54 protein-coding genes (2 of these 54 only partly in view) are annotated in these 56747 nt (G+C 67.7%); 31 read left to right on the top strand and 23 right to left on the bottom strand.

Going from position 1 to position 56747, the window contains the following annotated elements:
- The 12 genes from NBG84_RS06110 to NBG84_RS06055 form a co-directional block, all read left to right on the top strand.
- On the top strand, positions 1-925 hold the 3' portion of the coding sequence (locus NBG84_RS06110) for a serine hydroxymethyltransferase (protein WP_250918239.1). The gene continues 338 nt to the left of window position 1, outside the view; the window shows 925 of its 1263 coding nt (coding positions 339-1263); its start codon lies beyond the left edge, outside the window; it ends in the stop codon at positions 923-925.
- 107 nt (positions 926-1032) lie between these two features.
- Positions 1033-2394, top strand: coding sequence for an MraY family glycosyltransferase (locus NBG84_RS06105; RefSeq protein ID WP_250918238.1), 1362 nt, complete (start codon positions 1033-1035; stop codon positions 2392-2394).
- Positions 2395-2658: 264 nt separating this feature from the next.
- Positions 2659-3096: a Cg1360 family ATP-synthase-associated protein gene (locus tag NBG84_RS06100; RefSeq protein WP_250918237.1), complete on the top strand. Its 438-nt coding sequence runs from the start codon at positions 2659-2661 to the stop codon at positions 3094-3096.
- A 225-nt stretch (positions 3097-3321) separates the two neighbouring features.
- Complete coding sequence (gene atpB, locus NBG84_RS06095; RefSeq protein ID WP_250918236.1) at positions 3322-4134, top strand: F0F1 ATP synthase subunit A; 813 nt, start codon at positions 3322-3324, stop codon at positions 4132-4134.
- 81 nt (positions 4135-4215) lie between these two features.
- A complete protein-coding gene (atpE, locus tag NBG84_RS06090; protein ID WP_137993321.1) occupies positions 4216-4446 on the top strand; it encodes an ATP synthase F0 subunit C in 231 nt (76 codons plus the stop codon).
- A 41-nt stretch (positions 4447-4487) separates the two neighbouring features.
- On the top strand, positions 4488-5042 hold the full coding sequence (locus tag NBG84_RS06085; protein WP_250918235.1) for a F0F1 ATP synthase subunit B: 555 nt from the start codon (positions 4488-4490) through the stop codon (positions 5040-5042).
- Positions 5043-5047: 5 nt separating this feature from the next.
- The gene (locus NBG84_RS06080) at positions 5048-5863 is read left to right on the top strand and encodes a F0F1 ATP synthase subunit delta (RefSeq protein ID WP_250918432.1); all 816 of its coding nucleotides are present in this window, start codon (positions 5048-5050) and stop codon (positions 5861-5863) included.
- A gap of 131 nt (positions 5864-5994) precedes the next feature.
- A complete protein-coding gene (atpA, locus tag NBG84_RS06075) occupies positions 5995-7587 on the top strand; it encodes a F0F1 ATP synthase subunit alpha (RefSeq protein ID WP_250918234.1) in 1593 nt (530 codons plus the stop codon).
- A gap of 20 nt (positions 7588-7607) precedes the next feature.
- The gene (locus NBG84_RS06070; RefSeq protein WP_250918233.1) at positions 7608-8525 is read left to right on the top strand and encodes a F0F1 ATP synthase subunit gamma; all 918 of its coding nucleotides are present in this window, start codon (positions 7608-7610) and stop codon (positions 8523-8525) included.
- Complete coding sequence (gene atpD, locus NBG84_RS06065) at positions 8525-9967, top strand: F0F1 ATP synthase subunit beta (protein ID WP_250918232.1); 1443 nt, start codon at positions 8525-8527, stop codon at positions 9965-9967. Before NBG84_RS06070 ends, atpD begins: the two co-directional genes overlap by 1 nt.
- A 112-nt stretch (positions 9968-10079) precedes the next feature.
- Positions 10080-10463, top strand: a complete 384-nt coding sequence (locus tag NBG84_RS06060) for a F0F1 ATP synthase subunit epsilon (protein WP_250918231.1) — start codon at positions 10080-10082, stop codon at positions 10461-10463.
- A gap of 137 nt (positions 10464-10600) precedes the next feature.
- Complete coding sequence (locus NBG84_RS06055; RefSeq protein WP_250918431.1) at positions 10601-11050, top strand: DUF2550 domain-containing protein; 450 nt, start codon at positions 10601-10603, stop codon at positions 11048-11050.
- A gap of 569 nt (positions 11051-11619) precedes the next feature.
- Here the strand turns inward: NBG84_RS06055 and NBG84_RS06050 are convergent.
- The 3 genes from NBG84_RS06050 to NBG84_RS06040 all read right to left on the bottom strand — a co-directional run bounded on the left by NBG84_RS06050 (position 11620) and on the right by NBG84_RS06040 (position 15538).
- Positions 11620-13446: a glycosyl hydrolase family 18 protein gene (locus NBG84_RS06050; RefSeq protein WP_250918230.1), complete on the bottom strand. Its 1827-nt coding sequence runs from the start codon at positions 13444-13446 to the stop codon at positions 11620-11622.
- Between the two features lie 200 nt (positions 13447-13646).
- Positions 13647-14336, bottom strand: a complete 690-nt coding sequence (locus tag NBG84_RS06045) for a response regulator (protein ID WP_250918229.1) — start codon at positions 14334-14336, stop codon at positions 13647-13649.
- Positions 14333-15538 (bottom strand): sensor histidine kinase, encoded by a 1206-nt coding sequence (locus NBG84_RS06040; protein WP_250918228.1) that lies wholly within the window; start codon positions 15536-15538, stop codon positions 14333-14335. The genes NBG84_RS06045 and NBG84_RS06040 overlap by 4 nt, the downstream gene beginning before the upstream one ends.
- Positions 15539-15689: 151 nt before the next feature.
- Here NBG84_RS06040 and NBG84_RS06035 point away from each other — a divergent pair, with 151 nt between their 5' ends.
- Entirely contained in the window at positions 15690-16268 is a 579-nt protein-coding gene (locus NBG84_RS06035; RefSeq protein WP_250918227.1) for a hypothetical protein, read from the top strand.
- 90 nt (positions 16269-16358) lie between these two features.
- Here the strand turns inward: NBG84_RS06035 and NBG84_RS06030 are convergent, their stop codons facing one another.
- The 3 genes from NBG84_RS06030 to NBG84_RS06020 are packed head-to-tail and all read right to left on the bottom strand — an operon-like array spanning position 16359 to position 18521.
- On the bottom strand, positions 16359-16931 hold the full coding sequence (locus tag NBG84_RS06030) for a cob(I)yrinic acid a,c-diamide adenosyltransferase (RefSeq protein ID WP_250918226.1): 573 nt from the start codon (positions 16929-16931) through the stop codon (positions 16359-16361).
- Between the two features lie 48 nt (positions 16932-16979).
- The gene (locus NBG84_RS06025) at positions 16980-17729 is read right to left on the bottom strand and encodes an ABC transporter permease (protein WP_250918225.1); all 750 of its coding nucleotides are present in this window, start codon (positions 17727-17729) and stop codon (positions 16980-16982) included.
- A gap of 9 nt (positions 17730-17738) precedes the next feature.
- Positions 17739-18521 (bottom strand): ABC transporter ATP-binding protein, encoded by a 783-nt coding sequence (locus NBG84_RS06020; protein WP_250918224.1) that lies wholly within the window; start codon positions 18519-18521, stop codon positions 17739-17741.
- Positions 18522-18600: 79 nt separating this feature from the next.
- On the opposite strand from NBG84_RS06020, the gene NBG84_RS06015 reads away from it, so the two are divergent.
- The 4 genes from NBG84_RS06015 to NBG84_RS06000 all read left to right on the top strand — a co-directional run bounded on the left by NBG84_RS06015 (position 18601) and on the right by NBG84_RS06000 (position 23747).
- Positions 18601-19242 carry a TetR/AcrR family transcriptional regulator gene (locus NBG84_RS06015; RefSeq protein WP_250918223.1) on the top strand — a complete coding sequence of 214 codons (642 nt, stop codon included), beginning with the start codon at positions 18601-18603 and terminating at the stop codon, positions 19240-19242.
- A 127-nt stretch (positions 19243-19369) separates the two neighbouring features.
- Entirely contained in the window at positions 19370-20218 is an 849-nt protein-coding gene (locus NBG84_RS06010) for a 3-hydroxyacyl-CoA dehydrogenase family protein (RefSeq protein WP_250918222.1), read from the top strand.
- Between the two features lie 215 nt (positions 20219-20433).
- Positions 20434-20757, top strand: a complete 324-nt coding sequence (locus NBG84_RS06005; protein ID WP_250918221.1) for an STAS domain-containing protein — start codon at positions 20434-20436, stop codon at positions 20755-20757.
- 464 nt (positions 20758-21221) lie between these two features.
- On the top strand, positions 21222-23747 hold the full coding sequence (locus tag NBG84_RS06000; protein WP_250918220.1) for an ATP-binding protein: 2526 nt from the start codon (positions 21222-21224) through the stop codon (positions 23745-23747).
- An 88-nt stretch (positions 23748-23835) separates the two neighbouring features.
- Here the strand turns inward: NBG84_RS06000 and nucS are convergent, their stop codons facing one another.
- Positions 23836-24498 (bottom strand): endonuclease NucS, encoded by a 663-nt coding sequence (gene nucS / locus NBG84_RS05995; RefSeq protein WP_250918219.1) that lies wholly within the window; start codon positions 24496-24498, stop codon positions 23836-23838.
- A gap of 297 nt (positions 24499-24795) precedes the next feature.
- Here nucS and NBG84_RS05990 point away from each other — a divergent pair, with 297 nt between their 5' ends.
- A complete protein-coding gene (locus NBG84_RS05990) occupies positions 24796-25188 on the top strand; it encodes an SCO5389 family protein (protein WP_250918218.1) in 393 nt (130 codons plus the stop codon).
- Between the two features lie 120 nt (positions 25189-25308).
- Here the strand turns inward: NBG84_RS05990 and NBG84_RS05985 are convergent, their stop codons facing one another.
- Positions 25309-26340 carry an LLM class flavin-dependent oxidoreductase gene (locus NBG84_RS05985; protein ID WP_250918217.1) on the bottom strand — a complete coding sequence of 344 codons (1032 nt, stop codon included), beginning with the start codon at positions 26338-26340 and terminating at the stop codon, positions 25309-25311.
- Positions 26341-26558: 218 nt separating this feature from the next.
- On the opposite strand from NBG84_RS05985, the gene NBG84_RS05980 reads away from it, so the two are divergent.
- Positions 26559-26888, top strand: coding sequence for an ATP/GTP-binding protein (locus NBG84_RS05980; RefSeq protein WP_250918430.1), 330 nt, complete (start codon positions 26559-26561; stop codon positions 26886-26888).
- 42 nt (positions 26889-26930) lie between these two features.
- Here NBG84_RS05980 and NBG84_RS05975 read toward each other — a convergent pair whose 3' ends face one another.
- From NBG84_RS05975 to mce, 7 genes are all read right to left on the bottom strand, one after another.
- Positions 26931-27758 carry an ABC transporter permease subunit gene (locus NBG84_RS05975; protein ID WP_250918216.1) on the bottom strand — a complete coding sequence of 276 codons (828 nt, stop codon included), beginning with the start codon at positions 27756-27758 and terminating at the stop codon, positions 26931-26933.
- A complete protein-coding gene (locus NBG84_RS05970) occupies positions 27755-28903 on the bottom strand; it encodes an ABC transporter ATP-binding protein (protein WP_250918215.1) in 1149 nt (382 codons plus the stop codon). The genes NBG84_RS05975 and NBG84_RS05970 overlap by 4 nt, the downstream gene beginning before the upstream one ends.
- 289 nt (positions 28904-29192) lie before the next feature.
- Positions 29193-29972 (bottom strand): ABC transporter permease, encoded by a 780-nt coding sequence (locus tag NBG84_RS05965; RefSeq protein ID WP_250918214.1) that lies wholly within the window; start codon positions 29970-29972, stop codon positions 29193-29195.
- A 3-nt stretch (positions 29973-29975) separates the two neighbouring features.
- The gene (locus NBG84_RS05960) at positions 29976-30959 is read right to left on the bottom strand and encodes an ABC transporter ATP-binding protein (RefSeq protein ID WP_250918213.1); all 984 of its coding nucleotides are present in this window, start codon (positions 30957-30959) and stop codon (positions 29976-29978) included.
- Positions 30960-31045: 86 nt separating this feature from the next.
- Positions 31046-31984 carry a coiled-coil domain-containing protein gene (locus NBG84_RS05955; protein WP_250918212.1) on the bottom strand — a complete coding sequence of 313 codons (939 nt, stop codon included), beginning with the start codon at positions 31982-31984 and terminating at the stop codon, positions 31046-31048.
- Positions 31985-32098: 114 nt separating this feature from the next.
- A complete protein-coding gene (scy, locus tag NBG84_RS05950; protein WP_250918211.1) occupies positions 32099-36103 on the bottom strand; it encodes a polarized growth protein Scy in 4005 nt (1334 codons plus the stop codon).
- A gap of 170 nt (positions 36104-36273) precedes the next feature.
- Complete coding sequence (gene mce, locus NBG84_RS05945; protein WP_250918210.1) at positions 36274-36702, bottom strand: methylmalonyl-CoA epimerase; 429 nt, start codon at positions 36700-36702, stop codon at positions 36274-36276.
- Between the two features lie 147 nt (positions 36703-36849).
- Here mce and NBG84_RS05940 point away from each other — a divergent pair, with 147 nt between their 5' ends.
- Entirely contained in the window at positions 36850-38052 is a 1203-nt protein-coding gene (locus NBG84_RS05940) for an acetyl-CoA C-acetyltransferase (protein ID WP_250918209.1), read from the top strand.
- 73 nt (positions 38053-38125) lie between these two features.
- On the top strand, positions 38126-39082 hold the full coding sequence (gene meaB, locus NBG84_RS05935) for a methylmalonyl Co-A mutase-associated GTPase MeaB (RefSeq protein ID WP_250918208.1): 957 nt from the start codon (positions 38126-38128) through the stop codon (positions 39080-39082).
- Positions 39083-39333: 251 nt separating this feature from the next.
- On the opposite strand, the gene NBG84_RS05930 is transcribed toward meaB, so the two are convergent.
- The gene (locus NBG84_RS05930; protein ID WP_250918207.1) at positions 39334-39918 is read right to left on the bottom strand and encodes a PepSY domain-containing protein; all 585 of its coding nucleotides are present in this window, start codon (positions 39916-39918) and stop codon (positions 39334-39336) included.
- Positions 39919-40033: 115 nt separating this feature from the next.
- Here NBG84_RS05930 and NBG84_RS05925 point away from each other — a divergent pair, with 115 nt between their 5' ends.
- Both NBG84_RS05925 and NBG84_RS05920 read left to right on the top strand, forming a co-directional pair.
- Complete coding sequence (locus NBG84_RS05925; protein ID WP_250918206.1) at positions 40034-40699, top strand: response regulator transcription factor; 666 nt, start codon at positions 40034-40036, stop codon at positions 40697-40699.
- A complete protein-coding gene (locus NBG84_RS05920) occupies positions 40696-42204 on the top strand; it encodes a sensor histidine kinase (RefSeq protein ID WP_250918205.1) in 1509 nt (502 codons plus the stop codon). Before NBG84_RS05925 ends, NBG84_RS05920 begins: the two co-directional genes overlap by 4 nt.
- Before the next feature lie 754 nt (positions 42205-42958).
- Here NBG84_RS05920 and NBG84_RS05915 read toward each other — a convergent pair.
- The 4 genes from NBG84_RS05915 to NBG84_RS05900 all read right to left on the bottom strand — a co-directional run bounded on the left by NBG84_RS05915 (position 42959) and on the right by NBG84_RS05900 (position 45650).
- On the bottom strand, positions 42959-43435 hold the full coding sequence (locus NBG84_RS05915; protein ID WP_250918204.1) for a MarR family winged helix-turn-helix transcriptional regulator: 477 nt from the start codon (positions 43433-43435) through the stop codon (positions 42959-42961).
- A gap of 135 nt (positions 43436-43570) precedes the next feature.
- On the bottom strand, positions 43571-44356 hold the full coding sequence (locus NBG84_RS05910; protein ID WP_250918429.1) for an AIM24 family protein: 786 nt from the start codon (positions 44354-44356) through the stop codon (positions 43571-43573).
- Positions 44357-44358: 2 nt separating this feature from the next.
- Positions 44359-45009 carry an AIM24 family protein gene (locus NBG84_RS05905; RefSeq protein ID WP_250918203.1) on the bottom strand — a complete coding sequence of 217 codons (651 nt, stop codon included), beginning with the start codon at positions 45007-45009 and terminating at the stop codon, positions 44359-44361.
- 2 nt (positions 45010-45011) lie between these two features.
- On the bottom strand, positions 45012-45650 hold the full coding sequence (locus tag NBG84_RS05900; protein WP_250918202.1) for an AIM24 family protein: 639 nt from the start codon (positions 45648-45650) through the stop codon (positions 45012-45014).
- Between the two features lie 161 nt (positions 45651-45811).
- Here NBG84_RS05900 and NBG84_RS05895 point away from each other — a divergent pair, with 161 nt between their 5' ends.
- The 4 genes from NBG84_RS05895 to icmA all read left to right on the top strand — a co-directional run bounded on the left by NBG84_RS05895 (position 45812) and on the right by icmA (position 49110).
- Positions 45812-46156 (top strand): DUF3817 domain-containing protein, encoded by a 345-nt coding sequence (locus NBG84_RS05895; RefSeq protein WP_250918201.1) that lies wholly within the window; start codon positions 45812-45814, stop codon positions 46154-46156.
- Positions 46157-46363: 207 nt separating this feature from the next.
- Entirely contained in the window at positions 46364-46873 is a 510-nt protein-coding gene (locus NBG84_RS05890) for a MarR family winged helix-turn-helix transcriptional regulator (RefSeq protein ID WP_250918200.1), read from the top strand.
- 134 nt (positions 46874-47007) lie between these two features.
- The gene (locus tag NBG84_RS05885) at positions 47008-47334 is read left to right on the top strand and encodes a DUF3817 domain-containing protein (RefSeq protein WP_250918199.1); all 327 of its coding nucleotides are present in this window, start codon (positions 47008-47010) and stop codon (positions 47332-47334) included.
- A gap of 75 nt (positions 47335-47409) precedes the next feature.
- On the top strand, positions 47410-49110 hold the full coding sequence (icmA, locus tag NBG84_RS05880; RefSeq protein ID WP_250918198.1) for a coenzyme B12-dependent isobutyryl-CoA mutase large subunit: 1701 nt from the start codon (positions 47410-47412) through the stop codon (positions 49108-49110).
- 352 nt (positions 49111-49462) lie between these two features.
- Here icmA and NBG84_RS05875 read toward each other — a convergent pair whose 3' ends face one another.
- Complete coding sequence (locus NBG84_RS05875; protein ID WP_250918197.1) at positions 49463-50101, bottom strand: TetR/AcrR family transcriptional regulator; 639 nt, start codon at positions 50099-50101, stop codon at positions 49463-49465.
- Positions 50102-50368: 267 nt separating this feature from the next.
- Between NBG84_RS05875 and NBG84_RS05870 the strand changes: the two genes are divergently transcribed.
- From NBG84_RS05870 to NBG84_RS05855, 4 genes are all read left to right on the top strand, one after another.
- Positions 50369-51340 carry a tetratricopeptide repeat protein gene (locus NBG84_RS05870; protein ID WP_250918196.1) on the top strand — a complete coding sequence of 324 codons (972 nt, stop codon included), beginning with the start codon at positions 50369-50371 and terminating at the stop codon, positions 51338-51340.
- A gap of 649 nt (positions 51341-51989) precedes the next feature.
- On the top strand, positions 51990-52634 hold the full coding sequence (locus NBG84_RS05865) for a DUF6230 family protein (RefSeq protein WP_250918195.1): 645 nt from the start codon (positions 51990-51992) through the stop codon (positions 52632-52634).
- 118 nt (positions 52635-52752) lie between these two features.
- On the top strand, positions 52753-53319 hold the full coding sequence (locus NBG84_RS05860; RefSeq protein WP_250918194.1) for a DUF6114 domain-containing protein: 567 nt from the start codon (positions 52753-52755) through the stop codon (positions 53317-53319).
- Positions 53320-53452: 133 nt separating this feature from the next.
- Positions 53453-54793, top strand: a complete 1341-nt coding sequence (locus tag NBG84_RS05855; RefSeq protein ID WP_250918193.1) for a hypothetical protein — start codon at positions 53453-53455, stop codon at positions 54791-54793.
- A 175-nt stretch (positions 54794-54968) separates the two neighbouring features.
- Here the strand turns inward: NBG84_RS05855 and pyk are convergent, their stop codons facing one another.
- Both pyk and NBG84_RS05845 read right to left on the bottom strand, forming a co-directional pair.
- Positions 54969-56393, bottom strand: a complete 1425-nt coding sequence (pyk, locus tag NBG84_RS05850) for a pyruvate kinase (protein ID WP_250918192.1) — start codon at positions 56391-56393, stop codon at positions 54969-54971.
- A gap of 73 nt (positions 56394-56466) precedes the next feature.
- Positions 56467-56747: the end of an acetate kinase gene (locus NBG84_RS05845; RefSeq protein ID WP_250918191.1), read on the bottom strand. The gene runs 937 nt beyond the window's last position; only the last 281 of its 1218 coding nucleotides appear in the window; the start codon falls outside the window, past its right edge; its stop codon occupies positions 56467-56469.

Raw genomic sequence — 56747 nt, 5'->3', positions numbered from 1 at the left:
GCTGGCGACCTATGCGGCTCTGCTCAGGCCCGGTGACACGGTCCTCGCCATGGGGCTGCCCTACGGTGGTCATCTCACCCATGGCTCGCCGGCGAACTTCTCCGGCCGTTGGTTTGACTTCGTCGGCTATGGCACCGACGCCGAGACCGGGCTGATCGACTACGACCAGGTCCGTGCGCTGGCCCGGGAGCGCCGCCCCAAGGCCATTGTGTGCGGGTCGATCTCCTATCCCCGGCACCCGGACTACGCGCTCTTCCGGGAGATCGCCGACGAGGTCGACGCGTATCTGATCGCCGATGCCGCTCACCCCATGGGGTTGATCGCCGGCGGTGCGGCCCCCAGCCCACTTCCGTACGCCGATGTCGTCTGCGCGACGACCCACAAGGTCCTGCGCGGGCCCCGGGGCGGGATGATCCTCTGTGGTGCGGAGCTTGCCGAACGGGTGGACCGTGCGGTGTTTCCCTTCACGCAGGGCGGTGCGCAGATGCACACGATCGCGGCCAAGGCGGTGGCGTTCGGTGAGGCGGCGACCCCGGCTTTCACCACCTACGCCCATCAGGTGGTTCACAACGCCCGGGTGCTGGCGGCGGGTCTGGAGGGGGAGGGGTTTCGCGTGCTCACGGGCGGTACGGATACGCATCTGATCAGCGCGGACCCCTCGCCGCTCGGGCTGGACGGCAAGACCGCCAGGGACCGGCTGGCGCAGGCCGGGTTGGTGTTGGATACCTGCGCTCTGCCCTACGGGGAGGCCCGAGGTCTTCGTCTGGGTACCGCTGCGGTGACCACTCAGGGGATGGGCGAGACGGAGATGGCCCGGATTGCGGGTGTTTTCGCCCTGGTGATCCACGATGATGGTGAGCTGTCGCGGAGAGTGCGTACAGAAGTACGCGAGCTTGCGGGTAGATTTCCGCCTTATCGGGGGTAGCCGGACTCAGGTGCAACCATTATCGGCACCCCTGGTGTCCTCAACCATGTGGCTACCGCAGCTAGGGTGTGGGGCTGAGATGGCCAGCGATTCCTGTGGGGCAGCCCGTGCGTGATTATCTGCTGACGCTCTGTGTCACAGCCGCGGTGACCTATCTGCTAACCGGTCCGGTGCGGAAGTTCGCCATCGCGACCGGAGCGATGCCGGAGATCCGCGCGCGTGATGTACACCGAGAACCGACACCGCGGCTCGGTGGCATCGCCATGTTCTTCGGGCTGTGCGCGGGGCTGCTGGTCGCCGACCACCTGCAGAATCTGAACAGCGCCTTCGAGCTGTCGAACGAGCCCAGAGCGTTGCTCTCCGGTGCCGCCCTGATCTGGATCATCGGGGTTCTCGATGACAAGTTCGAGATCGACGCCCTGATCAAGTTGGGCGGTCAGATGATCGCCGCCGGTGTGATGGTGGTGCAGGGTCTGACGATCCTGTGGATTCCCGTCCCCGGTGTCGGCACGGTCTCGTTGACGTCCTGGCAGGGCACCCTGCTCACGGTGGCGCTCGTGGTGATCACCATCAACGCGGTGAACTTCGTCGACGGCCTCGATGGTCTGGCGGCGGGGATGGTCTGCATCGCCGCGGCCGCCTTCTTTCTCTACGCGTACCGCATCTGGTTCAGCTTCGGCATCGAGGCAGCGGCTCCGGCCACCCTGTTCACCGCGATCCTGATGGGTATGTGCCTCGGCTTCCTGCCGCACAACATGCACCCGGCGCGCATCTTCATGGGCGACTCGGGGTCGATGTTGATCGGTCTTGTGCTCGCTGCCGCGGCCATCTCGGTGACCGGGCAGGTGGACCCGGACGCCCTGAAGATCTTCGAGGGCGGTACGCGCCAGGCCACCCACGCGGCCCTCCCGGTCTTCATCCCGCTGCTGCTGCCGTTGACGATCATCGCCATCCCGGTCGCCGACCTGGTGCTGGCGATCGTGCGACGCACCTGGAACGGACAGTCGCCCTTCGCGGCCGACCGCGGGCATCTGCACCACAGGCTGCTCCAGGTCGGGCACTCCCACAGCAGGGCAGTTTTGATCATGTACTTCTGGTCGGCATTGATTGCCTTTGGTGTTGTCGGGTACTCGGTCCACTCCGCATCGATGTGGATCGTGATGGTGATTGTTGCGCTATCCGCGGTAGGCCTGGGGCTGCTGTTGTTGCCGAGGTTTACTCCGCGTGCTCCCCGATGGGCGGAGGCATTTGTTCCACCGCGATATCGGCGACGCAAGAACGTTGCAGAGTCGATGCCTTTGCCGTCTTCCGCTGGTTCGGAATCTGTTGCTCTTGACGTGGGTGGGACTCCTGTGGCATCTGAGGCCGCCGACCAGCGTGTTTCGCTGCCGGTGGGCGTCAACGGAGCGACCGCCATGGGCGCTCGGTCGCGCGCTTCCGCGCACAGGAAGGCCGTTAGTCGTCACTGACGAATAACTCATTGCCGCCCAATATCAGACGAAACAATGGGCGTTCTGTGCACACACGCGCACGTTCGCTCTCATGTGTGATAGTTGGCACACGGGCGGGTAAAGACCTCTTCAAATAGTTTGTGATACGGTTCACGAGAACCGGCGACAGAGCCAAGGGACCGTAGTGCGACGGTCTGTTGGCCCCGAGGAACTGACTCGGACCCGGATTACGCTCGTCCATGACGACACCACTGCCCCCATCAAGCAAGCGGAGCTGCCGCCATGCCGTCCAATGACGCACGCACCCTCATTCACACTGTCGTACCCACGGCTGCCGCCGGCGTTGTTGCCGTCGCGGTGAGCTGGGGCGTCGTCGGTGGGAAGGGGGCGATCGGTGCGGCAATCGGCGCCCTGGTGGTCATCCTCTTTATGGGTATGGGGCTCGTGGTGCTCCAGCGGACAGCCAGGTCGCTGCCGCATTTGTTCCAGGCCATGGGATTGATGCTCTATACCGCACAGCTATTGCTGCTCTTTATCTTCATGGCGGCGTTCAAGGACACCACGGCCTTCCATTCCAGGGCCATGGCCTTCACCTTGCTCGCGACGACCCTCGTCTGGGTCGCCGCGCAGGCGCGTGCTTACATGAAGGCCAAGATCCTTTACGTGGAACCCGAGGGCGCCAAGGGCCAGAAGGCCGAGAACGCCGGGTCGCCGACGTGAAAGGTAGGGGCGGTATAAAGACCCGTTCCACTTCCTGCTATCGTCCGGTGCCAACTGCGGCTCTGCGGGCGCGGGCATCTGAGCTGACGCCTGCTCATACGCGAGGCTCCATGCCCGCCAGCCGCCCTCACATCCGTAACACCAGTCCAGTGCCGAACCGCGGCTGCGCGCCGCGCCGACACAACGAGGTTGCCGTACCTATGCGCCACGCTGAAGGAGCCCGCGGTGAGTGCTGACCCCCAGATGCTCGCCTTCGACCCTGATTGCCAGCTCTTTTCTGGGTGCGGGTTCCCAGCTCCGGGCCTGCACACCTTCCTCTACGAGCCGATCTTTACGGTGAGTGGCTTCGATTTCACCAAGCCGATGCTGTTGGCCTTCATCAGCTCGTTCCTGGTGATCGCTTTCTTCTGGGCCGCGTTCAACAAGCCGAAGCTCGTCCCCGGCAAGGTCCAGATGATCGGTGAGGCGGGGTACGACTTCGTCCGCCGCGGCATCGTGTACGAGATCATCGGCAAGAAGGACGGCGAGAAGTACGTCCCGCTGATGGTGTCGCTGTTCTTCTTCATCTGGCTGATGAACCTCTGGTCGATCATTCCGCTCGCCCAGTTCCCGGTGACATCGCTCATCGCCTTCCCGGCCGGCCTCGCCCTGATCGTGTACGTCCTGTGGGTCGGACTGACCTTTAAGACGCACGGATTCGTCGGCGGCTGGAAGAACATCACCGGCTACGACAAGTCGCTCGGCCCGATCCTGCCGCTCGTCGTGGTCCTGGAGTTCTTCTCCAACCTGCTCATCCGCCCGTTCACGCACGCGGTCCGACTGTTCGCGAACATGTTCGCCGGCCACCTGCTGATCGTGATGTTCAGCCTCGCCACCTACTACCTGATGAGCGGCATCGGCTTCGCTTACGCCGGTACGTCCTTCGTGCTGGTGATGGTGATGATCGTCTTCGAGCTCTTCATCCAGGCAGTTCAGGCATACGTCTTCGTCCTGCTGGCCTCCAGCTACATCCAGGGCGCGCTCGCCAAGCACCACTGAGCCAAACCTCGCCCGCCACTCCATCCCAGACGTCCGGTGGCCAACCCCCACCGGGTCCTTGAAAGAGAAGGAAGAACCGGCATGTCCGCTCTCCAGACCCTTGCCGCCGTCGAAGGAAACGTCGCCTCGATCGGCTACGGTCTCGCCGCCATCGGCCCCGGCGTCGGCGTCGGCATCATCTTCGGTAACGGTACCCAGGCCCTCGCCCGTCAGCCCGAAGCTGCCGGCCTGATCCGTACCAACCAGATCATGGGTTTCGCCTTCTGTGAGGCGCTCGCCCTCATTGGCATCGTCATGGGCTTCGTCTACTAAGACGCGGACCTGACAGCCAACATTTCACGGAAGGCACTGATGTGACTCAGTTCAATCTTGCGGCAGCGGGGGCGGAGCAGCCGCCGCTCATCCCGCACGCCGACGAGCTCATCATCGGCCTGATCGCGTTCGCCATCGTCTTCTTCTTCCTCGCCAAGAAGCTCCTCCCGAACATCAACAAGGTTCTGGAGCAGCGTCGGGAAGCCATCGAAGGCGGCATCGAGAAGGCTGACGCGGCGAAGACCGAGGCCGAGAGCGTACTTGAGCAGTACAAGGCCCAGCTCGCCGAGGCCCGCCACGAAGCCGCTCGGCTGCGCCAGGAGGCCACCGAGCAGGGCGCCGCGATCATCCAGGAGATGAGGGCGGAAGGCCAGCGGCAGCGTGAGGACATCATCGCCGCGGGTCACGCCCAGATCGAGGCCGACCGCAAGGCCGCGGCCGGCGCGCTCCGTCAGGACGTCGGCAAGCTCGCGACCGATCTGGCCGGCAAGCTGGTCGGCGAGTCCCTTGAGGACCACGCCCGGCAGAGCCGCACGATCGACCGCTTCCTCGACGAGCTGGAAGACGGCGCTGTGAAGGCAGAGGCCACCCGGTGAAGCCGCTGAACGGAGCGAGCCGCGAGGCTCTGGCCACTGCACGCGAGTCCCTCGACGCGTTGACGGACTCCACGTCCGTCGACGGGGCGAGCCTCGCTGCGGGGCTGGCCTCCGTCACCGCGCTGCTGCACCGCGAGGTGTCGTTGCGTCGGGTCCTGACCGACCCGGCGCAGGCCGGCGAGGCCAAGGCCCAGCTGGTGTCGCGCCTGCTCAGCGGGCAGGTCAGCGGTGAGACCGTTGATCTGGTCTCGGGCATGGTCCGCTCCCGGTGGTCGCGGTCGCGCGATCTGGTGGACGCGCTGGAGGAGCTGACGGCAACCGCCGATCTCAGCTCGGCCCAGCATGCCGGAGCGCTCGACGATGTCGAGGACGAGTTGTTCCGCTTCGGCCGGATCGTTGACTCCGCCCCGGAGCTGCGTGCCGCGCTGACCGACAAGGCCGCCACCACCTCCGCCAAGACGGAGCTGCTGCGCAGCCTGCTGGGCGGTAAGGCCAACCCGGTCACCGAGCGGCTGGTCGTCCGTCTTGTCACCGCGCCCCGGGGACGTAGCCTGGAACAGGGACTCGACTCCCTGTCCAAGCTCGCCGCGGCGCGCCGGGACAGGATGGTGGCGGTCGTCACCTCGGCGGTACCGCTCACCGATGGGCAGAAGCAGCGCCTCGGCGGTGTGCTGGCCAGGCTGTACGGGCGCGAAATGCATCTGAACCTGGACGTGGACCCCGAGGTCCTCGGTGGGATCTCGGTGCGCGTCGGCGACGAGGTCATCGACGGGACGGTTGCGAGCCGGCTCGACGAGGCGACCCGTCGGATGGCCGGCTGACAGCCGTCACCAACTGAACATGGCAGTAAGCGGCCCGGTTGGGCCGTGCAGAGATTGCAGAAGATTCCTGGGGGTCGGCCCCCAGACCCCTTAAGAAACTTCGGGCCCAACAAGGAGAGCAGGGAACCCAGATGGCGGAGCTCACGATCCGGCCGGAGGAGATCCGGGACGCGCTGGAGAACTTTGTCCAGTCGTACAAGCCGGACGCGGCCTCGCGCGAGGAGGTCGGTACGGTCAGCGTGGCCGGCGACGGTATCGCCAAGGTCGAGGGACTTCCCTCGGCCATGGCGAACGAGCTGCTGAAGTTCGAGGACGGCACCCTCGGTCTCGCCCTCAACCTTGAGGAGCGCGAGATCGGTGCGATCGTCCTCGGCGAGTTCAGCGGCATCGAGGAGGGTCAGTCGGTCACCCGTACCGGCGAGGTCCTCTCCGTAGCCGTTGGCGAGGGCTACCTCGGTCGGGTCGTTGACCCGCTCGGTACCCCGATCGACGGCCTCGGCGAGATCGACACCGAGGGCCGCCGCGCCCTCGAACTTCAGGCGCCCGGCGTCATGGTCCGTAAGTCGGTGCACGAGCCGATGCAGACCGGCTACAAGGCCGTCGACGCCATGGTGCCGATCGGCCGTGGTCAGCGTCAGCTGATCATCGGCGACCGGCAGACCGGCAAGACCGCTCTGGCCGTCGACACGATCATCAACCAGCGTGACAACTGGCGCTCCGGCGACGTGAACAAGCAGGTGCGCTGCATCTACGTCGCCATCGGCCAGAAGGGCTCCACCATCGCGTCCGTGCGCGGCGCGCTGGAGGAGGCCGGTGCCCTGGAGTACACGACCATCGTCGCCGCCCCGGCGTCCGACCCGGCCGGCTTCAAGTACCTGGCGCCGTACACCGGCTCGGCCATCGGCCAGCACTGGATGTACCAGGGCAAGCACGTCCTGATCATCTTCGATGACCTGTCCAAGCAGGCCGACGCCTACCGCGCCGTGTCGCTGCTGCTGCGCCGCCCGCCGGGCCGTGAGGCCTACCCGGGTGACGTCTTCTACCTGCACTCGCGTCTGCTGGAGCGCTGCGCCAAGCTCTCCGACGCCATGGGTGCCGGTTCGATGACCGGTCTGCCGATCGTCGAGACCAAGGCCAACGACGTCTCGGCCTTCATCCCGACCAACGTCATCTCCATCACCGACGGACAGTGCTTCCTGGAGTCCGACCTGTTCAACGCCGGCCAGCGTCCGGCTCTGAACGTCGGTATCTCGGTCTCCCGAGTCGGTGGCTCCGCTCAGCACAAGGCCATGCGCCAGGTCTCCGGACGACTGCGTGTGGACCTGGCCCAGTTCCGTGAGCTGGAGGCGTTCGCCGCCTTCGGTTCCGACCTGGACGCGGCCTCGAAGGCGCAGATGGAGCGCGGCAAGCGGATGGTGGAGCTGCTCAAGCAGGGCCAGTACCAGCCGATGCCGGTCGAGGAGCAGGTCGTCTCCGTCTGGGCCGGTACCACCGGCAAGATGGACGACGTTCCGGTCGAGGACATCCGTCGCTTCGAGAGTGAGCTGCTGGAGCACCTGCGCCGCGAGCACAAGGGGCTGCTGACCAGCATCGCCGAGGGCGCCAAGATGTCGGATGACACCATCCAGGCCATCGGTGACGCGATCGCCGCCTTCAAGCGCCAGTTCGAGACCTCGGACGGCAAGCTTCTGGGCGAAGACGCTCCGGTCAGCACCAGCAAGTGACGACGGAAGGGACCTGACTCATGGGAGCCCAGCTCCGGGTCTACAAGCGTCGCATCAAATCCGTCACCGCGACCAAGAAGATCACCAAGGCGATGGAGATGATCGCCGCCTCGCGTATCGTCAAGGCACAGCGCCAGGTGTCGGCCTCCACTCCGTACGCGACCGAGCTCACCCGCGCGGTGACGGCGGTGGCGACCGGATCGAATACGAAGCACCCCCTCACCACCGAGGCCGAGAACCCGGTGCGGGCCGCTGTACTGCTCATCACGAGCGACCGCGGTCTGGCCGGTGGCTACTCCGCCAACGCCATCAAGGCGGCGGAGCAGCTCACCGACCGGCTCCGGGCCGAGGGCAAGGAGGTCGACAGCTACATCGTCGGCCGCAAGGGTGTCTCGTACTACGGCTTCCGTGAGCGCAAGGTCGCGGAGTCGTGGTCCGGGTTCACCGACAACCCGACCTACGCGGACGCCAAGAAGGTCGCCGACCCGCTGATCGCCGCGGTCCAGAAGGACACGGCCGAGGGTGGTGTGGATGAGCTCCACATCGTCTTCACCGAGTTCATCTCGATGCTGACGCAGACACCGGTGCAGAACCGGCTGCTGCCGCTCAGCCTTGAGAAGGCCGTCGAAGAGAGCGGGACCAAGGGCGAGATCCTGCCCCTGTTCGACTTCGAGCCGTCGGCGGAGGACGTCCTCGACGCCCTGCTGCCGCGCTATGTCGAAAGCCGGATCTACAACGCGCTGCTCCAGGCGGCTGCCTCCAAGCACGCCGCCACCCGTCGCGCGATGAAGTCGGCCACCGACAACGCCGGAGAGCTGATCAAGAGCCTCTCCCGGCTTGCCAACGCGGCCCGCCAGGCCGAAATCACCCAGGAAATCAGCGAGATCGTCGGTGGAGCCAGTGCCCTGGCCGACGCGACCGCGGGGAGTGACAAGTAATGACGACGACAGTTGAGACGGCCGTTGCCACGGGCCGCGTCGCCCGGGTCATCGGCCCGGTCGTCGACGTGGAATTCCCCGTCGACGCGATGCCGGAGATCTACAACGCGCTGACCGTCGAGGTGGCCGACCCGGCCGAGGACGGAAAGCTCAAGACCCTGACCCTTGAGGTCGCCCAGCACCTCGGTGAGGGCGTGGTCCGTGCGATCTCGATGCAGCCCACCGACGGTCTGGTCCGCCAGGCCCCGGTGACCAACACGGGTGCGGGCATCACCGTGCCCGTCGGTGACTTCACCAAGGGCAAGGTGTTCAACACCCTCGGTGAGGTGCTGAACGTCCCCGAGGCCAACAACGAGGTCACCGAGCGCTGGCCGATCCACCGCAAGGCCCCCAGCTTTGACCAGCTGGAGTCCAAGACGGAGATGTTCGAGACCGGCATCAAGGTCATCGACCTGCTCACCCCGTACGTCAAGGGTGGAAAGATCGGTCTGTTCGGTGGTGCCGGTGTCGGCAAGACCGTGCTGATCCAGGAAATGATCTACCGCGTCGCCAACAACCACGACGGTGTGTCGGTGTTCGCGGGCGTCGGTGAGCGTACCCGTGAGGGCAACGACCTCATCGACGAGATGAGCGAGTCGGGCGTTATCGACAAGACCGCCCTGGTCTTCGGTCAGATGGACGAGCCCCCGGGCACCCGTCTGCGCGTCGCCCTCGCGGGTCTGACCATGGCGGAGTACTTCCGCGATGTGCAGAAGCAGGACGTGCTCTTCTTCATCGACAACATCTTCCGGTACACCCAGGCCGGTTCCGAGGTGTCCACCCTGCTCGGCCGTATGCCGTCCGCGGTGGGTTACCAGCCGAACCTGGCGGACGAGATGGGCCTCCTCCAGGAGCGCATCACCTCGACCCGTGGTCACTCGATCACCTCGATGCAGGCGATCTACGTCCCCGCGGACGACCTGACCGACCCGGCCCCGGCCACCACCTTCGCCCACCTCGACGCGACGACGGTTCTCTCCCGTCCGATCTCGGAGAAGGGCATCTACCCGGCCGTGGACCCGCTGGACTCCACGTCCCGCATCCTGGACCCGCGCTACATCACGCAGGAGCACTACGACGCCGCCACGCGCGTCAAGGGAATCCTGCAGAAGTACAAGGACCTCCAGGACATCATCTCGATCCTCGGTATCGACGAGCTGAGCGAAGAGGACAAGATCGCCGTCCTCCGTGCCCGTCGCGTGGAGCGCTTCCTGTCGCAGAACACCCACGTCGCCAAGCAGTTCACCGGCGTGGACGGTTCGGACGTGCCGCTCGATGAGTCGATCACCGCGTTCAACGCGATCTGTGACGGTGAGTACGACCACTTCCCCGAGCAGGCGTTCTTCATGTGCGGTGGCATTGAGGACCTCAAGGCCAACGCCAAGGAGCTGGGCGTCTCCTGAGTCCCTTGACTCTTGAAGGGGGGCGGGTCCGTCCCGTCCCCCTTCGCAAGCCCTATTAGACTTTGACCCAACACCCGGCATCATCGCCGGGTGGTGACCCGAGGAGCCACCCTTGGCTGCTGAGCTGCATGTCGAGCTGGTCGCCGCCGACCGAAAGGTCTGGTCCGGCGAGGCCACCCTGGTCGTCGCGCGCACCACGTCCGGCGACATCGGCGTCATGCCCGGTCACCAGCCGCTGCTCGGTGTGCTGGAATCGGGCCCGGTGACGATCCGTACCACCTCCGAGGACGGGGGCGGGACGGTTGTCGCCGCTGTGCACGGCGGTTTCATCTCCTTCGCCGACAACAAGCTGTCGCTGCTGGCGGAGATCGCCGAGCTGGCCGACGAGATCGATGCCCAGCGCGCTGAGCGTGCGCTGGAGCGCGCGCAGTCGGAGGAGGACGCCGCCGCCGAGCGGCGTGCCGACATCCGACTGCGTGCGGTGGCGGTGCGCTAGCACTCCGCCAACAGTCGAACCCTCAGCCGCGGCCCGGTCTGGACTCGTCCAGACCGTGTCGCGGCTGAGGCGATGCAGGTGCGATGAGAAGTTCGTTTGACTACAAGGACGAGCACGATGCGAGGAGGTCGGTGGAGATGTTCCTCGCAGTGCTGGTGAGCGTCCTGGCCGTCGTCACACTGGTGGGGATCGGCCTTTTTGTCTTTGGTCTGCGCCGACGGCTTATCCAGCGTTCCGGCGGCACCTTTGACTGCAGCCTCCGCTGGAACCTGCCCGAGGAGCCCGATGTCTCGGGCAAGGGCTGGGTGTACGGAGTGGCCCGCTACAGCGGTGACCGGATCATGTGGTTCCGGGTGTTCTCCTATGCGCCCAGGCCCCGTCGTGTCCTTGAGCGCTCGGCGATCGAGGTGATCGCCCGACGTACGCCCGAGGGCGAGGAGGAGCTGGCGCTGCTCTCCGACGCCGTTGTGCTCGGTTGCCTCCATCGAGGAACCCGCCTGGAGCTGGCCATGAGCGAGGATGCGCTGACCGGATTCCTCGCCTGGTTGGAAGCGGCCCCGCCCGGCCAGCGGGTCAATGTGGCGTAGCACAGGCATGGGGCCCGGGGGCGAGGGGCTCTGAAGGTTGCGTGGTGGGGCGTTGTCCGCGAGGGCAACGCCCTTTGTGCTGCCCGGAGCGAGCTGGTGCTGCCCTTCCCTTGAGAGGGAACGGCCAGCGCGTCCGGCGTCGGCCGGGGCTTCACGGCCTCGGTGTCCTGCCCTGCCCTCGCCAAGACGCCGCCGCGTTGACGGCGCCCGTGCCGTGGCTGTGCCGACGCTACGTCAACGGCGGTCGGTACGGGTGGTCATGGTCGGCGGACTGCCCGGGGTCCTTGGCCGCGGTCGTGAGACCTGCGTCGCGCCCAGAACACGCGGGAAGGGGTCCACTGCCCGCGGGTCGGCGCCCCTGGGGCGGTGGCGTGGCCCCTGCCCGGACGTACGCTTCCGGCCGGAAGCGGCTTTCGACCGGCCCGCGCCGAAGCCTTGACCGGTGCGGGGGCGGTAGCTCGTAGGGGCGGAGACCGGGTACGCCGAAGGGGCCGGGAGATGGTTCTCCCGGCCCCTTCTCTGTGCAGTGTTGCGTTGTGCTGTGCAGTGCTGAGCGGTGGTGCTAGTGGCTACTGGAGGCCGGTGTGAACCGCGTTGGCGAGTTCACCGTTGGTGGTGTCACCACTGAACTCCCAGTAGAAGGCGCCACCCAGGTTCTGCTGCTTGGCCCAGGCCATCTTCGAACCGATGGTCGCCGGGGTGTCGTAGCTCCACCAGTTGGTGCCGCAGTGGGCGTAGGCGGTGCCGCCGACGGTCCCGGTGGACGGGCAGGTGTTCTTGAGGACCTTGTAGTCCTCGTTGCCGGGCTCGTAGGTACCAGGCGCAGCGCCGGTGGCGGTGCCACCCGGTGCGGCCTGGGTCACTCCGGTCCAGCCGCGGCCGTAGAAGCCGACACCGAGCAGGAGCTTGCTCGCCGGCACGCCCTTCGCCTTGAACTTGGCGATGGCCTCAGCCGAGGTGAACTTCGGCTTCGGGATGCCGGGGTACGCGTTCAGCGCTGAGTGCGGAGCCGTCGGGCCCTTTGCGTCCCAGGAGCCGAAGAAGTCGTACGTCATCACGTTGTACCAGTCGAGGTACTGCGCGGCGCCGCCGTAGTCGGCCGCGTCGATCTTGCCGCCGTCAGAGGCGTCAGCGGTGGTGGCCGCGGTGATCAGGTAGTTCGGGCCGAACTTGGCCCGCATGGCCTTCATCATGTTGGTGATGGACGCGGGGCCACTGGTGTCACAGGTCAGACCACAGGCGTTGGGGTACTCCCAGTCCAGGTCGATGCCATCGAAGACATTCGCCCAGCGCGGGTCCTCAACCAGGTCGTAGCAGGACTGCGCGAACGCGGTGGGGTTGGCAACGGCCTGGCCGAAGCCGCCGGACCAGGTCCAACCGCCGAAGGAGAAGAGGACCTTGATGTGGGGGTACTTCTTCTTCAGCTTCAGGAGCTGGTTGAAGCTACCGCGCAGCGGCTGGTCCCAGGTGTCAGCGACACCGTCGACGGACTTGTCGGCGCTGTACGCCATGTCGTAGTCCGAGTAGGCGTCGCCGATGGTGCAGCGACCGTTCTGGACGTTACCGAAGGCGTAGTTGATGTGGGTGATCTTCGACGCCGTACCGGAGGTGTCCAGGTTCTTCACGAAGTAGTTGCGTCCGTAGACGCCCCAGTTGGTGAAGTAGCCCATCTTCTTCTTGGCACCCGGGTCCGGGTCCGGGTCAGGGACGCCCTTGGTCTTCACCGAGAGGGCCCCGGAGAGCGGGCCGAGCTGGTCGACGCTGTCCCGCGCCTGCACGGTGTAGGCGTAGGTCGTGGCCTTGGTCAGGCCCGTGTCCGTGTGGGTGAGGCCCGTGGTCGTGGCGACCTTGGTCCCGTCCCGGAACACGTCGTAGTTCTTGACCTGCTTGTCGTCCGTGGCCGCGCCCCAGCTGATCTTCGCCTGGGTCTCGGTCAGATCGGCGGCTGAGGAGCTCAGCGCGCCGGGAGCGCTCGGCGGCAGGTCGTCGTTCGGGGTGCCGTCACAGGAAGCGCCGTTGATCTTACAACCGGACGGGGCGCCAGTGCCCTGCCCGTTGAAGCCGAAGGTCACCGAAGCGCCGGGGGCCAGGGTGCCGGCCCAGGACTTGTTCTTGGCGGTCCAGTGGTTGACGACATTGGTGATGTCGGCGTCCCACGAGGAGGTGACCTTGGTGCCAGTGGGGAAGTCCCACTCAAGGGTCCATCCATTGATGGTGGTGGTGCCGGTGTTCTTCACCGTCCACTTGCCCTCGAAGCCGCTGCCCCAGTCGGAGCCCTTGACATAGCTCGCGGAGGCCGAGGTTGCGGCCTGTGCGGGAGTTGCCATGGCGACCATCGCGGCCAGGGGCAGGGCGAGCGCGGTCATTCCCGCGACTATTCGTGATCTTTTAGACATACGTTTTCTCAAGCCGTTGAGTGGTGGGGGTTGAGTGCTCAAGGGTGCTCCTTGGGGAGGTCCGGATAGTGGGGTAGGACCGTGCACTGCGCACTCTGCGTGGCTCACTGCAGCGTGTGTTGCGGTGAGAGTAAAGAGGTCTGGACCAATCGTCAATAGGTCCAGACCAAGGTAGGTCGTCGATGCGGGGGAAATGGGGTCTAGATCCCCAACTCCTGCGCCAGAACGGCCGCCTGGACCCTGCTGCGAAGGTCCAGCTTTCCTAGCAGTCGGCTCACATGCGTTTTCACAGTAGCCTCAGCCATACACAGCCGTACCGCGATTTCCGCATTCGACAGTCCTTGGCTGAGACATGAGAGCACCTCACGCTCCCGCCGGGTGAGCACATCGAGGATCTCGGGATCGCGGGCCCCGGGAGCCCGAGTGGGACTCGGGGCGGCGAACTCGGCGATCAGACGGCGGGTCACAGCCGGTGCGATCAGGCCTTCACCCCGGGCCACCGTACGGACCGCGTCCAGAAGGTCCTTGGCGTCGGTGTTCTTCAGAAGGAATCCAGCGGCACCGGCTCTTAGCGCGCCGAAGATGTACTCGTCAAGGTCAAAGGTAGTTAGAATCAAGACATCCGCAAGATGCTCCTCGACGATCTGACGAGTGGCGGAAACCCCATCGAGACGGGGCATTTGAATGTCCATCAACACCAGATCGGGACGTAGCTCCCGAGCCAGGTGGACCGCTTCCTCCCCGTCCGACGCCTCCGCGATCACCTCGATGTCGGGAGCGCTGCGGAGGATCAGCACCAGCCCCGCCCGTACCGCGCTCTGATCCTCCGCCACCAGCACCCGCACCCGAGCTGGGTGCTGATCACCTTCGCTGCGCGGCTCCTGCGTCATGTCGACGGCTCCTTGTCGTCCCCTACGGGCAGAACCGCCCGTACACACCAGATCTTGGTCTCGCCACCAGGCGGCCCCTCGATCGGACCCGCCTCCAACTCGCCCTCCAGCAGGGCCACCCGCTCCCGCATGCCGACCAGACCGGCCCCCGAACCGGGTGCCCGTGGACCCGGCCTGCTGCTGAAGGGGCTGGTGACCACCACTGTCAGCGCGCTGCCCACCAGATGGGTGAGGGTGATCCGCACCTCACCGGGCCCCGCGTGCTTGAGCGCGTTGGTCAGGGATTCCTGGACGATTCGGTACGCCGCCAACTCCACCGGGGATGGCAGGGTGGCGCCCTCCTCCCTGCGGTCGTCAAGGCTGAAGGCGAGTCCACTGCCGACGCCATGGGTAGCTGCCTGGGTGACCAGGGATTCCAGGCCGGCGAGGGTGGGCGCGACGGAGGACTCCTGGTCGCCACCGCTGTTGCGGAGCAGGCCGATGAGCCGGCGCATCTCCGTCAGTCCCGCGACACTGTTCTCCCGGATGACCCCCAGCGCATCCTCGGTGGTGCGCGGATCGTTGAGGGAGAGCGCGGCCGTGGAGTGGATGGCGATGGCCGAGAGATGGTTGGCGACGACATCATGCAGTTCTCGGGCCATCCGGCTGCGCTCGGCGGTCACCGCCTGCACCCGGTCCATCTCGGCGAGCAGGGCGGTCTGTTCCGCTCGCAACTCGGCCGCGTCGGCCGCCTCCCGATGGTTGCGGATGATGCTTCCGGTGGTGGCTGGTGCCAGGGTGATGAATCCGATGATGACCCCGAGGAGCAGTCCGCCCGGGTCCTGGAACAGGGCGAGAAGCGTGATCGTCGAGGCGACGGTGAAGAGTCCGGTGAGCACCGGGATACGGCGGGCCGCAGTGGGGGAGCCGTAGACGACCGCCGCGTACACCGCGTCCGTGAAGACCACCACCGTGATCAGGCTGCCGACCGTGAACTGGTCGGCGATGAGCGCGGCGGTGGCGATGGGCAGCATGGCGAGCGGCGCCACCCGGCGCAGCAGGGACTGAGCCGAGATCACGGTCAGGGGTACCAGGGTGGTCCAGGCGGGCAGATCACCGCGGCTGGACTGGGTGTAGAGCCCCAGTGACCACAGGAGTACGCCACCGAGGAACGCGCTCACGGCGAGAATCGCATCGTCGCGGTGGAAACGGGGGAAGGTCACCTTCCCATCCAACACGGCGGACGGCACTCAGGGCGTCCTCGCCCCGGGTGAGCTGCGAGTACATCAAAAGATGCAGTGCGACTTCGTCACTGGCGACGACGATCGTCGGCCGGGTCCACGAGACGCTTGAAGCGTTGAAAGGAGTGGGGCCGTGATCGTCACGTTGATCATCATCTGCGAGGTCGGCTTCTGGGTGCTGCTGGCGGCGGGGCTCGCCACCCGCTACATCCTGAAGATGCCGAGGGCGGGCATGGCCCTGCTGCTGTGCGAGCCGCTGCTGGAGATCGTGCTGCTGGTCGTCACGGCGATCGATCTGAAGAACGGCTCGGACCCCAGCTGGAAGCATGGACTGGCCGCCCTCTACATCGGCTACACCGTCGGGCACGGCCATCGCACGATCACGTGGCTGGACGGCCATGCCGCCCACCGGTTCGGGGGCGCTCCGCCGCCCCGGAAGCCGCCCCGGTACGGGAAGGCACGCGCCGCCTACGAGGCCAGGATCTGGGTCGGCACGCTGGTGGGCGCCGCGGTGGCCAGCGGGCTGCTGCTGCTCGCCATCTGGTACGTGGGTGACCCGGCGCGCTCGGGTTCGCTGGAGGGCTGGATCTACCAGGCCTGGAAGATCACCGGTATCCATGGGCTGATCGCCCTGGGCTACACGATCTGGCCGAAGAAGGACCCGGGGGAGCTGAAGCCGGATCGGGAGCCGGTCCGGGTGCGGCGCCCTTGACGGCCTGATCACCTGGTGAGACGGGTGGTCTTCTGAGACGGGTGCCGACTCGGCCGAGTCGGCACCCGTCTCATGTGCTCCTCGCTGGACTCAGCGCTCGCCGCCCGGGACCCACAGCACATCCCCGGTCTCCTTGTTCGCGATCCGCGCCAGAATGAACAGCAGGTCGGAGAGGCGGTTGAGATAGGTCGCCGTCAGCGGGTTCATGGTCTCGCCGTGTGCGTCCAGGGCCGCCCAGGTGGAACGCTCCGCCCGCCGTACGACCGTGCACGCCTGGTGCAGCAGGGCGGCGCCGGGGGTGCCGCCTGGCAGGATGAAGCTGCGCAGTTTCTCCAGTTCCGCGAGGAACTGGTCGCAGTCGTTCTCCAACCGGTCGATGTAGAACTGCTCCACGCGCAGCGGCGGGTACTTGGGGTCCTCCACCACCGGCGTTGAGAGGTCCGCACCCACGTCGAAGAGGTCGTTCTGCACCCGGACGAGGACCGTGACGACGTCATCCCGGAGCTGGCCCAGGGCGATCGCCGTGCCGAGCACGGCATTGGCCTCGTTGGTGTCGGCGTAGGCGGAGATTCGCTGATCGGTTTTGGGGACCCGGCTCATATCGCCGAGGGCGGTGGTGCCCTGGTCGCCGGTACGGGTGTAGATGCGCGTCAGATTGACCATGGGTCCAGCGTAGTTAAGGGCCATCTGCCTGGTATTGCCGGACAGCCCTCAGGCTCCGGTCGTGCGGAAGGCGCGGGTGCCGACCGTCACGGCCAGCACCGCGAACCCGATCGCGACCAGCACCCCGTACAGCATGGAGTCGGTCGTGTACGCACCCACGTAGGCGTCCCGCACGGCATCCACCAGATGACGGAACGGCATGGCGTGCGACAGGCCGTCCAGCCATCCGGGTCCCAGGGTCATCGGCAGCATCAGCCCCGACAGCAGCATGGAGGGCATGACGAACGCGTTGACGGCCGGTCCGAACTCGTGCGGCGTTCGGACCCTCAGCGCCAGTGAGTACGACAGCGAAGCGAGTGAGACGGCGAGCAGTGCGACGAACACCCAGCCGATGAGGATGCCGGCAAGGGGTGCGCGCAGCCCCATCACCAGCGCGGCGAGGACCAGCAGCACGGCTTGGAAGACGAAGAGGGCCGCGTCTCGCAGTACCCGGCCCAGCAGCAGGGCGAGCCGGCTGACGGGGGTCACCCGCATGCGTTCCACCACGCCCTGGCCCTGCTCGACGATGATGGCGAACCCGGCGAAGGAGGCTCCGAAGAGGGAGAGCTGAAGCAGTAGCCCCGGCACCAGCACCTGCCAGGAGTCACCGGTGGAGGCCAGCGGTAACCCGGTGAGCAGGGGCCCGAAGAAGAGCAGGTAGAGCAGCGGCATCAAGACGCCGAAGACGATGTGGAACTTGGAGCGCAGGGTCTGCCGGGCGTACCGCCCGAAGATCAGAGCCGTGTCCTGGAGCAGCATCGGAACTCCTCAGACGGCGACGGGGGCGGTGTGGGCCGGGGTGGGGGTTCGGCCGGTGATCGCGAGGAAGGTGTCCTGGAGGGTGGCTTCGGCCGATCCGGTGTGGTGGAGCTTGAGCGCGCTCGGGGTGCCCTCGGCGACGACCACTCCCCGGTCGACGATGATCAACCGGTCCGCGAGCGCGTCGGCCTCGTCGAGGTAGTGGGTGGTCAGGAAGACGGTGGTGCCGTGCTCGGCGCGCAGCCACCGCACCAGCGCCCAGAGATCGGCCCGACTGCCGGGGTCGAGCCCGGTGGTCGGCTCGTCCAGGAAGAGCACCTCGGGTCGGTGCATCAGCCCCATCGCGATGTCCAGCTTGCGCCGCTGGCCACCGGACAGGGCCCCGGTCGGGCGGTCCATCAGCCCGTCAAGGTCCAGCTCCCGAGCCAACTCCTGTGCTCGGGCCGTCGCATCCGCTGTGGACAGGCGATAGAGCCGACCTTGGGTGATCAGTTCCTCCCGCACGCTGATGTGGGGATCGAGCCCACCGGACTGGGCGACATAGCCACTTCTGCGGCGTACGCCCACGGGATCGCGCACCAGGTCGCAACCGGCGACCGTGGCCGTCCCGCCCGTGGGCGGCAACAGGGTGGTGAGCATCCGAAGGGTGGTGGTCTTGCCGGCTCCGTTGGGGCCGAGGAAACCGATGACCTCGCCGGCGCGGACGGTCAGGTCGATGCCGCGTACGGCCGCCACGGGGCCGGTCTTGGTGCGGAAGGTCCGGGCGAGCCCGGTTGCGCTGATGACTGCCATGACCCAAGAAAAGCAGAGTCACTTAAAGTTTGCAATGACTCTAAAATTTAAGGGAGTCCGGAAAGCTACGATGCGTGCCATGGCCGAGGGACTGAGAGAGCGCAAGAAGCGGCAGACCAGACAGCACATCTCCGACATCGCCACCGGCCTGTTCCTTGAGCGCGGCTTCGACGCGGTCACGATCGCCGAGATCGCGGAGGCGTCCGATGTCTCCGTGAACACCGTCTACAACTACTTCGCCACCAAGGAAGACCTCTTCCTCGACCGCAGCCCGGAGATGGCCCACCGCCTCGCCCGCTGGGTCCGTGGGCGCGGGCCGGGGGAGTCCGCTGCCGCTGCCGTCCTCAGGGAGTTGCGCGCCGAGGTCGAAGGGGTCTCGCCCCGGGTGGGGTTGATGCCGGGATACAAGCGGTTCCTGCTGGTCATCCATGACGCGGCCACCTTGCGCTCCAGGCTGTGGCGCATTCAGCAAGAGGTGCTGGAGAATCTGGAAGCGGTGCTGCGCGAGGAACTGGCCGCCGATCCGGCCGACCCGCGGCCCACGCTGATGGCCGGACAGATCAACTGGGTCTACGAGGCCGCCATGGGCTTCATCGGACGCGAGATGATGGCCGGTCGGACCCCCGAGGACGTCTCCCGAGAGGCGCTCGACCTCCTCGACGGCATCGAGGAACTGCTCAGTGCGAAGGTCCTCAACTACGCCGTCCGAACGACCGAATGACCCGCCTCGGTGTGATGTCCGTCATTTGAGACGTGACGCGCATCTCTTCATGGCCACATGGCCGCTTGTGACCGCTAACCTCCGGCCGAGAGGCGAAATGTAAACGTGTGTTAAGGGGTTGTCGCCAGTGGCCAGGAAACTCGCCGTCATCGGAGCCGGACTCATGGGGGCCGGTATCGCGCAGGTCTCCGCCCAGGCGGGCTGGGACGTGGTCCTGCGCGATATCACCGACGAGGCCCTGACCCGTGGCACCGACGGCATCCGGGCCTCTTACGACAAGTTCGTCAGCAAGGGCAAGCTCGAAGCGGCCTACGCTGAGGCCGCGTTGGCGCGGATCACCACCACCACCGATCTGGACGCCGTCGCCGACGCGGACATCGTGGTCGAGGCGGTCTTCGAGAAGCTGGAAGTCAAGCACGACATCTTCCGCGCCCTCGACAAGATCGTCCGTGCCGACGCGGTGCTCGCCTCCAACACCTCCGCCATCCCCATCACCAAGATCGCGGCGGTGACGGATCGTCCGGAGCGGGTCGTGGGCGCCCACTTCTTCTCGCCCGTACCGATGATGCAGCTGTGCGAACTGGTACGCGGCTACAAGACCAGCGATGAAACCCTCGCCACCACACGTGAGTTCGCCGAGTCCGTGGGTAAGACCTGCATCGTCGTCAACCGCGATGTCGCGGGCTTTGTCACCACCCGTCTGATCTCGGCACTGGTCGTCGAAGCCGCCAAGCTCTACGAGTCGGGGGTGGCCTCGGCCGAGGACATCGACATCGCCTGCAAATTGGGCTTCGGCCATGCCATGGGCCCGCTCGCCACCGCGGATCTCACCGGCGTCGACATCCTGCTCCACGCGACCAGCAACATCTACACCGAGTCACAGGACGAGAAGTTCGCCCCGCCGGAGCTGATGCGCCGGATGGTGGACGCCGGTGACATCGGACGCAAGAGCGGGCAGGGCTTTTACACCCACTGACCGGCCCGTAGGACACCGGGACATCACCCGCAGGGGTGAATTCGGTATCGGTTCGCTTACAACCAGCAACTGGAGCGCCCTTTGGGCAGTCAGTTGGTGAAAGACAAGAACAGTTAAGAACACACAACCATCACAGACAGTGCAGCCAGCGTGAGTGGCGCCAGGGCGGCAGGCGGCATATCCACAGGGCACTGAAGCACTCTCGGGGAGCGCATATGCACATCAGGGGCGACCACGCCGAGCTGGTCGTCGGGGGCCGCCTCGACGTGCGCAGCGCGGCGGACGCCCGCACGGTCCTGCACTCGGCGGTCGATGGCGGATCCGGCGATCTGGTGCTCGATCTGACCGACCTCGACTCCTGGGACGCCACCGGTCTCGGGGTCATCATGGGCGCCCACCGCCGGGCCGGACGCTGCGGCCGACGACTGGTACTGCGCAGCGTGCCACCACAGATGCAGCGTCTGCTGGTGGCCACACGACTGCACCGCATCCTGGCGATCGAAGGCGGCCTGGCCGCTGAATCGCTTCCTCGGGTGTGAATCGAGGCTTGTGCGAGGCCTCCCAGGATCTCCCGGATGTGGGGGATTTGGCCGGATGCCGGGGATGTGAACAAGGCGCGCACCACTGGTGACGCTCCTGCGACCGCGCGGTAACAGCTGTACAACAGCTGTGCGGCTGAAGGCCGGTAGACGGCTCTGAACGGGCCCCCGCGCCAATTCTCATGAGACTGTGACGTCGCGGACGGGGCTGGACCTCGCGGTGGGGGCGATACCCTGCGGGGGTCCGAGGCTCGCTGGCCCCGCCGTTTCACAAGCCCCATCCACAGGGCTCGTACGGCTGGTGAGCGCGCCACAGCGGCAGCCGGGCGGATGACGGGACCGAGAGGTCCTTCGTCTCCGCCTCTGTCGCAGGCTCCGCAGGGACCGTGGCGGAGACGAACCTATGCACAGTGCATTTGGGGGCTTGGACGATGGAGAACGAGAGTTTCGGCGTGGAAGCGGACATGACGCGTCCGCCTCGGGACGCCGCGGCACCTGGCTTTGGACAGTCGGCACCGGCGCTCGCCCGAATGGTCCGACTCGTCTCCGGTGACTTCCTCCTCACCGTCAATCCCGTGGACGGTAGTGAGGTTGAGCTCTGTCCACCGGGAGGCACCCCCGACGGCCTGGAGCGGCTCACCGTTCCCGCTCGACGGACCCCCGCCGAGCGGATCGAGCAGGAGCGCACCACCCGGCCTCCGGCACCGGCGGGTCCCGCCACCCCCCGGCTGCCGCTGCTGGAGCGCGACGAGGAGTGCGCCCGGCTGATACGGATGCTCGCTCGCGGGCGTTCCATACGGGTCACCGGGCCCCCGGGCTCGGGCCGCACCAGCTTGCTGAACACCGTCGCCGGGGAGTGCGCCGACCTGGCGCCCGACGGAGTCATCCGTCTCAACGGCCGTCATCGCACCCCCACCGAGCTCCTGTACGAACTGTTCGCCGCGATTCACCGCACCCCGCGCCAGCGGCCCGACCGGGCCCAACTGAACTCCCAGATAGGGGAGATCGGGGCGGTCGTCATCCTGGACGATCTTGAATTTGATGGTGCGGCACTCGAAGAGTTCCTCGACGCGGCCCCCGAGTGCGCCTTCTTGATGGCGACCACGCCGGACACCGCAGGGCCCCTCTCCGACTCCCGACTCGAGGAGATCATCCTCGTCGGCCTCGGCCGCCCCGCCTCCTTGGAACTACTGCGGCGAACCGTGGACCGGCCACTCACCGAGGACGAGCAGAACTGGGCGGGAGACCTCTGGTTCGAATCAGAGGGTCTGCCGCTGCGCTTCGTCCAGGCGGGCGCACTGCTGCGGCAGGGCGACGCACTGCGTACGGAGATCCACGAAGACCCCGACTCCTTTGAGGCCTTCGCGCCCAGCGGCATGGCCGAGGCCGGTGAGCTACCGCTGCCGACGCTGGGACAGGGCGCCGCCCCCGCCGCGCTGCTGGCCTCCCGGCTGAGCGAGTCCGCCCGTAACGCCCTGCGTTTCGCCGTCTCACTCGGGGGTGAGGTCCCGCACCAGGCGCATCTACCGGCCCTCATCGGCGACACCCACGCGGACTCCGCGATCGGTGAGTTGATGGGCTCCGGACTGCTCTCCCCCGTCGGCGGGCGCTACCGGCTCGCCCCCGGAGTGCTGGTCCAGCTGACGGAGAAGGGGTACGCCGACGAGTCGGCCGGCCGGGCCCGTACCACCGCCCAGCACTACGCCTGGTGGGTTGGGCACCCCTCCGTCACCCCCGAGCGGGCGGTGGCCGAGGCGGACGCCATCCTGGCGACCCTCAGCGCCCTGGTGCCCGGAGCGGAAGCGGCGGAGGCCAGCGCGGCCGTGCTGCTCGCCCGGAGCGCCGCGCCGGCCTTCGCGGCCGGACTGCACTGGGGCGCCTGGGAGCGCGTCCTGCGGATCGGGTCCGAGGCGGCCCGTATCGCCGGTGAGGTCGCCGAAGAGGCGTACTTCCACCATGAGCTGGGTGTCCTCGCGCTCTGCACGGACAGCCTGGAGCGGGCGCGCGCGGAACTGGAAGCCTCGATCGCCATGCGCGGCGCACTCGCCGACAAGCGGGGCACGGTCGCGGGCCGCCGCGCACTCGCGCTCGTCGCCGACCGGGAGAACGGCCTGGCGCCCGCGAGCGCGGTGCCCGTCGCGCCCCGCGGCGTCGAACGGGAGCTCCCCGCGGGCAAGACCCTCCTCGCGCTGCCGCCCGGCCCCGCGGCGCCCGTGGTGCCGGTCGTCGACGCGGTGGCCACGGAGGCCCACACCGAAGAGACAGCGGTGATCCCGCAGGAGACCGTGGTCGCAGCCCCCCTGCCCTCGTACAGCTTCACGGGCGATGACGGCCGCTCCACGTCCCGAGCCCGCTTCGCCATCCTGCGTGGTGCCCGCCGCAATCTGATCGCCGCGGGTGCCGGCGCGGTCGTGGTGGCCGTGCTCGGCACGGTACTGGCGCTGGGCATGGCATCGGACAACCGGGATCAGCCGAGTGTGAACGTCCGCAACGGCCAGTCGGCGAATGTGGACGACCGTCAGGACGGCCTTGAGGCGGATGAGCCGACGCTGCCGGCTGAGGGCGCGTCGGATTCCGACGCGCCGCGTCCCGTCAGTTCTGACACTCGGGGTCCGTCAGCCAGCTCCGGGGCTCCCGGCCCGTCCGCGTCCAGCAGCGCGTCCAGCGGATCGAGCGGCTCCAGCGAGGACCCGTCGTCCAGCACCTCGCAGCCGGCGCAGAGCCCGTCGTCGTCAGGGACGACCAGGCCCTCGCCAGAGCCTTCGTCATCCCAGTCGTCCAGCAAGCCTCCGGGCCCGTCGAACCCCGGTCCTCCGACATCGAACCCGCCGAGCACCAGCACACCGCCCTCCAGCTCCGGCGGTCCCAGGCCGAGCGGGTCGACAGAGATCAGCGCGAGCGCGCCGATCAGCAGTAGCGCACCGGCGAACGGGTCGTCGTCATCGGTGTCCGCCCCGACGCCGCCCGACTCGTCAGGCCCGGTCATCTGAACGGGCGAGCAACAGACGGTGGGGCCCGGAGGCGATGCCTCCGGGCCCCACCGTCTGTTCTCGGCGTCCGTTCTCGAATGCGGCGGCTCTAGAACAGTCTGAGCTTGTCGTCCTCGATGCCCCGCAGCGCGTTGTAGTCCAGCACGACGCAGCCGATGCCCCGGTCCGTTGCCAGCACCCGCGCCTGCGGCTTGATCTCCTGGGCCGCGAACAACCCCTTGACGGGTGCCAGATGGGGGTCGCGGTTCAGCAGCTCCAGATATCGGGTCAACTGCTCGACACCGTCGATCTCACCCCGCCGCTTGATCTCCACCGCGACCGTCACTCCGTCGGAGTCCCGGCACAGGATGTCCACCGGGCCGATCGCGGTGGGGTACTCGCGGCGAATGAGGCTGTACCCGGAGCCCAGCGTCTCAATGCGGTCGGCAAGGAGTTCCTGGAGGTGCGCCTCCACTCCGTCCTTGATCAAGCCAGGGTCCACACCCAACTCATGGGACGAGTCATGGAGGACTTCCTCCATGGTGATGATCAGTTTCTCGCCCGCTTTGTTGATGACGGTCCAGGCACTGCCGTCGCCCTCCTTGAGGGTGCACGGGGGAGACATCCAGTTCAGTGGTTTGTAGGCGCGGTCGTCCGCATGGATGGAGACACTGCCGTCTGCCTTGATCAGGATCAGACGGGGGGCGGAGGGCAGGTGGGCAGTGAGCCGGCCCGCGTAGTCCACGGAGCAGCGGGCGATGACAAGGCGCATGAACGGCAACGCTACTCGACGCGCACCACCCGGCGCGATTCTTCCTACGTTCTCCCGCTGTGGGCCACCACTGCGGTTGACTGAGACGGATCGCGTCGTCCCACTTGTCCCCGTTCGTCGTTGGCCGGTTGTCCTCCCAATCTCCTGGTGCCCTCTGGACGCCGCACTTACCGTGGATGCAGCAGGTCGCCGGGTGCGCACTCTGCGTCGCCGTACGCCATACCGTGCGGCGGCGTCTCCGGTGCCTACTTCCCTGCCCGTATGACCCCGTGACCCGGGGTCGCGAGAGGAGAACCCATGTCGCTCGACGTCTCACCGGCGCTGTTGGAACAGGCCGAGCGAGGCGAAGTCGATGAAGCCGCTTTCGTCGACTGCGTCCGGACCTCCCTGCCGTACGCATGGGAGATGGTCAGTTCCCTGGTGGCACAGCTGAAGGTCGACGGCGGCGAGTTCGCCGACAACCAGACGCCCCCGCCGGACGAGCAGGCCCGTGGTCAACTACTGCGCGCGCTAGCGAGTGACGCGATCCGAGGTGCGCTTCAGCGGCACTTCGGAGTGCGTTTGGCATTCCAGAACTGCCATCGCGTCGCGGTGTTCCCGCTGGACCCGTCAGTGGATGAGCGGCTTGCCCGCTTCACCTCCATCAGGGGCCAGCTGCTCAACCAGTCGCCTGAAATGCGCGACTGCTGATGTCTTTTGCTGCCGCTCCGCATCGCGGGAGCCGTGACTGATGCCGGAGCGGCAGCATGGGGCCTGAACAGTGAGCATGACCGCCGGGTCCGGCCCCGCCCCGTTCTCGAAGGCGGCGGATCAGCTCAGCAGAGGGAGCACGTCCGACCCGAGGGTGCGCAGGTTCTCCTCCGTGGTGGCAAGATCACCCGACCCCTCGGTCAGCAGGGCGAAGCGGGTGATGCCCGTCAGTTCGGCGGTGGCGGCGATGCGATCCGCGGCGAGCCTCGGTGGGCCGACCGGATGCAGCGCGCAGAGCATCTCCGTATAGGCCACGGGGTCACGCATCACCCGGCGCCGTCCATCGACCGTGATGTGGGCGTCCAGCCCTTGCTTGAGCCAGCCGGGCATGGCCTTGACGAGGACCTCTGCCGCTTCCGTCGTGGTGTCCGCGATCTGGGCCACCCCCGCCGAGACATGTGCGACCTGGGCCACCTCCTCGGGCGGCCGACCGCACGCCAGCGCATGGCTGCGCCACAGCGCGACCATCTCCGCCTTCTCCGCATCACCGCAGTGCATTCCCAACAGCATGGGCAGCCCCTGCTCGGCGGCCAGCCGCACACTCTTCGGGGAGGTGCACGCAACGATCACTTCGGGGCCCTGCGGTGGTCCGCCGATGAGTTCCTGGGCTCTGGGGACGACCGCTACCTCCCGGAAGGAGAACCGCTCACCGCGCGCGCTGACGCTCGGCTCCCTCAGCCAGCGCAGCAGCAACTCCAGGGACTCGGGAAACCCGGACTCATAGGCGCTCAGACCGGAGCCGAAGACCTCCAGGTCGATCCAGGGCCCGCCGCGGCCCACGCCCAGGGAGAACCTGCCACCGCTGGTGAGATGGAGCAGTGCCGCCTGCTCGCCCAGCGCCACCGGATGGACGCTGGGGAGCACGGTCACCGCCGTACCCACCCGGATGCGTCGGGTGCGGCCGAGGAGGAGCGCGGCGAGTGTCACCGCGGAAGGGCATACGCCGTAGGGCACGAAGTGGTGCTCCGCGAGCCAGACCGAGTCCAATCCGGACTCCTCCGCGACTTCCGCGGATCGCACCGCCCGATGTAGGGCCTCCCCCTGTCCCTGGCCCGGGAACTGGGCTGCCAGTACGAACGTACCCACGCGCATCGCCTTCTGCCTCCTTGCGGCCGACGCGTCACTCCCCCTGGTGGCAATAACGTCTGACACGTGCCAAAGGCACGGCCCAAAGTGAAGTTCTTGCGATTTTCCGGTAACTGCTCCTGAGGAGTGGCCCGCTCTCACACTGAGTGGGACGTGTACCCCCAACCGTGGACCGTAGGCTGGACTCGACAGCAATCGTCCGTACTTGCCCCGTGAGGTATCACGTGTCCCCGCGCCGCAACCGCCCCAAGGGCGGCGACAACCCCTCCGCGCCCCCCGGTGAACTGGGCGACAGGTACGGCGGCTTTGGCCGCACCGAGTCCTGGCAGGACGAGGAGTGGTCCGTCCGCCATGTGGCCGGTGCGAGCGCCGCGGGCAAGCGGTACCGCTGCCCCGGGTGCGACCAGGAGATCCCGTCCGGGATGCCCCATGTGGTGGCCTGGCCGCAGCACGGCGGTGTGGAGGACCGACGGCACTGGCACAAGGCGTGCTGGAACGCGAAGGACCGCCGCACCTCGCGGGTGCAGCGGTCCCGAAACGCTCCCAAGCACTGAATCCCCAGCACTCAACGCGTGGGTGGCGCTGGGAGAACGTCCCTAGACGTCGCGGGAGTTCAGCATGGTGTACGCGGCTCCCAGCGCGACGGCGGCGATCCCCAGCATGATCCACAGCGGTTCCCAGCCCATGGGGCCTGACTGGGTCACCGAGTTGTCGTAGAGCACACCGAGCTGGCTGGGGATCGAGTACTCCAGCAGCGCGTCCTGGAGCCAGGACAGTGACTCGGTGAACATGAACATGGCCATCACCAGCGGCAGCAGCACCAGACCGATCATGATCGTGATCGCACCGGCGGAGTGCCGGATCATGGAGCCCACGGCCAGCGAGAGCAGACCGAGCAGCGCGAGGTAGAGGCTGACACCGAGGGTGGAGCGCAACCACTCCTGGGTCGTCGGAGACCCCTGGTCGATGATCGCCACCTGGGCCACGCCGACGAAGAGGGTGAGCGCCAAGGTCACGGTGAAGACGAGCGCGAAGAAGACGATCGCCTTGGCGGTCAGCACCCGTCCCCGAGTGGGGCACGCCGTCAGCGTGGTCCTGATCATTCCGGTGCCGTACTCGGACGCGACGGTCAGCACACCGAGCGTCATCACACACAGGCTGCCGAGGAGCACCCCGAAGAAGCCGAGCGACAGGATCGGCTGATCCTCCACATTGGCGTCGCTGGTGGTGATGGCCGCCGCGACGGCGAGCCCGATGCCCACGAGAAGCAGGGCCATGACGCTGAGCGTCCAGATCGTCGACCGAACGGAACGGATCTTGGTCCACTCCGACGCGATGGCGTCACCGAGATGGGCCCGGCGGATCGGGATCGGCGAGGAGTAGACGGCGCCGGGTGCGCCTTGGTGCTGGTAGGGGGTGGTCATCGCGGGTCCTCGGGCTTGGTCGGATCGGCGGGTGCGGGCGCGGCGGCGGGAACCGCGGCTGCCGGGCCCGCCGGCAGCCGGGGATCGGCGGCCGGAGCCGCGTAGGGATGCTGGCCCGGCTGCGGCGGCGGTGGTGCGTACCAGCCCTGCTGCGGCACATCGGGAACCTGCTGCGCCGGCGGTCCGTACCCCGGCTGAGGCTGCTGCATCAGCCCCGCCTTCTGGTCCGTCGTGGAGCGGTAGTCCACCGCGCCCTGCGTCATCCGCATATACGCCTCTTCCAGCGAGGCCTGGTGCGGCGACAACTCCCACAGCCGGACGTCCGCGCCATGCGCCAGATCACTGATGCGCGGCAGCGGCAGCCCCATGACCCGCAGCCCGCCGTCCGGCTCGGGCACGACATGCGCCCCGGCCTCGCTCAGCGCCGCGGACAGCTTCTCGCGCAGTTGCGGCTCGGTGTCCGGCGTACGCACCCGGGCGAAGTCGGCGGAGTTCGCCGAGATGAAGTCCCTGACGCTCATGTCCGACAGCAGCTGACCCCGACCGATCACGATGAGATGGTCGGCGGTCACGGCCATCTCACTCATCAGATGCGAGGAGACGAAGACCGTGCGGCCCTCGGAGGCGAGCTGCTTCATCAGGTTGCGGACCCACAGGATGCCCTCCGGGTCCAGTCCGTTGACCGGCTCGTCGAAGAGCAGCACCTGGGGGTCACCGAGCAGCGCCGCCGCGATGCCCAGGCGCTGTCCCATACCGAGGGAGAAGCCCTTGGAGCGCTTCTTGGCCACCTCCTGGAGGCCGACGACACCGAGCACCTCATCCACCCGGCGGGCCGGGATTCCGGAGAGCTGCGCCAACGACAACAGATGGTTGCGTGCGCTGCGCCCACCGTGCACGGCCTTGGCGTCAAGCAACGCTCCGACCTGCCGGGGAGCGTTCGGCGTCTGCCGGAAAGGCTGCCCGCCGACCGTGACCGAGCCCGCGGTGGGATTGTCCAGTCCCAGAATCATCCGCATGGTGGTGGACTTGCCTGCGCCATTGGGCCCGAGGAAACCGGTGACGGCACCGGGCCTCACGTGAAAAGAAAGGTTGTACACGGCTGTCTTCGCGCCATAGCGCTTGGTCAGCCCGACTGCCTCGATCATTCTCCAGCCCCATCGACTTCTGGTCATCGGGGCCTAGGCCAGCCAGCCACATGCCCCCCGTTAGAGTTAGGAGGATAACTTTTTCTCCGCGGTTCCTCCTAGGCGGTAATCCTTCGGCCAGGAGGGTGCGCGGACGGCTGAGCTCCTGCTGGAGCAGGAAGTCACCGCCCCGTCGCGGAACGTCATGAGATCGCGGGTGGGCGCCCCGTTCGGCCCGAGGCCAGCGCGGTGACGACAGCCGGCCGGGCCGCCGCGGTCGCGGCCCCGGCCAGCCCCCGTACGGATGACGTCAGGCGTCGCGCTTCTTCAGTACGAGGTAGGCGCCGATCAGGGCCGCCACGACCCAGATCACCATGATGCCCAGTCCGCCCCAGGGGCCGTAGGGCGCCTCATTGCCGCCCATGGCGTCCGGGAGCACCTGCATGATCTTGGAGCCGGCCTGGTCGGGGAAGTAGCGGGCGACATCCTTCGCCTTCGGGACCGAGGCGAGGATCTGGGAGACCAGGAAGAAGAACGGCATCAGAATGCCCAGCGACAGGATGGAGCTGCGCAGCATCGTCGCCACCGCCATGGAGAACAGGGCGATCAGGCCCATATAGAGGCCGCCGCCGATCACCGCGCGCAGCACGTTGTCCGCACCGATCGTTGTGCGATGTTCACCAAGGAGTGCCTGGCCGATGAAGAAGGAGGCGAAACTGGTCGCCATTCCGACGACCAGGGCCAGTGCCGTCGCCACGGCGATCTTGCTGAAGAGGAAGGTCGCTCGCTGCGGTACGGCGGCGAGTGAGGTGCGGATCATCCCGGAGCTGTACTCCGTGCCCACCACCAGCACCCCGAACACCACCATGGCCAGCTGGCCCAGGATCATCCCGGAGAAGCTGAAGAGGGTGGGGTCGAAGGTGAACTGCTCCTCCCGGCTGAGGTCATCGAAGGTCGCCTTCGTCAGCGCGCACAGCGCCGCGCTCAGGGCGACCGTCACCACGAACGCGCTCACCAGCGTCCAGGTCGTCGAGGAGACAGTACGGATCTTGGTCCACTCGGACTGGAGGACCGCGGGTACCGAGGCCATGGGTCAGGCTCCCTTGTCGCTCTGGTAGCTCTGGCCCCACTGGGGACCCGGCTGCTGGTCGGACGGCGGCCCGGCATGGCTCGTACCGTGGGCGTGGTACTCCACCGAGCCGGCCGTCATCTGCATAAACGCCTCCTCCAGTGAGGCGCGCTGAGAGCTCAGCTCATGCAGCGTGATCTGGTGACGGGCCGCCAGTTCACCCAACTCCTCGGTGGTGGCGCCGTCGATCTCCACCGTCCCGGACCCCGCCTCCACGGCCGTGAGACCCGACTCGCGCAGCACCTCCCGCAGCCGCTCCCGCTGGGGTGAGCGCAGCCGTACGAAACTGCGGGAATTCTCGTGGATGAAGTCCGCCATCGAGGTGTCCGCCAGCAGCTTCCCCTGCCCGATCACAATGAGGTGATCGGCGGTCAGCGCCATCTCGCTCATCAGATGCGAGGAGACGAAGATGGTGCGCCCTTCGGACGCCAGAGACTTCATCAGATTGCGAATCCAGTGGATGCCCTCGGGGTCCAGTCCGTTCACCGGCTCGTCGAACATCAGGATCTCGGGGTCGCCGAGTAGGGCGGAGGCGATACCCAGACGCTGGCCCATGCCGAGCGAGAAGCCCTTCGACTTCTTCCGTGCCACCGGAGTGAGACCCACGACGTCCAGCACTTGATCAACCCGGGCGGTCGGGATGCGGTTCGCCTGCGCCAGACAGAGGAGATTGTTGTAGGCGCTGCGTCCACCGTGCATGGCCTTGGCGTCTAGAAGCGCGCCAATGTACTTCAGCGGCTCGTCCAGTTCCCGATAGCGCTTGCCGTCGATTCGGACATTTCCGCTGGTCGGATTATCGAGATCGAGCATCATGCGCATCGTCGTGGACTTCCCGGCACCGTTGGGGCCGAGGAAGCCGGTCACCATCCCTGGTCTGACCTGAAACGACAGATGGTCGACGGCTACTTTGCTACCGAAGTGTTTGGTGAGGCCATCCAGCTCGATCATGCGGACACCGTACGGTGTGCGCAAAGCCCCCCGCCACTTGAGCGGCGAGGGGCTCTGACAGTTACGCGGCCCCGGTGGGCCTGGGCTCAGCGGGACTGCTGGGCCGGGACACCACGGGAGATCGGCTCGTCGTCGACGGGGTTGCCCGCCGCGGCCACCGCTGCACCGGTCAGCGTCGCCAGCATCTCGCGAACGTTCGTCAGCTGCGCGTTGATGGAGTCGCGGCGGTTGGTGAGCGCCGCCAGCTCGCGCTCCGATTCGCTGCGGATACGGTCGGCCTTGGCATTGGCGTCGGCCACGATGTCCTCGGACTGGCGCTGCGCGGTCTCCACCGTCTGGCGGGCCCGACGCTCCGCGTCCGTACGCAGCTTCTCGGCCTCCAGCCGCAGCTGCTCCGCGCGGTGCTCGATCTCCGCAAGACGCTTCTCGGCCTTCGCCTGACGCGACGCCAGATCACGCTCGGACTGCTCGCGGCGCTTGGCCAGATTGGTCTCGAAGTCCGCAGCGGCCTGGGCGGCCTTGGCGCGGGTCTCCTCGAAGAGCGCGTCCGCCTCCTCGCGCTTGGACTGCGCGTCCTTCTGCGCTTCCGTACGCAGCTGGGTGGCGTCGCCCTTCGCCTTCTCGACGATGCGGACGCCCTCGTCCTCCGCCTTGGCCTTGCGCTCAGCGGCGAACGACTCGGCGTCGTTGCGGACCTGCTGGGCGGCGGACTCAGCCAGCTCACGGTGCTGCTCGGACGCGCGACGGGCCTCCTCACGCAGGTCCTTGGCCTCCTCCTCGGCAAGACGGAGGATCTTCTCCACGCGTGCTCCGAGACCGGCGTACGACGGCTCCGCGTCGGTGACCTGGGCCTGGGCGTTCTGCGTCTCAAGGTGGAGTTCCTCGATCCGCTTTTCCAGAGAGGTGATGCGCGCCAGCGCACTATCACGGTCGGCGACGAGTTTGGTAATGCGGTCGTCCACCTGGCCGCGGTCGTAGCCACGCCGCACGAGCTCGAAGCCGAATGGGGAGGATGTGTCGCTCATGGGGTTCCTGTCGAATGAGACCGGTGAGGTGATAGAGGGAATCCTAGGGGCCTAAGCGGCGAGTCATCGAGTGGATACAGGTTTGATCTGGAGAATGTCCAGCCTTTTGAGTGGCTAGCCGTCTGACGACTTGCCACTCGAACGGGTGGCACCCGCTGTCGCACCCGCCCTGACACCACCTGAAGAACCGCTGGAGCCCTTGCTGTTGGTGGAAGGCGCTTCGAAGGACTCCAACGCCTCCAGTACGTCCTGGACACGGGAGATCTCGGTCTGAATGTCCTCGCGGCGCCGCACGAGGACGTCCAACTCCCGCTTGCCGTCGCTGACGAGGCGCTTGGCTTCGACCTCGGCATCCGCCTTGATCTGCTGTCCCTCGCGCACGAGTTCAGCCTTCTTCTGCTCAGCCTCCTTGAGCAGGCTCTCGGCTCTCTTCACCGCGTCGATGCGGACCCGGCTCGCCTCCGAGTTCGTCTCGGACATCAAGTCCTTGGCCTTCGCATCGGCCTCCGCGCGCTGCTCGCGCGCCGCGGTCATCAGCTGGTCGACCCGCTCGCCGGTCGTCTTCATCTGCTCGGAAGTCTCCCGGCGGGCCCGCTCGTGCAACTCCTCGATCTCGCCCTCGACCCGGGCACGCAACTCCTCGGTGCGCTCCCTGATCGCGGTGGAGTCCCGACGCGCACCCACCAGCAGTTCATCGGCGTCCGCACGGGACTTCTCCACCAGCGAGTTGCCCTCGATGGTCGCCTCGGCGATCAGTCGCTCGGCCTCCTTGCGGGCCGCGCCCACCATCGTGTCGGCCTGCTCCTCGGCTTCCAGCGCGGCCCGCAGCGCCTCCTCCTGAGCCTTGTTGACGAGCTGGTCCGCCTGTTCAGCCGCGTCCCTGCGGCGCTTGGCCGACGCCTCGCGGGCCTCGTCCACGGTCCGGTCGGCCGCCGCCCGCGCATCGGTGCGCATCCGCTCGGCCACCGCCTCGGCGTCCGCCACGACCTTCCGGGCCTCGCCCCGCATCCGCTCGGCGGCCTGCTGCGCGGAGCCCACCGTGTCAGCGGCCTCGACCCGCAGCCGCTCTGCCTCGGCACTCGCCTGGGCGACGAGTTGGTCGGCCTGTGCGGCGGCGTCGGCCCGTCGCTTGTCCGCGGACTTTCGCGCCTCGTCGAGGAGCCCCTCGGCATGGGTCTTGATCCGCTCGCCCTCGGCCGTGGCCTCGCCGACGAGCCGCTCGGCCTCGGCACTCGCCTGGGCGACGAGTTGGTCGGCCTGCGCGGCGGCGTCGGCCCGTCGCTTGTCCGCGGACTGCCGTGCCTCGTCGAGGAGCCCCTCGGCATGGGTCCTGACCCGCTCGCCCTCGGCCGTCGCCTCGCCCACGAGCCGATCCGCCTGAGTGGCCGCCTCCGAACGGATGCGATTGGCGTCGTCCCGGGCGTCCGCACGGGTGCGGGAGGCGTCCTGCTCGGCCGTCGCGAGGGCGTTCGACGCGTCCGTGCGCATCCGCTGCGCGTACTCCGCGGTGTCCGTGCGCAGTCGCTCGGACTCCTCGATGGCATCGGTGACGGTCCGTTCGGCGAGCGCGTTGGCCGCCTCCGTCTCCTCCTGGGCCCGCGTCCGCAGCCGGGCCACGTCCTCCCCGGCGCGCTCCCGCTCGGCATGGGCATCCGAGCGGATCCGGTCAGCCTCGTCCTGGGCCTCCGTCCGGGTCCGCTCGGCCGAGTGCTCGGCGGCGGAACGCAGTCCGGCGACCTCCTGCTCGGCCTGCTCATGCAGCCCGGCCACGGCGTCCCGAACCTGCTTGGCCGTCTGCTCGGCGGCGGCGACCATCTCGGTGGAGCGCTGATCGGCCTCCGCCACCAGCCGGTGCGCCTCAGCCTGGGCCTCCTCGACCCGCTTACGGGCCGACGCGAGCAGGCCTTCGCTCTGCTCCCGGGCCCGCTCCCGCTCCTGGTTGGCCTCGTGGCGCGCCGAATCGACGATGCCCTCGGCCTCGCGACGGCGGCGTACGGCTTCCTCCTGGGCCGCGGCGAGCGCCTCGGCAGCCTGGGCACCCACCCGCTCGGCGGCAGTCGCGGCCTCCGCGCGCAGCCGGTCGGCAGTGTCCTTCGCCTCGCTCTTGAGCCGCTCGGCCTCCGCACCGGCCTCACCGCGCAGCCGTACCGCCACGTTCTCCGCTTCGGCCCGCGCCCCCGCGGCGTCCGCCGCCGCTTCGGTGCGCAGCCGCTCGGCCTCCTGCTCGGCCCCCGCCTGGAGCGCACGAATGCGCTCGCCGGCCTCGGCGCGCAGCCGGTCGATCTCCTCGCCGGCTTCCCGGCGAACGCGCTCGGCGTGGCCCCGGGCTTCGGTCAGCGCCTCGTCGGCGGCCTGGCGCCGGGACTCGGCCTCCTGCTGGAGCCGGCTCAGCTCCTGGGCGGCCTCTTCCTGACGGGCGGTCATCGCCCGTTCGGTGTCCTCGCGCAGCTCCACCGCAGCCTGCTCGGCGGCGGCCCGCACACTGTCCGCGAGCTCCTCGGCCTCGCCCCTCAGCCGTTCGGCCTCGGCGCGAGTGCGCTCCAGGGTCTCCTCGGCCTGCCGGCGCAGCGAGGTGGCGCGCTCGATCGCCTCGGTACGGACCCGTTCGCTGTCGCCGTTGGCCGCGGACCGCAACTCATCGGCGTCCGTGCGGGCCTTGGTGAGCAGACCCTCGGCGCTGCTGGCGGCCTCCTCGATCTGCTGGACGGCCTCCCGCCGTGCCTCGCCCCGGATGCGCTCGCCCTCGGCGACCGCCTCGGACCGCAACTGCTCGGCCTCGCCGCGCAGTCGCCGCGCCTCCTCCTGGAGTTCGACGGTCTTGGCGCGGTACTCCTTGGTGTCGTCCTTCGCCTCACCCTTGAGCTGATCGGCCTGCTCGGCGGCCTCACCGCGCAGCCGATTCGCCTCCGCGTCGGCCTCGCCCCGGATGCGCTCGGCTTCGGCACTCGCCTTACGGGTGGTCTCCTGGGCGTCCTCGGACGCCTTGGTCAGGATCTCCTCGGCCGCTCGGGCGGCCTTGGCGAGCGCGGCGGCGGCATCCTCGGCGGCAGCCGTGCGCGCCTTCTCGGTCGCCGCCGCCAGCTGCTTCTCGGCCTCCGCACGGGCATCGACGAGAATCTGCTCGGCGTCCGCCTTCAGCGCCTCGGCCTCAGTGGTGGCCTCGCCCACCAGACGGGCGATCTCCGCCTTCGCGGTCCTGGTGCGCTGCTCGTTGTCCGACTCCGCGGACGTCAGCTGCTTGGCAGCGGAGTCCCTGGCCTCGGTCAGTACCCGCTCGGACTCCGCGCGGGCCTCGCGCAGCTTCTCCTCTGCTTCTTGTATCCGCTGCTCGGCGACCCGGCTCAGCTCGGCGGCCTGCTGCCTGGCCTGGTCGGACTCGGCAGTGGTGGAGGAGCGCAGCCGCTCCGCGTGGCTGGTGGCCTCCTGGGCCTGGGTGGACGCCGCGTTCAGCATCCGCTCGACATCGCGACGGGCCCGCAGCAAGAGCGAATCGGCCTCCGCGCGGGCGGCTTCCGTCTCGGAGCCGACCCGTTGACGGGCCTCCTCCGTGAGGCGCTTGGCCTCGGATCGAGCGGCGGCCAGGCCCTGCTCGGCCTCGGCGCGTGACTCGTCGAGGAGCCTGCGGGCCTGGGACTCGGTACGGGCGCGCAACTGCTCGGCCCAGGCGACGTTCTCGTTGACGTGCGCCTCGACGGTCTGGCGGCGCTCGGCCAACTCCTGGTCGAGACGCTGGCGACGCTGGTTGGCCTCGGTATGCAGCTCCGCCTGGAGACGGGCCTGGTGCTCGGCGTGCTCCTGGAGGATGCGCTGCGTCTGAGCGCGGGCGTCGCGCAGTTCGCGCTCGGCGTCGACGCGCATCTGGTCCGCCTGGACCTGGGCGTTTCTGAGCATCTGCTCGGCCTGGTAGCCGAGGTCGGCATTGTCGTATGCGGGGCGTGATGCGAGGCTGCGGCGCGCCTCATGGAGCTTCGCGCGCAATACCTCGACCTGGTAGCCGAGGTCCTCGGCGTGCTGGACGGCCTTCTCTCGCGCGGTCTTCAGCCGATCCATCTCGGCTTCGAACCGCGAGAGGTGGTCGTCGTCAGCTCGGTGGCTCTCCTGGCGTTCGTAGCCCCGCACTGCGCGGTCCCATCCGTCCCCTGGTCGCAACTGGCTTCACACTCTCACCGCTCGCCGGGCGAGCGGCTCCCCGGGGGAAATGGTGACAGATCAATATGAGAGGACGCGTCGCGGCCCCGACCCGGCCCCGGCCCGGAATTGCCCACTCTACCGGCCCAGGAATCCGGAGGTCAGTGCTCCGTTGCTGAGGTGACAAGTTCGGTCAGAACACCATGGCAGTCCTTGGGGTGGAGAAAGGTGATCCGGGACCCCATGGAACCGGTGCGCGGCTCGTCGTAGAGGACCCGTACGCCCTTGTCGCGGATGGCTGCCGCGTCGGCGTCCACATCGGCGGTCCCAAAGGCGATGTGATGAACGCCCTCACCATTCTTGGCCAGCCACTTTCCCACCGGGGAGTCCTCCCGGATCGGCTCCAGCAGCTGGAGGTAGGAAGCCGCCCCGTCGGAGGTTCCGTTGATCTTGAGCATGGCTTCGCGTACGCCCTGCTCCTCGTTCACCTCGGTGTGGTGGACCTCGAAACCGTAGGTCGAACGGTAGAACTCCACTGTCTCGTCGAGGTTGCGGCAGGCGATTCCGATGTGGTCGATTCGTGTCAGCATCCTCCCAGTGCAGCGCCGAACCGGTGGCTACGCAACGTGCGCGCGATCACACCGACCGCCCGGTGACCTTGGGGCATACCGCTCAGTACATTTGAGGTAAACCCTCGTTCACTCCTCAGCCTCCGCGCTGGAAGGGGATCGTGCCTCATGTCAGGAACGACCGGTACCACCTCAGTGATCGTCGCGGGTGCCAGAACGCCCATGGGGAGGCTTCTTGGCTCGCTGAAGACCTTCTCGGGCGCGGACCTCGGCGGCTTCGCCATCAAAGCCGCGCTGGATCGCGCGGGCATCGGCCCCGAGCAGGTGCAGTACGTGATCATGGGGCAGGTGCTTCAGGCGGGAACCGGCCAGATCCCGGCGCGCCAGGCCGCGGTCAAGGCCGGCATCCCCATGAACGTGCCCGCGCTGACGATCAACAAGGTCTGTCTCTCCGGACTCGACGCCATCGCGCTCGCGGATCAGCTGATCCGAGTGGGTGAATTCGATGTCGTCGTCGCCGGTGGACAGGAGTCCATGACCAACGCGCCGCATCTGCTGCCGAAGTCCCGCGAGGGCTTCAAGTACGGGGCGGTCGAGATGCTCGACGCCATGGCGTACGACGGGCTCACCGACGTCTTCGAGAACATCGCGATGGGCGAGTCCACCGAGAAGCACAACTCCCGGCTGGGGATCGCCCGCGCCGACCAGGACGAGGTCGCGGCCCTCTCCCACCAGCGCGCCGCCGCGGCCCAGAAGAACGGTGTCTTCGACGCCGAGATCACCCCGGTGGAGATCCCCCAGCGCAAGGGCGACCCGGTCGTCTTCGCCAAGGACGAGGGCATCAGGCCCGAGACGACCAAGGAGTCGCTCGGCCGGCTGCGGCCCGCGTTCGCCGCGGACGGCACGATCACGGCGGGCTCCTCGTCACAGATCTCCGATGGCGCGGCCGCGGTCGTGGTGATGAGCCGGGCCAAGGCGGAAGAGCTGGGTCTGGAGTGGATCGCCGAGATCGGCGCCCACGGCAATGTGGCGGGACCCGACAACTCGCTCCAGTCCCAGCCGTCCAACGCGATCACCCACGCCCTGAAGAAGGAAGGGCTTGAAGTCGACGATCTGGATCTGATCGAGATCAATGAGGCGTTCGCCGCGGTCGCGGTGCAGTCAATGCGCGACCTGGGGGTATCCCCGGAAAAGGTGAACGTCAACGGAGGGGCGATCGCCCTTGGCCACCCCATCGGCATGTCGGGCGCCCGGCTGGTGCTCCATCTGGCGCTGGAACTCAAGCGGCGGGGCGGTGGCGTGGGAGCCGCGGCACTGTGCGGCGGAGGCGGGCAGGGCGACGCGCTCATCGTTCGCGTACCGGCGAACTGATCCGTCCGCCGAGCGGGCGCCCCGGCTGATCGAACCGTAGCTTCGGCTGATCGAACGCATGAGGAGTCGAGAGATGGTGGACGTCCCCCAACTGGTCGCCCAGGCGAGGGAGGGCCGGCCACGCGCCGTGGCCCGGCTCATCTCCCTGGTGGAGGGGGCTTCCCCACAGCTACGGGAGGTGATGGCGGCGCTCGCCCCGTTGACCGGAGGGGCCTATGTCGTCGGCCTCACCGGCTCACCGGGCGTCGGCAAGTCCACCTCCACCTCGGTCCTGGTCAGCGCGTACCGCAAGGCCGGGAAACGGGTGGGGGTACTGGCGGTGGACCCGTCCTCACCGTTCTCCGGCGGGGCGCTGCTCGGTGACCGGGTCCGCATGTCGGAACACGCGTCCGACCCCGGTGTCTACATCCGGTCCATGGCCACCCGCGGCCATCTCGGCGGCCTGGCCTGGTCCGCCCCGCAGGCGATCCGGGTGCTGGACGCGGCGGGTTGCGAGGTGATCCTGGTGGAGACGGTGGGGGTCGGCCAGTCCGAGGTGGAGATCGCCGCCCAGGCCGACACCTCGGTGGTGCTCCTCGCCCCGGGAATGGGCGACGGCATCCAGGCGGCGAAGGCCGGCATCCTGGAGATCGGCGATGTGTTCGTCGTCAACAAGGCGGATCGCGATGGCGCGGACGCCACCGCGCGTGAGTTGAACCACATGCTGGCACTGGGGGAGTCTCGGGCACCGGGTGACTGGCGTCCGCCGATCGTCAAGACGGTGGCCGCCCGTGGTGAAGGCACCGAAGAGGTGGTCCAGGCGCTGGAGAAGCACCGGGCCTGGATGGAGGAGCACGGGGTGCTCACCCAGCGCCGGGTCCGACGGGCAGCGGTCGAGGTGGAGACGATCGCGGTCACCGCGCTGCGGGAGCGGATCGGGGATCTGCACGGAGATCGCCGTCTCGGGTCCCTCGCGGAGCGCATCGTGGCGGGGGAACTCGATCCCTACTCGGCCGCGGATGAGCTGGTGGCCGGACTGACGCAGTCCTAGGCTGACCTGCTGACCTGCTGACCTGCTGACCTGCTGACCTGCTGACCTGCTGACCTGCTGACCTGCCCTGGCGGGGGCGGGGCTGGGCTGGGAAAGGGCCGGCCCGGCCTGGACGCGGGGGGTGTGGTCCAAGGCCGGGCCGGGGTTCAGGGGCGGGACACATCAGGTCGTCCCGGGGGCTAGCCCCTGGCTCTGAGGGACGGGCCGCCGACATCGGCAATCGATGACCGGCGCGCTGCCCGGAGAGGGAATCAGTCGTTGTCGTTGTCGTCCCGGTCGTCCCGGTCGTCCCGGTCATCGCTGTCGTTGTCGCTGTCCACGGAAGCCGATGCCTTGCCGGTCGTGGCATCCACGCGCACCTCGTGCTCGCGGCCGTCCTCGGCCCGGACCTCGATCTCCCAGTGGTCCTGGCCGAAGTCGACCTCGGTCACCGTGCCCGCCCGGAACTTCTGCGCGGCGGTGACCGCCTGCTCGGCGTTCACCTTCGCGGTGCGCAGTGCCTCACGCTCGGTCTGGTCGTCGCTGTCGTTCTTGTCGTTCTCGTTGGTGTCGTCGTCGTCCGAGAACAGCGACGCCTTACCGTTGGAGATGTCGACCCGAACGTCCCGGTCGTTGCCGTCCTTGCCGACGACCTCGACCTCCCAGTCGCCCTTGTCGTCGTCCTCGCGGCTGATGGACTCCACCGACCCGGGGCTCTTCTTGAGCGCCGCGCCGGCGGCCTCGGACGCCGAGACGCTGGACGAAGGACTGGTGTCACCTGAGGCGGCGACCGCGGTGTAGGCACCTCCTCCGACCAGAGCGGCGACCGCGATGGCGACGGCAATCTTGCGCTTCATGAGGGTTCCTCCCCGTACTGGCTGGCTTCGTTGACACCAATCTGCCGGGTGGTTGCTGAACCCAGCCTGAAGTCACCTGAAGCGATCTTCAGCTTCGGTTTGCGACCCTGAGCTCATGCGTTTGTTGATCGTGGAGGACGAGAAGCGGCTGGCACTCTCCCTTGCCAGGGGACTGACGGCCGAGGGCTATGCGGTGGATGTGGTCCACGACGGTCTGGAAGGGCTGCACCGGGCGTCCGAGGGCTCGTACGACCTCGTCATTCTCGACATCATGCTCCCGGGCATGAACGGCTACCGGGTCTGCGCCTCGCTGCGTGCCGCCGGCGATGAAGTACCGATCCTGATGCTCACGGCCAAGGACGGCGAGTACGACGAGGCCGAAGGCCTCGACACCGGCGCCGACGACTATCTGACCAAGCCCTTCTCGTATGTCGTCCTCGTCGCCAGGGTCAAGGCGCTGCTCCGCCGCCGTGGTCGCTCCGGCGGCTCTCCCCGACTGACGGTGGGGGACCTACGGGTGGAGACCGCGGCTCGCCGTGTCTTTCGCGGCGAGGACGAGGTCACCCTCACCGCCAAGGAGTTCGCCGTGCTGGAACAGCTGGCGATGCGCGCGGGTGAGGTGGTCAGCAAGGCGGACATCCTGGAGCACGTCTGGGACTTCGCCTATGACGGCGACCCCAACATCATCGAGGTCTACATCAGCGCCCTGCGCCGCAAGCTCGGAGCTCCGCGCATCCAGACCGTGCGGGGCGCGGGATACCGACTGGTGGCCACACCATGAGATCGGTACGCGCCAAGGCAGCCATCGGGGCCACCCTCGTCGTCGCGATCGCGCTCATCACGACGGGCCTCGGCCTGCTGCTGGTCCTCCGCCAGAGCCTGGAGGGCAAGATCAACCTCCAGGCCGAGATCGCCGCCCGCGAGGTGGCCTCCCAGTTCGCCCTCGATACCCCACCCGACCAGCTCGACCTGCCCGGCGGTGAGGACCGCCCCATCCAGGTCGTCGCGCCGAAGGCACAGGTCATCGCGGTCTCACCGGGTTTGCAGAGCATCTCAGGCACCAGTACCGGCAAGACCGCGCCCACACCGCTGCCCTCGCCGAGCGCGGAGAAGGACGATACCTCCGACCAGGGCCAGCAGCCGGACCAGGAGAACGACGCCGACAACGATCAGGACACCGACCAGGACAACGAACCGGATCAGCCGGAGCCGGACACCGAACTGGACGATCCCGATGACGATCCGGCCCGCGGACAGGTCTCCAGCCGGGAGGAGTTCAGCGACGGCACCGCCAACGTGGACGGCGACAGTGCCTCCTACCGCTTTGCCGCCGTGGAGGCGACCAACAGGGCCGGCACCACGGTCACCGTCTACGCGGGTGCCCCACGCGCGACCGAACAGGACACCGTGGAGAGCGTCCGCGACGCCATGCTCATCGGGCTTCCCGCCCTCCTGCTCGTCGTCGGCTCCGTGACCTGGCTGGTCACCCGGCACGCGCTGAAGCCCGTTGAGGGCATCCGAGGGGAGATGGCTGCGATCACCGCGTCCGAGGACCTCTCCCGCCGGGTTCCCGAGCCGGACTCCCGCGATGAGATCGCTCGGCTCGCGCGCACCACCAACGAGACGCTCGCCGCTCTGGAGGCCTCGGTCGAGCGGCAGCGCAGGTTCGTCGCCGACGCCTCGCATGAACTCCGCAGCCCCATCGCCTCCCTGCGCACCCAACTTGAGGTGGGCCAGGCCCACCCGGAGCTCCTCGATGTGCCGGGCGCGGTGGCCGACACCGTACGGCTGCAGCAGCTCGCGGCCGATCTGCTGCTACTGGCACGGCTCGACGCGGGGGAGCGACCCGGCCAGGCACGGCTCGACCTGGGTGCGCTCGTACGCGAAGAGGCGTCCCAGCGGGCGAATGACCGCATCCCGGTGACGGTGGACGCGGCTGTGGGGCTTGAGGTGACGGGTTCGCGCTCCCAGTTGGTGCGGGTGCTCGGCAATCTGCTGGACAACGCCCAGCGACACGCGGACAGCTCTGTCACCGCGGTGGTACGGGAGGACGGCGGCGACATCGTGCTCACGGTCGAAGACGACGGGGACGGGGTGCCCGAGGACGAGCGCGAGCGGATCTTCGAGCGGTTCGTTCGGCTCGATGACGCCCGCAGCCGGGATGACGGCGGGGCGGGTCTCGGGCTGGCCATCGCACGGGATGTGGCGGCGCGGCACGGTGGGACGTTGACGGTGGGGGTGGGGGAGCGAGGTGGGGCGCTCTTTGAGCTGAGGCTGCCGGGGTAGGGGGCTGTGCTCGGGGCCTTGGGTCCTTGGGGCCTTGGGCTGGGCGCTCACGTGTTGGGCGTCCTTACCCGGGGTGGGGGGTTCCGTCCTCAAGCGCCGGACGGGCTGAGGTTGCTGGCCTTCGAGGTGTTCTTCTTTGCTGGGGGTGCTCGGGGCGGGGTTCTGGGTCTCCCGGGCTGGGGGGTCTTGTTCTGTGGGGGTTGGGGGGTGCTATCGGGGGTGACTCCTCAGCGTCGACGGCCTGAAGCGGCTCCGTGACGGCATGCGGGTCTTGCCGTCGATCGCTTCCGGGGACACCCCCTGCGCGCCCCCACGCCGAGACTTGTATCCCTTGCCCCCAGGTCCCTGTCCTGTGGAGGAACCAGGGGAGACTCCCTGCGCCCCACGCCGAGACTTGTATCCCTTGCCCCGGGGTCCCTGTCCTGTGGAGGAACCAGGAGACACTCCCTGCGTGCCCCCACGCCGAGACTTGTATCCCTTGCCCCGGGTTCCTGTCCTGTGGAGGAACCAGGGGACACTCCCTGCGCCCCACGCCGAGACTTGCACTCCCCGCCCCCGGGTTCGTGTTCTGCGGGGGAGTCCGTGCGCCCATGGCCGAGCGCGGGCACCCTGACCTGGGGTTCCTGTTTGGCGGGAGCGGCCGTGCCGCAGTGCACGGGCTTGTCGGGGGGCGGAGACGACAAGATCCGAAAGAGAGGCCCTGCCAGGGCCTGCCTTCCGGATCTTTTGGTGCGTTCGTCTGGCTCTTGCGCGTCTAGCTCTTGCCGCGCCTGCCGCGTAGATGGTCGGCGACCGGGGAGAGCGATTCCCGTAGTTCAGCCAACGCCTCGGGTGTCATCAGGTCGATGAAGTGCTTCCGCACGGATGCGACATGGTGCGGGGCGACCCGCTGCATGGTTGTCGTGCCCTGCTCGGTGAGCACCGCGTACAGTCCGCGCCGGTCGGATTCGCAGTTCTCCCGGCGAACGAGTCCCGCGCTCTCCATACGGGTGATCTGATGGGAGAGGCGGCTCTTTGACTGGAGCGTGGCCGCGGCGAGGTCGCTCATCCGCATCCGCTGCTCCGGGGACTCGGAGAGATTGACCAGGATCTCGTAGTCGTTGTTGGTCAAGCCGAACGGCTGGAGGTCCTTTTCGAGTTGGTGCATCAGCAGCCGGCTGACGTCCAGGTGAGTGCGCCAGGTGCGCTGCTCGTCATCGGTCAGCCAGCGAGTGGCCGTCTCGGTCTCCATATATGGATTCTACCTAAGAAGTTGAAAGACGGACGAAGTCATGGTGTGACGCCCGGCACTGGCCAGGGAGTCAGCACGGTGCCCGCAGGGTACTAGGGGTGCAGACGTTCGACGTCACACTCCGCAGACTACCGCTCACAGGCCGAAGCGGCGGGTGAGGTCGCCCAGCTGACCTGGGAGACGCGGGGTGGAGCCATGTTGACCCGGGGCGGCGGCGCCGCCCGAGCCGCCGGGTACTCCGGCCTGGTGGGGTGTTGCTCCCGTCGCCGTTTCGGGCAGCAGGGCCTCGGTTGACTGGAGCAGTACGGTGCCCGCTCCGACGAACTCAAACTGATGCTCTTCGCCAGAGGCCCCACCGATTCCCGTCAGTGCACGCAGCCCTCCCATCACCCCGGTCATATAGCCGTGGTCGTAGTGGTGGCACGGCGACGGGCAGTCGGCCCATCCCACCAGCGCCTGGGGGTCCACCCGGATCGGGGGCTCCATGAACACCACGGGACCATTCGACGCCGCCACGAACTTCCCGGTCCCGATCAGGGTGAGGAAGCCCGGCACGATGGACTGCTTCAACGCCAGCGAGGGCTGGTACGCCAGCAGATTCCCGGACCGGATGGTCAGATTTCCCTCGTCCAGGTCGAACGAGTTCACATCGAAGGCCCGGTCGGCGAGGAGCATCTTGCCGCTGCCCTCGGCCACCACCCAGTCGCCCGCGTGCAGCGGTGAGTGGAACGAGGTGCGCAGCAGTCGATCCATCCGGCCGTGCCCGATGCCGTTGAAGTCGATGCGGCCGTAGTAGGCGATCATCTTCCCCTTCTGGAGGAACCACTGACCGCCCTTCAACTCCACACAGAAGGTGTACGGGTTGACGTTGTCATCGCTGGGCAGCGTCGTCGGGTCCCAGACAGGGCTCTGGGCGGGCATGGTCACAGCTTCTCCTCCGATGCCTGGACGTAGACGGCGCCGCTACCGCTCAGCTCCAGTTGGAACGCCTCGCCCGAGCCGCGTCCCACCATGTCGCGCCAGCCGAGCGCGGTGGTGAGCTTGTTCTGCACATCGCCGCGGTGGCCGACGTACGCCTGGGGGTCCACATGGATGGAACGCCCGGGGGTGATCGGCAACTCGACCACGCCTCCGTGGGCCATCACCGCGACCGCGCCACTGCCCCGCAGGGTGGTGGTGAACAGCCCCTGGCCGGTCACCTGGCCGCGCACCATGCCCATCACACCGCCCTGCGAGCCCAGGAACATCGTTCCCTGCTCCAGGGTCCCGTCGAAGGCGAGCAGGCGGTCGGCCTCGACGTAGAGCGTGTCACCGCTGAGGTGGACGATATGGACATGGTGACCGCCGTGGCCGAACAGCACCGTGCCACTGCCCTCCACGGTCATCAGCGGGGTCGCCTCCCCCGCCACCCGGCGGCCGATCATGGACGCGAGGCCGCCCTGGCCGCCTTGGGTGTTCGGGGTGAAGGACACCTCGCCCTTGTACGCGAGCATGGCGCCGCGCTGGCTGAAGATTCGCTGGCCGGGGAAGACCGCCGCCTCGACCATCTTCGCGTTGATCTCACGGAACGGCATGGCTACGCGTCCCCTCCGATGGTGTTGCGCTCGCTGGGTTGGACATAGACGACGCCATCGCCCTCAAAGCGGATCTGGAACGCCTCTCCGCCACCCTCGCCCATGAATGTGCGGAACGTCACACCGGATTGGAAGTTCTGCTGGAGATTGCCCTGATGGGCGATGTACGCCCCCGGGTCGACCGCCAGCGGGTACTGGGGGGTCACCCGCAACAGCACCGCGGGCCCGTCGGACATGATGGCGGCCTGGCCGCTGCCTTCGAGGGTCGTGGTGAACAGGCCGTTGCCGGTGGCCCCGCCGCGCAGCCCGGTGAAGCTGGTGCCGGTACGCAGTCCCGCGTCGGCGCAGAGCAAGTTGCTCGCCTCCACGTACAACTTGTCCCCGTGCAGGTTCACCAGATTGATTTCGGACGCGCGGTCGGCGAAGTAGCAGGTGCCCTGCCCCTTCACCTCCATCATGATCATCTGCTCGCCGGTGAGGCGGCGGGTGACCATCCCGCGGATTCCCTCACCGCCACCGGACATCTTTTTGAAGGCCATCTGGCCGTCATAGGCGACCATTGACCCGTTCTTCGCTTTGACGGCGTCACCGGTCATGTCAACCGCGAGCACCTTGCTCCCTTGGAGCCGGAACGTTGCCACGGTTCGACGTTAGCCGCCCCGAAGGGGACTCGGACAGGCATCGGGGAGTAACCCGTCCGGCTCGGACCCACCCCGGACAAAGGGATGGCAAAGGAAGCTGACACAATGAGGCAGCGCTTGTGAGCGCATTCACAAGATCGTCTCCCACTGAAGGTGCCTCCGTGGACATCAAGACCGCCTCCTCCCTCCACCGTCTTCGCCTGGTCTCCGCACCGGAGGCCGTCTCCTTCATCCTGCTGATGATCGCCTCGGTGCTGAAGCGGACCACCGACTTCAACGCGGTGCCGGCGCTTGGCATGATCCATGGAGTCCTCTTCATCCTGTATGTGCTCTTCTGGCTGGATGCCTGGAACCGCACCAAGTGGGATCTGAAGACCGCGGCGCTCTACTTCGTCCTCTCGGTGCTGCCGTTCGGTGGTTTCTACGCCGAGCGCAAGCTCAAGCGGGCCGCCGACGACGAGGTGATCGCCTCCCGCGCCCGCCGTGAGGGCGTCGTCAAGGCGTAGTGCCCGCGCCGCGGCCATAACGCCGGGCCAGAGGCGCAACACCAGTCCCATGGCGGGGGCGAGCCGTTCTTCTTCGGCTCGCCCCCGCGCCGTTCTCCGGCCGCGTCTCCACTCGGGCGGGCGGATTCACCGTCCGCCCATCACGTGATGGGACCGAAGGGCGAGACGGTACTGACCAGGGAGTGGGCACTGGATAGGCTCATAGCCGTGCCGAAGCCCCTCAGCCTCCCCTTCGATCCGATCGCCCGCGCCGACGAGCTCTGGCAGCAGCGCTGGGGGCCCGTCCCCTCGATGGCGGCGATCACCTCGATCATGCGGGCGCACCAGATCCTGCTCGCCGAGGTCGACGCGGTCGTCAAGCCGTACGGACTGACCTTCGCGCGGTACGAGGCGCTGGTGCTGCTCACCTTCTCCAAAGCCGGCGAACTGCCGATGTCCAAGATCGGCGAGCGGTTGATGGTGCACCCGACCTCGGTCACCAACACCGTGGACCGTCTGGTGCGGTCGGGTCTGGTCGACAAGCGGCCCAACCCCAATGACGGCCGCGGCACGCTCGCGTCGATCACCGGCAAGGGGCGGGAGGTCGTCGAAGCGGCCACTCGTGAGCTGATGGAGATGGATTTCGGCCTCGGCGCCTATGACTCCGAGGAGTGCGCGGAGATCTTCGCGATATTGCGCCCGCTCAGGGTCTCCGCCCAGGACTTCGACGAGGCGTAGCACCGCTGGCCCGACTCCCCGGCGGGTCCCCTGCGCCCCCGGGATGTGCCGGCCGATTGGCCCCGAGGTGGACGGCGCACGGCGGTTCCGACCCCCTCGCGGAGGGCGTCGGATGCCCGGCTACGCTCGATGCCATGAAACAAACCGTGCTGACCCGCTATCGGGTGATGGCGTACATCACCGCCGTCTGGCTGCTCATCTTCACGGGCGCCATCATCCTGAAGTACGGCTTCGAAACCGGCGACACCATGTTGATCTCCCAGGTCCATGGTGTTCTCTTCATCGTCTATGTGATTTTCGCCTTCGACCTGGGCTCCAAGGCGAAGTGGCCCTTCGGCAAGCTGCTGTGGGTGCTTGCCGCCGGCTGCATCCCGGTGGCCTCCTTCTTCGTCGAGCCGAAGATCACTCGCGAGGCCCGCGCGCTGATCACGGACAGCGGCAAGGTGACCGCCCAGGCCTGACGGTTCCGCCGCGTGTGAACGGCTCGCGGCGGTTCCCCGTCGACATTTACTAGGACGTCCTAGTAAATTGATGGCATGGACGCTGACGCGATCGAGGAAGGCCGCCGACGCTGGCAGGCCCGCTACGACAAGGCCCGGAAGCGGGAAGCCGACTTCACCACGCTCTCCGGCGACCCGGTGGAGCCCGTCTACGGGCCCCGCCCCGGCGACACCTACGAGGGTTTCGACCGGATCGGCTGGCCCGGTGAGTACCCCTTCACCCGAGGCCTCCACCCCACCGGCTACCGCGGTCGCACCTGGACCATCCGTCAGTTCGCCGGCTTCGGCAACGCCGAACAGACCAATGAGCGCTACAAGATGATCCTCGCCGCCGGTGGCGGTGGGCTCTCCGTGGCCTTTGACATGCCTACCCTCATGGGGCGGGATTCGGACGACGCCCGCGCCCTCGGCGAGGTCGGCCACTGCGGGGTCGCCATCGACTCCGCGGCCGACATGGAGGTCCTGTTCAGGGACATCCCGCTGGGCGATGTCACCACGTCCATGACGATCAGCGGGCCGGCCGTACCGGTCTTCTGCATGTATCTCGTCGCGGCCGAGCGCCAGGGCATCGATCCGGCCGTGCTGAACGGCACGCTCCAGACCGACATCTTCAAGGAGTACATCGCCCAGAAGGAGTGGCTCTTCCAGCCGGAGCCGCATCTGCGCCTGATCGGCGATCTGATGGAGCACTGCGCCCAGAGCATCCCGGCGTACAAGCCGCTCTCCGTCTCCGGCTACCACATCCGCGAGGCCGGGGCGACGGCCGCCCAGGAGTTGGCGTACACACTGGCTGACGGGTTCGGCTATGTGGAGCTCGGGCTCAGCCGGGGCATGGACGTGGACGTCTTCGCCCCCGGGCTGTCCTTCTTCTTCGACGCGCATCTCGACTTCTTCGAGGAGATCGCCAAGTTCCGGGCCGCCCGTCGGATCTGGGCCCGATGGATGCGCGAGGTGTACGGGGCCAAGACCGACAAGGCCCAGTGGCTTCGGTTCCACACCCAGACCGCGGGTGTCTCGCTCACCGCCCAGCAGCCGTACAACAACGTTGTCCGCACCGCGGTGGAGGCGCTCTCCGCGATCCTCGGCGGCACCAATTCGCTCCACACCAACGCCCTGGATGAGACCCTCGCCCTCCCCAGCGCGCAGGCGGCCGAGATCGCGCTCCGTACCCAGCAGGTGCTGATGGAGGAGACGGGCGTCGCCAACGTCGCCGATCCGCTCGGTGGCTCCTGGTACGTGGAGCAGCTCACCGATCGGATCGAGGCGGATGCCGAGAAGGTCTTCGAGCGGATCAGGGAGCGCGGGCGGCTGGCCCACCCGGATGGGCAGCACCCCGTCGGGCCCATGACCTCGGGCATCCTGCGCGGTATCGAGGACGGCTGGTTCACCGGCGAGATCGCCGAGTCCGCGTTCCGCTATCAGCGGTCGCTGGAGAAGGGCGAGAAGCGGGTCGTCGGGGTCAACGTCCACCATGGGTCGGTCACCGGCGATCTGGAGATACTGCGGGTCAGCCATGAGGTGGAACGCGAGCAGGTGCGGTTGCTCGCCGAGCGCCGGGCGGACCGCGACGACACCGTCGTACGGGCTTCGCTCCAGGCGATGCTCACGGCGGCCAGGGACGGTTCCAACATGATCGGACCGATGCTCGACGCGGTACGGGCCGAGGCCACCCTGGGCGAGATCTGTGATGCGCTCCGCGATGAGTGGGGCACCTACACCGAGCCGCCCGGATTCTGATCATCTCGGTGTCCGCCGGCCCGCGTACGGCGGCTGGGCGCCCCTTTCGCCCGCCGCCGTCTGTGCCGTCCTGGCGGGCGTCAAGCGGGTCAGCCGTGCGGAGGACCTCTTTGCGGTGGTGGCACCCGTGACGCCCGGCGGTGAACCGGCAACGGGTTTCGGACGGGTTTCGGACCATCGCGCGAGAGCGGCTGTCCGCCGACGCCCCAGCACCACCTTGCTGCCCATCCGCTCCTTCGCTACGGGGGGTGGGCTGGCGCCCGGCTCGCGCGGGGTACGCGAGAGCCGGGCCCGCACCGACGGGGAAGGCCCCGAGTCACCGCGCGGCCCTGATTCACCGCGCGGCCAGGGCTCAGCTGTTGCGCAGTGAGGTCAGCCCCGAGAGCAGGAGCGTGGTGAAGCTGTGTGCCCATGCCTGGTCCACCGGCTCCGCGCTCACCAGGGTCCGGTGGACGACGGCACCCGCGATCACATCGAAGATGAGGTCCGCGTTGCGCGCGGCGGACTCGGCGTTCTCCTCGTAGGGCAGCTCGCCGCGTGCCTGTGCCCGGGCCCGGCCCTGGAGGACGAGGGTCTTCTGCCGGTTCACGATCGCTGAGCGGATACGACTGCGCAGGGCTTCGTCCCGGGTGGATTCCGCGACCACCGCCATCAGGGCCGTCCTGGTCTCGGGCCGTTCCAGCAAGGTGGCGAACTGGAGCACCACCCCCTCCACATCGGCCATCAGACTCCCCCGATCGGGGAGTTCCAGCTCGTCGAAGAGGACCGCCACGGCATCGATCACCAGCTCGCTCTTGCTGGCCCAGCGCCGGTAGAGCGTCGTCTTGGCTACGCCGGCACGGATGGCCACGTCGCCCATGGTCAGTTTTGACCAGCCCAGCTCGACGAGTGCCGCCCTGGTCGCATGGAGGATCGCGGTGTCCGCTTCGGTGCTGCGAGGGCGCCCCAAACGACCGCTACGTACCGCTTTGGGGTGTGGACGGCTGCACATGACGGCGACCATACCGGCGGGTAAGCGTTTTGGTGTGAGCCAGTTCACCGGAGGAATCTCACACGGGGAGGGGGCCGTGGAGCGAGCGGGCAGTTACGCTACGACGCGTAGCGAAAGCGCTGAGCCGCTGCGCGACAACCACGGGCGCACGGGTGGGGACCCCGCGCCGAATAGTTTGAGCCATGGGCGGTACCGCAGTCCATGGGTGTGCACGGTGGAAAGGTTCGTACTTTTCGTTTGCACGCGCGGAAGGGGGAGGATGTACTCATGCAGCCTAGGAACATGTCCATGAGCGGCGTCGTCGACCTCGCCGCGGTGAAGGCGGCCAATGAGGCCAAGGCCAAGGCGGAGCAGACCCGTGCTGAGGTCGCTCGCCAGGGTGGGGCGGCCGCCGTGTCCCCGTCCAGTTTGGTGATTGACGTCGACGAGGCGGGCTTTGAGCGCGATGTGCTCCAGCGATCCGCCGAAGTGCCGGTCGTCCTCGATTTTTGGGCCGAGTGGTGTCAGCCCTGTAAGCAGCTCAGCCCGTTGCTTGAGCGGCTGGCGCAGGAGTACAACGGCCGGTTCATCCTGGCCAAGGTCGATGTCGACGCAAATCAGATGCTGATGCAGCAGTTCGGCATCCAGGGTATTCCGGCCGTTTTCGCGGTGGTCGCCGGACAGGCGCTACCGCTCTTCCAGGGTGCCGCTCCCGAGCAGCAGATCCGTCAGACCCTTGATCAGTTGATTCAGGTCGGCGAGGAGCGCTTCGGGCTGACCGGCATCACGGTCGATTCGGAGGGGGCGGCTGAGACGGCCGAACCCGCACCGGTGCCCGCGGGTCCCTATGACGCTCTGCTGGAGGCCGCCGTTCAGGCGCTGGACGCGGGTGATTTCGCCGGCGCGGTGCAGGCGTACCGCAATGTGCTCTCCGACGACCCCGGCAACACGGAGGCGAAGCTCGGTCTCGCCCAGGCCGAACTGTTGCGCAGGGTCTCGGACATGGACCCGCAGAAGGTGCGCCAGACGGCGGCGGACAACCCTGCCGATGTGAACGCCCAGATTGACGCCGCCGACCTCGACCTGGTCGGCGGTCATGTGGAAGACGCGTTCGGACGGCTGGTGGAGACCGTGCGGCTTACGGCGGGTGAGGACCGAGACGCGGTGCGGGTGCGACTGCTGAAGCTGTTCGAGGTGATCGGGCCGGATGATCCGCGCGTGAGTGCGGCGCGTTCGGCGCTGGCCCGGGTGCTCTTCTGATCGTTCCGGGGTGATCTCCCAGAAGGATGCTCGGACCCCGGTGGACCGTGAGATCCATGGCGGTGGCGCTGGTGAGGCGTCACCGCCGTTTTGTTGACGCGGTGACTACTAGTCATCCCTCTTTGCCAAAACTTGGTAAATCGATAGCCTGTTACTCGCAGTAAAGCACCTGGTTTCTTCTGTCCGTTTATTGGCGTTGATTTCCTCTTCTGGCGGGGTAGGGCGTTGCACCCTGTGTGCCCGGTCGAAGGCGTTCCGTCGAGTGCCTGGCATCGGCCCGTTACTAGCCAGTAACGAACCCCCTTGTGTCCCGGCCGGGAATGCACCACGATCGGCCACGCTCGGTCCAACACCGCGTCGCCCGGCCTCCAGCCGTGCCGCGCACCGTGGGTCCCCACCGGGCCGGCCGGCGGTAACTCCGGTCGTGGACAGGGGGGTTCCCGCCGATGGCGGGACCTGTCCAAACGGGTTGTGCGTGAGGAATCAGGCGCGACCAGTGGTTGTCGCTCGGGGGTGATCGCCGGTGTTTCGGACGCGGTTCGCGCCGGAAAGTACGGCGCTCTCCTTCCCGAGGACGTAGCACTTCTCCCATCTCAGGACGGACCGTGCGGTCCGATCCGGAGATGTACGTCCGAGAAGGAGGAAATTCATGGAGTCTATGGCTCGTGGCGGAACCAGATGGAAGCGGTTCGCCCTTGTCATGGTGCCGAGTGTGGCCGCGACGGCCGCGATCGGCATCGGTTTGGCCCAAGGAGCGCTCGCCGCGTCATTCAGCATCTCCGGCCAGGAGTTCAAGGTCACCGCCGACTCTCTCGTCGGCCAGGATTTCGTTCAGTACGGCAGCATCGCATCGGGTAAGAACCTCGACGGTGAGTCGTTCGTGGAGCCGGTCGCCGTTTCGGGGTTCAGCTCGGCGACCATCACCAACATGTGCCAGTCGGTGGTCACCCCCAAGGTGCCGTTCATCGGCAACGTCAGCCTTGAGTTGACCGCAGGCCAGGAACCCGGAAACCCGGTCACCGCCAAGGGGCTCTATCTCGATGTCTCCTATCTGGAGGCGGACGCCGAGTTCAGCAACATCGACATCGGTGTGGCGGCGGGATCGGTCGGCAAGCCGCACATCCAGCCGGGCACCGAGGCGCAGGTGAATCCCCATGGCTTCGCCCAGCGCGCCGAGGTGGCGACGCTGACCAATGTCAAGCAGAAGGCATGGGCCACCACGGCCGGCACCTTCAAGCTCAGCGGCCTGAAGCTGAAGCTGCACAAGGGCAAGAAGGAGTGCTTCCCCGGCTAGCCGGTTCCGCACCACCAGGACGGGCGGGGGCGCGTCGCTCGCCGTTGCCCTGCCCGTCCTCTCCATCTCTAAGCGCAAGACCTCTTAGCGCAAGAACGCTTGCAGGGAGCTGTTTTCCATGAGCGCCGAGTCCATGGCCACAGGGCAGAACGAGCATCTCCTCCGCGCCTTCCGGCGGCGATTTCGCGACTGGCGAGGGCAACGGCCTTTCTGGGCAGGCCTGTTCACCATGCTCGGTGGCCTCCCCATCGCCTACTTCCCGTACGCCGATGTCCGACTCGGCAATCTCACCATCGCCATGTCGACCACGGCGGGCGCGGGTTCACTGATCATCGGCGTACTGCTGGTCACACTCGGGATGACGATGTGGTTCCACGCGATCGTCCGGGTGTTCGCGGGCGTTGCGGCGATCGTTCTCGCACTGGTCTCCCTCCCGGTCGCCAACATCGGTGGCTTTGTCTTCGGGTTTCTGTTCTCCCTGATCGGCGGGGCGCTGTCCGTCTCCTGGGCGCCTGGTGCGCCACTGCCGCCGGCCGAAGAGACCCCGGGCGACCGGGCCCCCGAGCCGGCCGCCGCACCGCAGGACTCCACCGAGCCGGGGGAGTGGGGTGCCCCAGTCCCGGCGACCCCGAACACACCCGAGACCACCACCGAAACCAACGGCGGGAGGAATAGTGCAGGGTGACATTTCGCCGCCGGCAGCATCTGATGGCGATGCCCCACGACGGGTCAGAAGGGGCCCACGCCATGCTGCTCCAAGGAAGTCCCTGCTCACCAAGCTCCACCTACCCGCCGGCAAGGCGATAGCCCTGGCCGCGATGCCGACCGCCGTACTGATGGGCATCGGGTTCACCCCCCGGCTGGCCTCGGCGAACGACAGCGAGATCCCCTTTGCGCCCGGCCCCTGTGTCACCCGTTCGGAAGAGCCGACCGCCTCGGAAGAGCCGACCGCTACGGATTCCGCCTCGCCGAAGCCCTCTTCCAACCCCTCTGAGCCGTCTGAGCCATCCGAATCGACGGGACCCTCGGCGAATCCCCCGCCTCAGCCGTCGCTGGCGCCGAGTGAACCGCCCGAGGACGACGAGGAGGACACCGGAGGGGACGATGGCAGGAACGAGGGCGATGTCGCCACCTCCGGTGCCTCGTCACGGGAGCGGCCCGGGCCGCGGATGTCCTCGCAGGACGCCCCGAGCCCCTCGGCCCCACCGTCCGCCTCGAAGAGCAGGAATCTCCTGGACCCGGTGGGCGTGGGTGATGCCGTCAAGGAACTCATCGACGGCATCGGCAAGCCCCCACCGACGTCCGCAGCGACACCGGACGATCCGTCCGACGATCCGTCCGACAAGCCGGGTGCCAAGCCGGGTGCCAGGCCGAGCGACAAGCCGGATGGCGCACCGGGTGACGGCGCGGATGGCGCCGGCCAGAAAACGGAGTCCGGCCAGAAAACGGAGTCCGGCCAGGAAGCGGAGTCCGGCCAGGAAACAGGGTCCGGGCAGAGCGCGGACGACGAGGCGGAGAACGGGTCCGAGACGACTCCGGACCCGGTGAAGGACTCCATCAAGGAAGCGGCCGAGCGGGCCGGAGCCGCGGTCAAGGAACTCGACGAGGACGTCAAGGGCCTTGACCCCAAGAAGGACGAGGACATCCCCGAGGGCGCCAAGCCTCGGTTTCCCTGTCCCACCGCCGATCCCGACGCCCTTGCCGCCGCCCGGTTGGAGTCGGGCATCCCCCTGCTGCCCGGGGACCCCTGGGAGCTACGGACCTCCATGCTGACACTCAGGGGGCTGAGCTATCACGGCATCGTCGAGGTGCGGACCAGCGGTGGCAAGGTCAAGAAGGTGCTGAAGTTCACGGCGTCGAGCGTGGACATCAAGGACCTCCACCAACTCGCGAAGTACCCGGTGAACTCGACGATGCATGTGAAGGCCCGGGCGGGCTCCACCTCAACGATCCGCAACGGCACGGTGACGATGTACACGGAGTCCCTGAAGGGGAACCTGTTCGGCATCATCCCGATCACCTTCAGTCCCAAGACCCCGCCGCCGCTCGATGTCCCGTTCGCGATGTTCACCGACGCCACCGTGCGGCAGGCAGGCCAGTTCGGGGGCACGCTGACGGTGCCCGGGCTCCGTAACCACGTGGAACGCGACGACGACTGACGATCCGTCATCCCCGGGTGCGGCGGGTGCGGCCGTTCTTGTCCGGTACGTGCGCGACCACGGCGGCCAGGGGGTCGTCGGGGGGATGTCGCGCAGGACGGGAAGGCAGTTTGGTACGCCAGGGGCCGCGCCCCTGGCGGAGAGGCACGGCCCGGGTGGTTACGGCTCGCGGTGGTTAGCTCTGGCCGCCCAGGTGGTGCACGCGGACCATGTTGGTGGTGCCGGGCACTCCGGGGGGCGAGCCCGCGGTGATGATCATCGTGTCGCCGTCGTTGTGCCGCTGGAGCTTCAGCAGTTCGGCGTCGACGAGGTCCACCATGGCATCCGTGTTGTGTACGTGCGGCACCACGAACGACTCGACGCCCCAGCTCAGAGCCAACTGGTTGCGGGTGGCGACCTCGGTGGTGAAGGCCAGGATCGGCTGACAGGCGCGGTAGCGGGAGAGCCTGCGGGCGGTGTCACCGGACTTGGTGAAGGCGATCAGTGCCTTGCCGTCCAGGAAGTCCGCGATCTCACAGGCCGCCCGGGCCACCGAACCGCCCTGGGTACGCGGCTTCTTGCCGGGCACCAGCGGCTGAAGGCCCTTGGACATCAGCTCTTCCTCGGCCGCCACCACGATCTTCGACATGGTCTTGACCGTCTCGATCGGGTACGCGCCCACCGAGGACTCGGCGGAGAGCATCACCGCGTCCGCGCCGTCCAGGATCGCGTTGGCGACATCGGACGCCTCGGCGCGGGTGGGCCGCGAGTTGGTGATCATCGACTCCATCATCTGGGTCGCCACGATCACCGGCTTGGCGTTGCGGCGGCACAGCTCGATCAGCCGCTTCTGCACCATCGGGACCTTCTCCAGCGGGTACTCCACCGCCAGATCGCCACGAGCGACCATCACCCCGTCGAACGCCATGACGACGTCCTCCATGTTGGCGACGGCCTGCGGCTTCTCCACCTTGGCGATGACCGGCACCCGACGGCCGACCTCGTCCATCACCTTGTGGACGTCCTTGACGTCATGGGCGTCCCGGACGAAGGAGAGGGCCACCAGATCGCAGCCCATGTTCAGCGCGAAGCGCAGGTCCTCGATGTCCTTCTCGGACAGCGCGGGCACATTGACGGCCGTGCCGGGCAGGTTGATGCCCTTGTGGTCGGAGATCACCCCGCCCTCGACGACGATGGTCTTCACCCGGGGACCCTCGACCGCGACGACCCGCAGTTCGACATTGCCGTCGTTGATCAGGATCTGGTCGCCCTTGGAGACATCCCCGGGCAGTCCCTTGTAGGTGGTGCCGCAGATGGACTTGTCGCCGTCCACGTCCTCGGTGGTGATGGTGAACTCATCGCCACGGACCAACTCGACCGGACCCTCGGCGAAGGTCTCCAGCCGGATCTTCGGCCCCTGGAGGTCAGCGAGGACGCCCAGTGCGTGACCGGTGTCCTCGGCTGCCTTACGGACGCGGTGGTACCGCTCCTCGTGCTCGGCGTGAGACCCATGGCTCATATTGAAACGGGCCACGTTCATGCCGGCCTCGATGAGCGCTTTCAGCTGCTCGTACGAGTCGACGGCGGGGCCCAGTGTGCAGACGATTTTGGAACGGCGCATAAGGCGATCCTATCGGTTTGTTTCGACTCGGAATATTCCGTCTGGTGGAATGTACAAATGGGCGGGGTCTCGCTCAGTCGGGCAGTTCTCCGCCTATCAAGGCGAATGTCTGACGGGCGATCTCCAACTCCTCGTCGGTCGGCACGACCGCGACGGTGACCCGGGCATAGGGGGTGGAAATGATCCGAGCCCCCTCTGACCGCTCCTCGTTGCGGGCCGAGTCCAGGGCCAGCCCCAGTTCCTCCAGGCCAGCCACGGCCGCGGCCCTCACCGGAGCCGCGTTCTCGCCGACCCCGGCGGTGAAGACGACCGCGTCCACCCGGCCCAGTACGGCGTAGTACGCCCCGATGTACT

It is taken from the genome of Streptomyces albipurpureus (assembly GCF_023701525.1).
GTDB classification, from domain to species: Bacteria; Actinomycetota; Actinomycetes; order Streptomycetales; family Streptomycetaceae; genus Streptomyces; species Streptomyces albipurpureus.
The sequence above is the reverse complement of the archived record's forward strand: the minus strand, read 5'-3'. Positions and strand labels throughout refer to the sequence as shown.

Excerpts from the sequence above, each read along its gene's own strand:
- NBG84_RS05870 (WP_250918196.1), top strand. The coding sequence starts at position 50,369 with ATGCAGCCTAGGAACATGTCCATGAGCGGCGTCGTCGACCTCGCCGCG.
- NBG84_RS05860 (WP_250918194.1), top strand. The coding sequence starts at position 52,753 with ATGAGCGCCGAGTCCATGGCCACAGGGCAGAACGAGCATCTCCTCCGC.
- NBG84_RS06070 (WP_250918233.1), top strand. The coding sequence starts at position 7,608 with ATGGGAGCCCAGCTCCGGGTCTACAAGCGTCGCATCAAATCCGTCACC.
- NBG84_RS06030 (WP_250918226.1), bottom strand. The coding sequence starts at position 16,931 with ATGGTCAATCTGACGCGCATCTACACCCGTACCGGCGACCAGGGCACC.
- NBG84_RS06000 (WP_250918220.1), top strand. The coding sequence starts at position 21,222 with ATGACGCGTCCGCCTCGGGACGCCGCGGCACCTGGCTTTGGACAGTCG.
- atpE (WP_137993321.1), top strand. The coding sequence starts at position 4,216 with ATGTCCGCTCTCCAGACCCTTGCCGCCGTCGAAGGAAACGTCGCCTCG.
- NBG84_RS05930 (WP_250918207.1), bottom strand. The coding sequence starts at position 39,918 with ATGAAGCGCAAGATTGCCGTCGCCATCGCGGTCGCCGCTCTGGTCGGA.
- NBG84_RS06015 (WP_250918223.1), top strand. The coding sequence starts at position 18,601 with ATGGCCGAGGGACTGAGAGAGCGCAAGAAGCGGCAGACCAGACAGCAC.
- NBG84_RS05910 (WP_250918429.1), bottom strand. The coding sequence starts at position 44,356 with ATGCCCGCCCAGAGCCCTGTCTGGGACCCGACGACGCTGCCCAGCGAT.
- NBG84_RS05920 (WP_250918205.1), top strand. The coding sequence starts at position 40,696 with ATGAGATCGGTACGCGCCAAGGCAGCCATCGGGGCCACCCTCGTCGTC.
- NBG84_RS05925 (WP_250918206.1), top strand. The coding sequence starts at position 40,034 with ATGCGTTTGTTGATCGTGGAGGACGAGAAGCGGCTGGCACTCTCCCTT.
- atpA (WP_250918234.1), top strand. The coding sequence starts at position 5,995 with ATGGCGGAGCTCACGATCCGGCCGGAGGAGATCCGGGACGCGCTGGAG.
- NBG84_RS05905 (WP_250918203.1), bottom strand. The coding sequence starts at position 45,009 with ATGCCGTTCCGTGAGATCAACGCGAAGATGGTCGAGGCGGCGGTCTTC.
- NBG84_RS06020 (WP_250918224.1), bottom strand. The coding sequence starts at position 18,521 with ATGGCAGTCATCAGCGCAACCGGGCTCGCCCGGACCTTCCGCACCAAG.
- NBG84_RS05955 (WP_250918212.1), bottom strand. The coding sequence starts at position 31,984 with ATGAGCGACACATCCTCCCCATTCGGCTTCGAGCTCGTGCGGCGTGGC.
- NBG84_RS05855 (WP_250918193.1), top strand. The coding sequence starts at position 53,453 with ATGCCGACCGCCGTACTGATGGGCATCGGGTTCACCCCCCGGCTGGCC.
- NBG84_RS05975 (WP_250918216.1), bottom strand. The coding sequence starts at position 27,758 with ATGACCACCCCCTACCAGCACCAAGGCGCACCCGGCGCCGTCTACTCC.
- NBG84_RS05865 (WP_250918195.1), top strand. The coding sequence starts at position 51,990 with ATGGAGTCTATGGCTCGTGGCGGAACCAGATGGAAGCGGTTCGCCCTT.
- NBG84_RS06045 (WP_250918229.1), bottom strand. The coding sequence starts at position 14,336 with ATGACGCAGGAGCCGCGCAGCGAAGGTGATCAGCACCCAGCTCGGGTG.
- NBG84_RS05875 (WP_250918197.1), bottom strand. The coding sequence starts at position 50,101 with ATGTGCAGCCGTCCACACCCCAAAGCGGTACGTAGCGGTCGTTTGGGG.
- NBG84_RS05885 (WP_250918199.1), top strand. The coding sequence starts at position 47,008 with ATGAAACAAACCGTGCTGACCCGCTATCGGGTGATGGCGTACATCACC.
- NBG84_RS05965 (WP_250918214.1), bottom strand. The coding sequence starts at position 29,972 with ATGGCCTCGGTACCCGCGGTCCTCCAGTCCGAGTGGACCAAGATCCGT.
- NBG84_RS06055 (WP_250918431.1), top strand. The coding sequence starts at position 10,601 with ATGTTCCTCGCAGTGCTGGTGAGCGTCCTGGCCGTCGTCACACTGGTG.
- NBG84_RS05970 (WP_250918215.1), bottom strand. The coding sequence starts at position 28,903 with ATGATCGAGGCAGTCGGGCTGACCAAGCGCTATGGCGCGAAGACAGCC.
- NBG84_RS06050 (WP_250918230.1), bottom strand. The coding sequence starts at position 13,446 with ATGTCTAAAAGATCACGAATAGTCGCGGGAATGACCGCGCTCGCCCTG.
- atpD (WP_250918232.1), top strand. The coding sequence starts at position 8,525 with ATGACGACGACAGTTGAGACGGCCGTTGCCACGGGCCGCGTCGCCCGG.
- mce (WP_250918210.1), bottom strand. The coding sequence starts at position 36,702 with ATGCTGACACGAATCGACCACATCGGAATCGCCTGCCGCAACCTCGAC.
- icmA (WP_250918198.1), top strand. The coding sequence starts at position 47,410 with ATGGACGCTGACGCGATCGAGGAAGGCCGCCGACGCTGGCAGGCCCGC.
- NBG84_RS06005 (WP_250918221.1), top strand. The coding sequence starts at position 20,434 with ATGCACATCAGGGGCGACCACGCCGAGCTGGTCGTCGGGGGCCGCCTC.
- meaB (WP_250918208.1), top strand. The coding sequence starts at position 38,126 with ATGGTGGACGTCCCCCAACTGGTCGCCCAGGCGAGGGAGGGCCGGCCA.
- NBG84_RS05940 (WP_250918209.1), top strand. The coding sequence starts at position 36,850 with ATGTCAGGAACGACCGGTACCACCTCAGTGATCGTCGCGGGTGCCAGA.
- NBG84_RS06025 (WP_250918225.1), bottom strand. The coding sequence starts at position 17,729 with ATGCTGCTCCAGGACACGGCTCTGATCTTCGGGCGGTACGCCCGGCAG.
- NBG84_RS06100 (WP_250918237.1), top strand. The coding sequence starts at position 2,659 with ATGCCGTCCAATGACGCACGCACCCTCATTCACACTGTCGTACCCACG.
- pyk (WP_250918192.1), bottom strand. The coding sequence starts at position 56,393 with ATGCGCCGTTCCAAAATCGTCTGCACACTGGGCCCCGCCGTCGACTCG.
- NBG84_RS05915 (WP_250918204.1), bottom strand. The coding sequence starts at position 43,435 with ATGGAGACCGAGACGGCCACTCGCTGGCTGACCGATGACGAGCAGCGC.
- NBG84_RS05960 (WP_250918213.1), bottom strand. The coding sequence starts at position 30,959 with ATGATCGAGCTGGATGGCCTCACCAAACACTTCGGTAGCAAAGTAGCC.
- NBG84_RS05990 (WP_250918218.1), top strand. The coding sequence starts at position 24,796 with ATGTCGCTCGACGTCTCACCGGCGCTGTTGGAACAGGCCGAGCGAGGC.
- NBG84_RS05985 (WP_250918217.1), bottom strand. The coding sequence starts at position 26,340 with ATGCGCGTGGGTACGTTCGTACTGGCAGCCCAGTTCCCGGGCCAGGGA.
- nucS (WP_250918219.1), bottom strand. The coding sequence starts at position 24,498 with ATGCGCCTTGTCATCGCCCGCTGCTCCGTGGACTACGCGGGCCGGCTC.